This is a genomic window from Stenotrophomonas sp. P5_A9, assembly GCF_056400525.1.
Window position 1 is genome coordinate 1 of sequence record NZ_JBFULC010000006.1, and the last position, 57084, is coordinate 57084.

Sequence of the window (57084 nt, forward strand, 5' to 3'; positions counted from 1 at the left end):
CCACCCACGAYCACGCGACCMACCCACGACCACGCGACCAACCCACGACCACGCGACCCACCCACGATCACGCGACCCTCCCACGACCACGCGACCCACCCACGATCACGCGACCCTCCCACGACCACGCGACCAACCCACGACCACGCGACCCACCTGGTAGAGCCGGGCCATGCCCGGCTGGCCGCGCGCAGCGCGGCCCTTCCGAAGGCCAACCCACCTCCGCCACCGCGACGCTGCGTACCCGGCATGGAACAGTCCCCACCACACTCCCCCACAACCACCATGTTCCACACCAACCCCACCACGCCAACCCCCACCCCACAAACGCCCCACACGCCCGCACCGTCCCCCTTCAACACCCCACCCATCGCACAAACCCAGCCAAAACCCCGCGTGGAACCACGCCCCCACACCCCCAACCTGTCCCCCCACTGTCCCAAAGACAGCCCCATCCCCCTCCATACGCACCCGTAGCGAAGTAAGCAAACCCCTTGGTGCGCTACACTTTGCGGCTAGAAATCTAAAACAGTCGCGCGCGTGCGTGCGGTCATGGGAGCGCAAATGAACTGGTTGAACGAGGTGCTGAACAACGACCCGAATCCTGTGGAAACCCAGGAATGGATCGAGTCGCTGAAGGCCGTAATTGATGTCGAGGGCCCTGAGCGCGCGCATCAACTGTTGGAAGGCATGGTGGAGCTGACCCGTCGTTCGGGCGCGTACCTGCCGTTCTCTCCCACCACCGAGTACGTGAACACCATCGCGCCGACCCTGGAGGCCAAGAGCCCGGGCAACGCCGAACTGGAATGGCGCATTCGTTCCATCATCCGCTGGAACGCGATGGCCACCGTCGTGCGCGCCAACCGCAAGCCCGGCGACCTGGGCGGCCACATCGCCTCCTTCGCCTCCGGCGCCACGCTGTATGACGTGGGCTTCAACCACTTCTGGCGCGCCCCCAGCGACAACCATCCCGGCGACCTGCTCTTCATCCAGGGCCACAGCGCCCCGGGCATCTATGCGCGCTCCTTCTTGGAAGGCCGCATCGACGAGCAGCAGCTGGACAAGTTCCGCATGGAAGTCGACGGTGGCGGCCTGTCCAGCTACCCGCACCCGTGGCTGATGCCCGATTACTGGCAGACCCCCACCGTGTCCATGGGCCTGGGCCCGCTCGCCGCCATCTACCAGGCGCAGTTCCTGCGTTACCTGGAAAACCGTGGCCTGATCGAAAAGTCCGACCGCAAGGTGTGGTGCTTCATCGGCGACGGCGAGAGCGACGAGCCGGAAACCCTCGGCGCCATCGCCCTGGCCGGCCGTGAAGGACTGGACAACCTGATCTTCGTGGTCAACTGCAACCTGCAGCGCCTCGATGGCCCGGTGCGCGGCAACGGCAAGATCATCCAGGAACTGGAAGGCGTGTTCCGTGGCGGCGGCTGGAATGTCATCAAGCTGCTGTGGGGCGGTTACTGGGATGCCCTGCTGGCCAAGGACACCAACGGCGTCCTGCGCAAGCTGATGATGGAAACCGTCGACGGCGAGTACCAGAACTGCAAGGCCTTCGGCGGCGCGTACACGCGCGAGCATTTCTTCGGCAAGTACCCGGAAACCGCAGCCATGGTCGCCGGCCTGTCCGACGACGACATCTGGCGCCTCAACCGTGGTGGCCACGACCCGCACAAGGTGTATGCCGCCTACCACGAAGCCGTGAACACCAAGGGCATGCCCACTGTGATCCTGGCCAAGACGGTCAAGGGCTACGGCATGGGCAGCGCGGGCGAAGCACTGAACCCGACCCACCAGACCAAGAAGCTGGACGACGACGCCGTCCGCCACTTCCGCGACCGCTTCAACATCCCGGTGACCGACGCCCAGCTGGCCGACGGCCAGGTGCCGTTCTACCACCCGGGCCCGGATTCGCCGGAAGTGAAGTACCTGCAGGAACGCCGCGCCGCCCTGGGTGGTTACCTGCCGCAGCGCCGTCGCAAGGCCACCAAGAGCTTCAACGCACCCAAGCTGGAAAGCTACGAGCGCCTGCTCAAGAGCAGCGGCGAGCGCAGCTACTCCACCACCATGGCCTTCGTGCAGAGCCTCAACATCACCCTGCGCGACAAGGAACTGGGCCCGCACATCGTGCCGATCGTGGCCGACGAAGCCCGTACCTTCGGCATGGAAGGCCTGTTCCGCCAGATCGGCATCTACGCGCCCTTCGGCCAGAAGTACAAGCCGGTCGACGCCGACCAGCTCATGTTCTACCGCGAAGACCAGAGCGGCCAGGTGCTGCAGCAGGGCATCAGCGAGCCGGGCGCCATCGCCTCGTGGATGGCCGCCGGTACCAGCTACTCGGTCAGCAACGTGCCGATGCTGCCGTTCTACATCTACTACTCCATGTTCGGCTTCCAGCGCGTGGGCGATATCGCCTGGCAGGCAGCGGACATGCGTACCCGTGGCTTCCTGCTCGGCGGCACCGCCGGCCGCACCACGCTGAACGGTGAAGGCCTGCAGCACGAAGATGGCCACAGCCACCTGGCCGCCGGTGGCATTCCCAACGTGCGTAGCTATGACCCCACCTTCGGCTTCGAAGTGACGGTCATCCTGCAGCACGGCACCAAGGCCATGATGGAAGATCAGATTGATGAGTACTACTACATCACCCTGATGAACGAAAACTATACCCACCCGGAAATGCCGGAAGGTGCGGCCGAAGGCATCGTCAAGGGCATGTACCTGCTCACCGACGCCGGCAAGCCGAAGAAGAACGAGCTGCGCGTGCAGCTGCTGGGTTCGGGCACCATCCTGCGCGAAGCCATTGCCGCGGCCGAGCTGCTGGAGAAGGATTTCGGCGTCACCGCCGACATCTGGAGCTGCCCGAGCTTCAACGAACTGCGTCGCGATGGTTTCGATGCAGAGCGTTACAACCGCTTCCACCCGGAAGGCGAGCAGCGCAAGGCCTACGTGACCGAGCTGCTGGAAGGCCGCCAGGGCCCGGCGATTGCCGCCACCGACTATGTGCGTGCGTATGCGGACCAGATCCGTGCGTTCGTGCCGATGGGCTTCACCGTGCTGGGCACCGATGGCTTCGGCCGCTCGGATACGCGTGCGAACCTGCGTCGCTTCTTCGAGGTTGACCGGTACTACATCGCGCATGCCGCGATTGCGGCGCTGGCCAAGGAAGGGAAGATGACGGGTAAGGATGTGGCGCGGGCGATCAAGCAGTACAAGATTGATCCTGAGAAGGCTAATCCTGTCGGGGTTTGATGCTCTCCCGAGATTGAAGTAACTGAGGCGGCCTAACGGGCCGCCTCTTTTTTTTGTAGAATCCGGAAAGTGCTAAGTAATAAGAGCGGCCAATTGGAAAACTGGGGTCCACAGCGATTGAATAATTTTCCTCAACACGCGTAGCGCTATTAATCAGACCAAAATCCCAGCTCACGGGGGGCAGAATGAAGTACAGGGACAGTCAGTTGGACAAGGATCTTCGAGCTTGGTTTGGTAACGACATGTCCAAAGCGCTGCTGAGGTCAATCACTCTGCGACGCGGTTCTCTCAGAGGAATCAACTCTCTTGATATTAAGTTCGAGTACCCAATTGTCGCCTTCGCTGGCGTAAATGGTGCAGGAAAGTCAACCATTCTTGCTATGGCATGCTGCGCGTTTCATAACAAGCCAAAGGGGTTCAAGCTACCGCGGAGAAAAAACACCTACTACACATTTTCAGATTTTTTTATCCAACACTCAAAAGAGGTAGCGCCACAAGGAATCGAAATTGACTACAAAATTGCCTACAACAACTGGACCCCGGCGGAAGAGGTGCCCACTGGCATAGGCATAGCCACTCAGGCTCGTTGGAAGCAGAAGGGTGGAAAGTGGAACGACTACGCGGGTCGTGTCCCTAGAAATGTAGTGTTCTTGGGGATCGAAAGAATCGTCCCACATTCTGAGCGGAGCCAGTCCAAGTCCTATTCGCGCTCCTTCAAGGATGTTCCAACCAAAGGTTGGGAGGACGACGTAATGTCAGCCGTAGGAGCAATTCTGGGGAAAAAGTACGACGAGTTCCGATACACTGAGCATTCTAAGTACAGTCTTCCGCTAGTTCGATGCGGAGATGTGATCTACTCGGGCTTCAATATGGGTGCTGGCGAGAACGCGCTTTTCGAAATTTTCTCTAACATATACTCCGCAGGCGATGGCGCTTTGCTGGTGCTCGATGAGGTCGAGCTCGGACTTCATTCCAGAGCACAGCGGATGTTTATGAAGAAGCTGAAAGAGGTGTGCAAGAAGACCAACACGCAGATCATCTGTACCACTCATTCTCGTGAGATATTTGAGTCCCTTCCAGATGATGCAAGATTTTTTGTAGAGTCGGTCCAAGGGAAGACTCGAATTACAAGTGGTGTTTCGCCGGAGTTCGCTTTCTCGCGTATGGGGGCGGTACTGAAATATGAAGCGACCGTGCTTGTGGAGGACGATGTGGCGCGTGCCATTTTGCAGGAGTGTCTTGCGGCAGACGTGCGAACGCGTATTCAGATCAAAGTGGTCGGATCCGCCAGTGCACTTTCAAGGCAGCTTGCGGCAGCTTACGTCCGGAAAGAGGATCGCCCCACCATCTCGGTATTTGATGGTGATCAGAGAGTGCTCGAGAATCGGAATTTGAGTCATGCGAAAAAGATGGCCGAAACGGTCTCGGAAGAGTTCGGTGCGTGGTTTAGAGCCTCCGCACTTTATTTGCCGGGAGCTACGTGGCCGGAAGCCTGGTTGATCGAGCAGTGCAAGACACATCCTGGACAGACTGCGGCCGCGCTGGGGTTGGATGCTGATGATGTGTTCGATGTACTCGAATACTCGCTCCAAGCAGGCAAACATAACGAGTTCGCGGAGCTTTCGAAGCATGTCGGGCTGGACAAATCACTTTGCCTGCAGAAGGTCTGCGAGGTCGTCGTCGGCAACTTATCAGAGAACTTCGCTTCCCTTCGGGACGGCATTTCAGCGTTGCTCGAATAGTCACGCGTTCCTATTTGCACCTTTCGCGATACGCGAAAGCTCCATTTAAATACTGGTGTATCGAGTTCAAATCCAGGGCGTTATGCGTCAGTGCCGGCCTCTTGTCTTGGTTTCTGAGGTATATCATCAGAACAAGAAGCGAAGGGCTGATCGACGAACGGTTTTGGATGCATGGAGAGAAGGCAGTTCTGAGTTCGGCCGAGCAGGCGGGCCGGGTGCAGTTGTGGCGCTGGACCCACGAATGTCCACGCAGTTCGCAAGAATCCCACCCGAAGTGAAAGAGTCAAACGTAACTAGGGAGGTTTAGGTGAGCGAGGGCGCAATGGTAAAAGAGCCGCAATGGGATGCCGTGGCACCCCATTGGAATGAGGAGCTCCGCTTCACTGCGGATGACCTGCGCCAGCGAATCGAGCTCGTTTGGCGTGTCAGTCAACACTCTATACATTCCGCTGACAAGGACGCGACCGGTCGCCTGGACCTTCGACGCCAAGTCATTCGACGACTCAGTCGACTATGCAGAGCTAAGGCGCAACCCTCTTCGTCATCGAACATACTTTCCTTCTGGCGCGAAGATCCATCCGGAAAAGAATCAACCTGTGGTCGTCCCAGTGGCGGCAGGCCCCCTGGCGGAGCGGCTATTCAGAACAATGCGTGGCTATTGGTCGATGCCATACTCCAAGGGATATGGCAGAAGATTGCGATTTGTCGTCATGGACGCTCACCATGACGTGGTTATTGTGATAATCGGGTTGCATTCGCCAAGTGCAGACTTGGCATGCTGGGATGATTATTTGGGTGTGTCAAAGCCGCAGAAGCTGGCCAAGGACCGTGTGTAGTGAAACAATGATCGACAGAGCCGCTGGCCAAGTGTCTCTATTAGAGGCGCCGGTGGCTTGAAGGCGACCGGTGCGGCTTGCAAAAGAGTCAGTTGAGAAGCCGCTGAAGGCCGCCGCCCAGGGTTTGGACGAGGATTCGTCAGTTAGTTGGCGTTTTCGATCGCAGTATCACATCTTCGATTAGCCGAAGCACGACCGACATCCTCAGCGCAATAACGGACCCCCTCCCATCACCATGCTCAATTACCACGCCAACCACCTTCTGAGGCTGCAGTGGAGGAGAATCTTCACTGAGGCCAGCAAAGATCAATGGTCCTCCGCTAAGGCCAATGTGACCAATGGTGTTCTCTTCAGCACCGTCGCTCCCGATCGCCCTCGCATCGCGATTCATTGCTACGTGAGTGGCGGTTGACATTCCACGCTTCGCAAACTGCTCTATGGGAAGTATCTCCATATCGGTGTACTGCGCCCTCCGCGGGCTAAGCCTCTTCTCATTAGAACTCTTGGGGGATACTTTCTTGTTCTTGGACCTCGGGAATCCGATCATTGTCAGTGCGCGACCACGTGACGTCGTAGCAGTGTTCTGCTCGATCATGCTGCTTTCTACAACCGGGACCCTCGCTATTTCATCGTCGGTTAGCTGGTGCCACGCGAGATCGATCGGATCCTCGGCACGGCCAGCTACGTCTGGCGTGGAAACGTGCCATTCGCCCACAATGGACACGAAAGAATTGTCCGAAGTGGTTCCAAGTGCAAGCTGCCCAACAGATTGATGATCAATGACATGCGCCGCAGTGATCAGGAACTGTCTCTTGCAATGCTCAATGCCAAAGCAGGTTCCAATATGTACTGGGTCTCTGCCTGCATCGAATCGGTAGATTGGGAAGATCGCATGTGCGAAGTTATCGAGGGCATCCTGTTTAGCTCGGTCTACAAGCTCTTTAGCACTCATCTAGTATATCTCCATGGTGTATGGTCGTGACTCTGCCTCGCTATCCGGAATTTTTTGCTCCCGCAACAATTCGGCCGGAGAAACTTCTCTTACGAGTAGGTCTCGTGCGAGCGCCTGTGTGGGCGCCGGCGCCGGCGTCGCGAAGGTCCGAGGGGTTAAGGGTTTTTTGCTACCTAGCTTCAGGCGTCTCCTGCCCCTATAGCTATACGAAGCGCCTCCTCGAACTGAAGAATCGCAGCCTGAGCTTCAGCGCCTTGAGAACTCACGCCAGCCCGAATTTTTGCTGCTGCAGCCTTGACTACTGGGTCGTTTGATTCTTGGGCAACCTCCAGCGCTACCTCTCGGAGCACATCATCAACCAGCTGCCTTCCTTGCTTGGATAGACCAACAAAGTAGATGTATCTGTACTCAATGGTTCCAGTCAGACCGAGCTTGATGTGATCAGCTAGCGAATGAAAGCGCGGATGGAAGTAGTCCACGAACTCATCGTGTTCGGGATAGTCCAGTGCGCATGGCGGAATAGGCTGATAGCACCCATCTCCCTTGATGCGGTTGCATCGCTCGCACGCAACCGAGATGTTCCAGAAGTGAAAAGAGAAACGGCCGTACACTGATGCCGGAAGGACGTGCTCCAGCTGCCTAGCGTGGCCGCCACGTGGCATGGACTGGCCGCAATAACAGCAGTTGTCTCTCTGAAGTCCAGACAAGTGAGCTCTCAGCGCAGACATAATTGATATGCCTGTGATGTTCGCGTGGGTTCCCGTCCATGTGGTGCCTCGTAGATTCGACCATTCATTGGCGGCGCTATGGCGCGCCGCGGCGTCAAAGAATTTCTCGCGTTCGAGAATCTCCTGTACGTCAGTCCTGTTCCTTACGACATCGTGGCACACTGCTAAGTATGCCGCTTCCTCGTCGATCTTGACGCGGCTGCCAGGTAGTGTCCTCAACGTGCACCCTCCTCTTCGGTAGCATCGGGTACGGCGCTCGTCAGCTCCTGTAATGCTTGGCGAGCAGTCCGGATAACCATGAGACTTCGCTCAATTCCTGCCTCATCAAGCTGATCAGACGCCTCGCGAACCCGCCGGCGCATCTCACCAAGCTCGCTCAAAAGTGGACGCAGTTCCTCCTTATGCGGAGTCTGTCTATTCATGATCCCAATAGCGTCAGCAACGATCACAGCGCAGCGCTCATGGACCATACGGTTGTTGGCTGTATGAGTATGAAAGCCGTTGAAGAGGACGCTCTCGACGGACCTTCGATCGGAAGGTTTAATGGGAGTAAGGCGCTGCTTACTCGCGGAAAAGCAAAAGCTCTGACCGTCAGAGACGCTCGAGATCAGTAAGGGCGAATGTGTGGCGACTAGTATGCTGCATGAGAATGCGTGGCTGATCACGGAGAGTACTCTCGGTAGAACTCTCTGCCAGCCCACGTGGAGACTAATCTCGGGCTCGTCCACAAGGATCAAACATTGCTGATCTGCATGCGCTATGATCTTAACAACCAAGCTCACAATCTGCTGTTCGCCAGAACTGAGATCATGGAACGGTGTGATGACACCGTTTGACTCTGAACGCATGAGGGCAATCTGCATGCCTGCTACATTGATGTTCTCGGTTAGCTCCTGATTGAGAGAGGCATCACCTCCTACCTCGATCGTGCGCTCAAAGATCCGGTCTCTATGCGCGTTCATGCCACTCCCTGAAGACTTCAGCGGCATCAAGTAGCGGCGGGCATTGAAATCTATGAGGCCGAGCACGTCGTTGAAAACACCAAGGCGCGTAGGGCAACGATGAATCTGGATGAATTTACGACAGACGTCAGTCGCGAATCTCTTCAGGTTTGCCGTCTGCTCTGAGGTGCGTGCACCCTCATAGATGAAACTCTCAAATCMTGGGGAGAGGTCCTTCTTTAAGGGAAATCGGTCTGAAGTGCTGCAGGAAATGCCGATAGTCTTACGTTCGTGGCTGCTGGAAGTGTGTGCAATCTCCCTTAAGAGCAAGCTCTTTCCCTCTCCGTTGTTACCAATGAGGTAAATTGTGCGACCGCCAGTGACGGAGGGGTGCAGGAGATCTAACAGTGGAGTTCCGTCGATGCCTGAAAGTGAGGCATCTTCCGCGGCCCGAAGCACATACTGCTGCGCCAGAAGCACATTTCCCTTCGCCTCGATCTCCCTTTGAGAGACCACGCGGCAAAGGCCCTTGACGTTCCGATATCCGCCCGCGAACTCCCGATCAAATAGGTGTCGATAGTGTGCCGCGGAGTCCTCATGACTTGAAGTTGCCCATCGGGAGGATACGCTCTCACCTAGAAACAAGTTCACAATGCGACCGGCAAATTCAGCGAGCGATCCGTACTCTTGGCGACCTGACGGTACCTCCATAGCGCTGGCGTTTATCATCAGCACGCCTCTGCGGTCCATGGCTAGGTTTTCGCGGATAAGCCACGCGCTTTTGCCCACGCGATCTCCCGGGGCTCTAGGGAAGTCAATGACCGCGACAAGCCTTCCTTCTTCCAGCAAGTCTCTGCGGATACCCATAATTGCATGACGGTTGGTTGTACGCTCGGTCCCCGAGGCAACTACGAGCATATTTCGTGCACCAAAATCCCACTGGAGAGACCGAAGCATCTGCAGGGCGCTCGACGTGCCCTCAAATATGCTTCCCCTCAGAAGAGACGATAAGGGTCGACGGGCTGGTGGATCTACTCTGAAGAATGATGCACGACCGGATCTATCCCCGGGCCTCAGCATTCTGAGGCGTGTGGAATGCTTACCGTGAAGTGAGAGACGCATGCGCACCTCGAGATCGAACGAGCCGACTTGGAAGACGATGGCAGGCGCGATGCTTGAGAGCACCTTCCGCCAGCGTTCGTTGCCCCCAGTCGCGAATAGATCTCCTGACTCGCAGAAAACATCGACAAGAGTATCCTTAGATCGACTAGTGGAGTTTGCAAGGGATGCGGAAAAGTGGGACAGAAAGCGGTGCCTCCCGCTTTCGTTTTCAGCAAGTCTAAGGAAGCGATAATCAAAGAAGTAAGCGAGTGTGCGGCGAGAGAGAGCTCTCGCACCGGAAAGAAATCGCAGTGCGTGGATGATCAGATCCTTAGGTGCGCCCTCCCCATCGAATGGTAGAGCCTGGGCGAGATCGAGCTTCGCTCGAACGTGGTTCATCAGAGCTCCCCACCACGCTGTAGTGCTTCTTCCAGGAGGCAAGCGATCAGTCTCTTGCTCTGCGAGATCATCACGCTGGATTACCCATGCATAGAGTGCCAATAGCGTGAGTCGTTCGTACTGCTGTTCCGTGCCGTCGTGATATGAGCCGCGGCAGGCGCTATCAAAGTCTCTCCAGAAGCGGCTTGCGTCGAGTTCAAGTTCCTCCATGACTAGGAGCTCCTCTCATCATGTACATACAGTCGGTGGCTAGATGCTATGGGTGAGAAGCGAACAAATCCATCGCTCGGATCGCCTTTAGCTTGAATGTCGGAGGGCAATCGAGAGGGCTGTTGGCCATGCGGCTCTGTCTGCCCCTTGCCCTGCATCGACGCGCGGCGAGGCTCGCGAAGCGATCTCGCTACTACCGTTGATCAGGAATATCGAGAGCCCTCAGGGAACTCGCTCATGCGTCGCTGAGCGGACAATAAAAGAGGGAATGTCTACTAGTGTGATTGATCTACTGTGTGTCACGCTTGTTGTACAAATCTCTGATCTAGATGAGATAGCTCCGCGATCACATCTATCTCGGTGAWGCGTTCATAGAGACCCTCCAGATCTGAGCTTTTAACTCGAAACTGGCTCCTCTTCTTCGAGATTGCTCTTCCTTCAGAAGGCTGTTCAAGTTTGATGCCAGGGTCGTAGTAGACGCTGGCATTTGCCAACGAGGCGAGGAGGCGGCCAAACTCAGCCCCTGTTCCCAGGAGGACGCGACTTCCAAATCTGTACTTCGGGGCATCCCCGCGCATTATCTGTGCGGGAACAAACGCGGCCTTGGCGTGCTTTGACTTCCAGTGATCTAGCAATTTTGCGAATGACCATGACATCGCTACATCACCCGCGTGATCGATCATCACCACTGCGCCGTCCGGACGGTACTTCTGGCTTTGCCGATCATATCCGTGAAGGTCTATCCGGAGCTTCTTGTTCGATTTGATCTCGGCCCCGACTTTGTATACGCCGCCGAAGTTGGTTCGACCAGATATTGTCCGTGCGGCGTGACCATATGCAGTCAGGAATGCCTCAATTCCATCCGAAACGTACGTTCCTCCATCCGGTTCGGGTGTGAACAGCGTAACAACGCTACTTCCTGGCTTCTCAGAGTTCGTTACGCCTCGAGCCTTGATCTCCCAGCCGTGAAAGTCAGGTAATGCAAACCCATTTGAGCGGATCCCGAGCAGTGCCTCAAGCGTATTGCCGTTGCAGTTGGTTGCCCTGCAAGGGACGACAACGCCGCGTCTGTCCAAACGAATCGAGTCGTTCCACCCCGAGCGGTGAATCCTTGCAAGTGCCCCCAACAGAGCGAGGTAGTCGTCTGAATCCGAGTTGTGAGGCTCAATCGGCAGCTCGCGCAATGCCCCGTAAGCTTCGTGAGGTTGATCTGCATTGATCTGCCTTGCAGCCGGGCTCTCTGGCGGGACAGCGATAGCTACAATCGTGCGCCGGCTCGTCAGTCCGATCAAGAGGATCCGGTCGGGTACCGTTCCGAGCTTGTCCTTGTCGAAGAATGTTGAAGGCGCGTAGCGCGCGCCCTTCAGGAAACCCGACATTCGGACTTCGGGGTACTGCGGATAGAAGATCAGCTTGGCCTCTGGAGCCTTTGATGGTTGTCCTGTGCTGGTGATCCAGTACATCTCCAATGGGGCATGGAAGACCGGCTCGGTGTTGCCAGCCTTGATTGAATAAGAAGAGTGTGCAACGACAGCGCCAGAAGGAATCCGGCTCAAGTCCGATAGATCGGGTGCCAAGTACACCTGGTTCTTTGAGTTGGCGTTCTGTGGAAGTTGCTTGTAGAGGATCTCGGTAGCTCCGTTTGCCACAAGCATGCTCACAGCTGTGCTGAGCTCGAGGTTGTAGAGCCACTGGTCCCGGTCATCCACCTTGGAGTTCATGTCAAAGTCCTACTCGGCAGTAGAATGAAGTGCGTTTTGCTCTCATCTTCCGTCCATAATCACGAGTTGATGATGGATCGCGCCTTGTCCAGGCACTGTCGCATCAATGCATCGATCCTGACATCGGACATGACCTCAAAGGCCAGCCCCGCGCCATCGAGGTTCATCTGCTTCATGAACTCGCGGAAGAGCTTCTCGCCGTCGAGAAGGTCTTTCTCGTTCGAGAGTAGCCTTACTACACCACGCGAGAATGTCGGTCTGGAGGCCATCGCCGAACGCTCCAAGAAGCTGAGACGGATGTCGGCCCTGTGGAGTATTCGTCCAAGAACGGATCCGACGTTCGCTGCGTCGATGTGGCGCGCAATGTGGTAGTTCCACCAAAGGCGTGAAATTGCGTGGTCATCCCGGCAGGCTGTAAGCGTCGGAGCAAAGAAGTGCTTGATGATATCGGCTGTGGACTTCTCATCCGTCGAGCTGTCAGAGATCCATCTCGCGCGTGAGTAGGTCAAGCCTTCGACATGACTCATCCGGACCCACAGTCGGTTCTCACGCGCGACGCTTGGAGATAGATGGCCAAGTGCGTGACCAACGATCAGTGAGTTCTCGATCTCGCTGGCAGGGGAACCGTCGGTGCTTAGCGTGGACAACTCGGACAGATCCGCACTCACGGAGAGAGGAATCCGCCAGTTTCCCGCTGACTCCATGTCGAGAAAGTCACCGCTCCGGTAGCGGTCCAGGTTGTCAGCAACTGAGCCGCGAAGGTCGATGGCGACCTGCTCGCCGACGTATAGCAGCTTCTTCACGCGTTCACTCCTTCAAGGACCTTGCCTAGGGCTTGCAGAGGTCGATCCAGCAGGTGCTGGGCCGCCTGAGCAAGGTCGCAGGTCACGATGTCGATTCCATCAGCAGTGCAACGAGCGCTCATGACTGTATGCCATCGTCGCCCCTCGTGCTGACCAACTTCCCTCATCGCGTCAAGAACGTACATGAGGGTGGGCAGGTATAGCGCAGACAGCAGTACATCCCTTGCTCGGTTGTCACGAACGATGGACAACACGCCGTGGAGCTCGGAGCTCGCTAGAATATCGATGGACTCGCTGTCAAGGTTGATGCGGAACTCGMCTTCTGGAACGTCGGCCATGAGCTTGAGGTGGAAGATGGACTCCAGGGGAGCAAGCTTCTCCAAACCAACCTCATAAGGGAACTCCTCCGTGACGGCGATAACGTCGCCAGCATTGGCGCAGCGGGAGTCCACCGGGAACTCATCATTGATGGACGGTGACGTGAGCGCAAGTTTGTCTGCTACAGYGACGACGACGCCGCGGATGTTGGTTCGCCCACGCAGCTTCCCGTCGGAGAGATCAAGTCGGAACTGGTCCAGCCCCGTAATGTGGAGGTCATCGTAGTAGGTGTCACGACAGGTCAACATAATTCCTGCGCTGGCTTCGCCGCACTGTACCAGCTCAAGAACATTAGAGTCCTCGATACCAAGCTTGCCGGTAATGAAGAGGCTTCCCGTATCGGGATGCTCTTCGATTTCCAGCTCAGCTGTAAGCGAAAGGACTCCGTAGTCCAGCGTCTGATTGGAAAGCACGGGGTGGGGAAAACGTGCGCTGTCCTTAATGCGCATCTTGTTCTCCCTTGATGGGGCTGAGAACGACCGAGATCGGACCGAGATAGGGTCGCGAGAGCTTGATCTTGATGGACATCCGTGTACCTGCCACCGCACTGATCCTTGGTGAGTGGGAGGAGGGAGCGTCATCCAATCCGATGATCGTCAGCGCTTCATCTGAAACTACTCCAATTGCAGATAGCTCTAGAACTACTTCTGCCGAGGCCTCTGGCGTGAATGAGAGTAGCCGAGTGGTGCCTCCATCGGAAACTGAATTTCGAAGGTTGGTGTACGCAATACTGCGACCGCCGCGACCGCCAGTCGTGCCTCGACCAGGACCCTTCCGGTCACCGGTGGTGGCACCCGATCCCTTGGAGCCAGGCTTCTGGCCTCCAGAGGACCCGGATTCTCCACTGTCGCCCTGACCTATCGCCGGTGGCTGTCTCGTGAGTTTCTTCGTCACAGTGGGGCGTTCCGGGTTCTCGTCCATGGTATTGGGATCGGCAATCGGCCGCTCTCCACCCGTGCTGGCGAAGAACTGATTCATCTCGTCAAGAAGCACGTCTGACTCGGCAGCCGCTGTCGTCGAGTCCTTGATGAACTGGCGTATCCAGTTCCCGACCTTCTTGAACGCGGCCTTGAGCTTCTTGCGAAGCCTTTCGTCATCAATGCGGTCGGCGGAGATCTCGTCGTGGCGCGGATTCTCCATGTCGCGAACACGGGCGCTCGTATCGCGATCGTCCGGCTGAAGGACCGCGACAAAGTCTCTCGACAGCGAGAAACGACGAAGTGGGTGCCCAAAGTGACTGAGGTTGTCAGCAATGTACATCCCGTTTCGTAGAATTCCGACCCGCCGTGGAAGCCCTTCGTGCTGAAGCAGAGTCAGCGTGAAATTCCCGGAATCGGGGGCTTCGTACTTGTCTACCGAAGAAGCATCCGAGCAGAGTGCGTCGAGCATCGCTGCACTGAATGCCAGGTCGTCCGAAGTTCCTGTGCTCTCCGCTGCGGCGTGGATGAGAGGATTCTTGAAGAGATCGAAAACCGTTGTAGCGTCGATCTCGATGTTCTGCTCGAGTGGTGAGATGACGCTGAAGCGGATAGCGCCGTCCCGGATTGCGGAGAAAAAGTTCCTGATCAGCGACTCCGCGATCAGCCATTGCCAACCATCTGTCTGTGCAAACCCGATGCTCGCGACAGTGGTTCCTGTTTCGGTTCGGCGGAGCCATTGGGGAAGCTTTGCAACCTCATCGACCGGCTGATACGGGGGGGGGGCCCAATAACCGGTTGCTCTCAGCGGCTGACCATCTTCGTGGGAGATCAGAATGCTCTTGCCCTGCGCAAGGTGACATTCGTTGCCTTCAGAATCCGTGTAACGCGTGGAGTAGAACACGGTTCTGAGATTGGAGATCGCAAAGGCCGCGTTCTTGCCGATGCCAAAGGATCCGCCTGCATCCGCGACGTTCTTCTGACTGACACCAGAGGATTTGACGAGGGCGTGGAATGGGCTGCCCTCAATCGCGGGTCCAAGCAGCCCGGTTGTTCCGTAGTCTTCAACCAGAAGAACTGGCATTGTCTGCTGGTCAGTGAGAGCAGCTGCCCGCGTGAAGAACTCAATCTCTTTCTTACGCCTCTTGCTCTTTGCCTGAGAGAGGCAGGCTCGGACGGAGGATGCGAGATCCTTCAATCCCGGAATGTCGCCCGTGGGGACATCCAACAGTCGAAACACCAGGTGAACCGTATTGGAGTCTTGGTCCTGTGCTTTAGCCGCGGCATCCAGACTGTTCTGGGAGCATTCCCGCGCTACGCCCGGGAATGGAGACCCTTTAAATGTCTCAATGCCTGCGTGACCCAGCCCTTCTTCCTCGAGTCCCGGGTTTGGTAGAAACTTCCARCCTGTCATTCCATTGCCCCTGTGAAGATCACGTGCAGATGCAATTAAAGCAGCCGCGCTTGAGCTGGGCAATGTATCCGTTCGTCGCAGGGGCAACGCTGCCGAGTCGCATTCGACTGCCGTCAGGTAGGGTGACGGATTATTGACGCTTGAGTAATTGAGTGGGCGAGTTGATCCAGTGCGTGGTCAACCGCGGTTTGCTCCTGACCACGGACTGCGCWTTCCCAGAACTCGATGACGTTCCATCCCTTGGCATGAAGCTCGAGCTGAACCCGGATGTCCCGGGACTTGTTTGAGTCAATTTTTGCCTGCCAGAACTCTGGCCGGGTCTTGGGCAGCCTGTATAGCGGGCAATCATGCCCATGCCAGAAACAACCATGGACAAACAAGACTGTTCGATACTTGGGTAGAACAATATCCGGCCGCCCGGGCAGCCCAGCCCCACCCAAGCGGTAGCGCAGGCCTCTCGCATGAAGGCCCTTGCGAACAAGGACCTCCAGCTTGGTGTTCGCGCCTCGGATCCGCGACATCTGCGCGGATCGCTGCTCGGGAGTGAGGCTGTCAACCAATGTCAGGCCTTCGCCTTCTTTCTGACGGTTTTGGCCGGCTTCTGCTTCGCGTCCTCCACAAGGTAGGGCACCATGATCCGCGCAACTTCGCTGATGACGGGAACGACCACGGAGTTGCCAAACTGCTTGTAGGCGCGGGTGTCCGAAACCGGAATACGGAAGTTTTCGTCGAACCCCATCAGGCGCGCGCACTCGCGCGGGGTGAGTCGGCGGGGATTCTTCTTCAAGCCTTGGGAGATCAGGATCTCCGAGCCATCCTTGTAGTAACGGGCCGAAAGCGTACGGCAGGTGCTCTCGCTGTTAACCAGCCCGAAGCCGAAGCCATTACCCTTGTCGCGGTGCTTCGCGGCGTAGTTCTGCAGGTAYTCCCAAAGCTTGTCCGACAGCGTGTACTTGTCCAGCACCTTGCCCTTGGTACCCTCGATGTACGGGGAGTCAGCAGTCTCGGTGCCATCCTGGCTGTGCAGCACCGCGCCCATCTTCGGAGCCTCGTCGAAGCTGGGCAGCTCGACCTTATGGATGTCGAAATCATTGGGCTCGCGGAAGCCCACAATGATGATGCGCTCCCGGTGCTGCGGGCCGAAGTGCTTGCCGTTGATGACCTTGTGCTTGACTTGGTAGCCCAGCTCGTTCTGCAGCACATCAATGATGGTGGAGAACGTGCGGCCCTTGTCGTGGCTCATCAGGTTCTTCACGTTCTCAAGCAGGAACGCACGCGGCTTCTTCTCGGCGATGATGCGGGCCACGTCAAAGAACAGGGTTCCCTGAGTCTTGTCGGAGAAGCCGTGCGGGCGGCCAAGCGCGTTCTTCTTGGAAACGCCTGCAATGGAGAAGGGCTGGCAAGGGAAGCCCGCCAACAGCACATCATGGTCCGGCACATCGGCTTCATGGACCTTGGTGATGTCCTCGGCAAAGATATGCCCGGGGCCATCATGGAAGTTGGCCTTGTAAGTCTTTACCGCATAGGGGTCCCATTCGCTGGTGAACACGCAGCGGCCACCCTGCTTCTCAAAGGCCGTGCGGATGCCACCGATCCCCGCGAATAGGTCGATGAAACGGAACTTTCCTTCGCCGGTCGGCGGCTCGCCGAAGGGCAGCAGGCGCTGGCGGATCGCGTCTGCAATGTAGGGCTTGGGCTCGGTCTCGCGAACTTGCCAGCGTTTGACGGTCTTCGGATCAACTCCAAGGGCTTGGGCGACCTCCTTCGTTGAAAAGCGCTGGAGGGAAAGGTCGATCAGCTCGTACGTATTCATGGATGCTCCGGGAATTCAGCGGACAGTATGTCCAATTTCGTCCCGTGGGTGAAGAGGGGGTATCGCTGGAGGCAGCGCTGAGGGGTCAGGGAAGCCCGTGTGGGACGTTGACACTGGGCCGTCTCAAAGACTGCGACCGCAACTGGTGCAGTCGATGGAGCTTTGCCGTTCAAGAGGAACAAACGATTTCCAAAGCTCTTCACCATCCCGAATGATGTTCACCGAGCGTAGAAACTCCTCTGGCACCCACCTTCCTTGCCATCCCGGCAAGGGCAAGCCCTGCAGGAGGTCCAACATGTTGACGCCGTGGGAAGACGAACCCGTTGACGCGCGCCCCAAGCGCAAACCCTACGCCCGCCCCGCACGCAGCTACCGCGTAGGCGCGCTGACGTACCCGGACCGCGAAGAGCGCGGTCCCACCGAGATTGTCCCCTACCTCAAGCTGCGCGGCCGCTGGCTGGACAAGCTCGGCTTCGACGTAGGCGCCCGCCTGAAGGTTGAGGCCACGCACGGCAGCATCACCCTTACGGTGGTGGAGCGGCCGGTGGTGGTGCCCCCAAAGATCCCCAGGAAGTTGCAGCGGCAAGCCCGCTGAGCGGCAGCGCCCAGTCGTGCGGTGGGCCGCTGCACGGCCATGGCCCGCCAGCCCGTGCAGGGCCCATGGCCAGATGACGCCGGTGCGTGCCGGGGCTCGGCAGCACCGCACGATGACAGGCAAACGCCAGCACATCGCTGCACGTCCGGTGCGGTGTGGCTGTGCATTCGGTTTCACTACCCAGCAGTGGGAGCAACTCATGAGCAAGAGTGTCTTCATGCAGCTACAGATGGAAGCCGGCTTGCGCGCCAGCTTCCAGGAAGCGGCCGAGCGCCAACACCGACCCGCCGCACAGGTGCTGCGGCAGTTGATGCGGGCGTACGTGGTCACGCAGTGCGATGCAGAGGCGGTCGCTGTGGGCCGAAGGCTTGAAGCGGTGAGGCGCGCAGCGGCGTCGGTGGCGCTGGATGCGCCGGCGGTGGGCGAGGGGCCGTTGGAGGAGGCGCCGGGGTTTTCGAGCATTGATCGGGATCTGGAGGAAATGGCACGGCGGCAGCAGGGGTGGGGGTGCTGTCCGTTTGGTGTGGCGTGAGGTACGCAGGTCGCGCTGGCGTGGCTGGATGCTGGTGATGGTAATTGCGGGGCGGCCCACCAGACAGGCGGGCCGCCCTGCGGTGGGCTGGGTAGAGCTATACCTGCCGACCTACTGTGCGAAGTGAGTACCCCTGTCCGATCCGCACACCCTCGGGATGCACACGTCCATAGACGTGTTCACAAAGCGCGAGGCGTGCACAATACAAGCCACAGAAATCGCGGTGTTCTCCCTGAATGCGTTGGCGTAGTGGGTGACGGATGCGTACGAGCAACGCCCATTGTCCACGCCAACTGTCGCCCTCCGTTCTCCCCCCACCGAGCTCTCTACTCTTATCTGGCCATTAGATGTAAAGGTGGCGCCGACAGGGACACGGCCGTTTGGAGCAATCGCGGTCGCCCAGTCAGCTGCCTTCGGTTGACTTTGACCCTCATCCAAAGCATCCGCATCCGAGCTGCTGCAGGCCCAGCCCGCAGCAGAACCGACAACGATGCCCTCGCCAGGGGATGGCGACATGCCCATCGCGTCGCAGAACGCCTGGTGGTACAGCTTGGTGGCCTCGGTCTGCTCATCGTAACGATAGACGTGACGTCCAAAGCCATCTGACTTCAGCAGCTGATCCACCTCCACCATTCCGCCGTTGAAGTCGGTCCATTCGGTTCTTCTGATGATGTGCCCAATTCCATCCGACTCCGCCACAACCTGGTCAACGCTGAGTGGCCGTTCTTCCGCGCATAGCTGGGCGGACGCCAGGATCCCGATGACTACTGCTATTGACTTCATTCTCACTTAGAACCTCCTGCCCACGAAATGTGGAGGGCAAAGGGTCATCCTTGGCTACGGTCAAGTCAGTGATCAAGGTCGTGTGCTGGAGCTTTGCAGGTTTTTCCTACCATGATCTGTGCAGTTCAACATCCTTGGGCGGTCAGGTGTAATGCGAAAGCGGCCCTCGTGTTCGTTGTGGCGGATATCCAGTTGATTGCGCTTGACGAAGTGCTCACGCCCGAAGACGGCGTGACCAAGCTCGCGCAGCTCGCCATGGTGAGGGACGAGTGCGTGGATGAGTAGAGCTGCATCTCCCCGCCGAGCGGTCGCATTCTGCCGCGCACGTAAGCTATGCGCACTCCAATGCGTAAACCCAAATGGTGAAGAATGAAATAGCGTCCGGCTGGGGCGCAGCCACCTGCGATCCATGTGGGGAAGCAGAGTGCGACGCGTACGTCACCAGATATCACAATATGAGCTTGATCCTGCAGCGCGCTTAGCCGCAGTGTCTCACTTTGGAAGAGAGCTTATGACCACGGACCATGCACCGAGAAAGCGCTCGCATCTCGAACAAAGTGAGAACTTCCATGTATCGCTCTCTCGAGCGCTCCCCCACACGCTGTCGGACGGGCGGGACGGCGTGGTACCAGTACGTCTTCCTCCGCGACGGTGAGCGCATTGGAGCCATGGGATTCTTTGGGCCTCAGGAGTTCTTCGCTGGATATCCTCACTCAAGCTGGATATACACCTTTGATCTGACCTTTGGTCACGTCGTGGATGACATGCTGCGCTTCAAGCGCACGCTCGGTAGCTCGGATGACGACTTCCAATTCATCCGCAGCCTTGCGGCGGCTTTGGTGCCGGCCGCCATCACTTGGCAATCCCTCATCAGCGAGAGTGAGCTGGCGCTTCGCAGATACATCAGAAGCTGGTGTGCTACATCGTCCCCGGGGTAATCTTCACTGAGCCTCATAGCGGCTCTGGATGGAACAGGATCGACGCATGGAAATCTCAAACAAGAATGCACCCAAGCGCGGCGAGTTTTTTCTTCTGATGCCGGACACAGCCCGTGGTGGACGAGGGCACGGCGTCGAGATCGAAAATGAGGAAGCTCTGCTGACACCTCCCAGGCTGATCATTCGGCCGCGTGGGGGGGGCTTCCCAGTGCTCAAAGAGAAGCCTGTTCTGCTCCACGATCCTGGAGCGGGTGATCCGCCCGAAGACCTGGAGGGAGGGTTGAGCGGGTACTGGCTCGTGTCCGAGCGCCTCAAAGATGTCTTTTCCAAGGTCGATCCCGCTGGATTCGATTTCGTGGAATGCGACTATCGACAAGCCGACGGATCCGAGGGCCCGCGCTACTACCTGTGTGAGGTAACACGTGAGCTGGACGCGCTTGACGAAGAGAGCTCCAGGCTGACCATCGATGTCAGCGACGACTTTGTTGGCGGAAAGTTCTATGACCTCAGTGGCGGCACAAGTCTGTCGTTTCGCAAAGACGTTGTTGGCCAAGCGCATATTTTCCGAACCCCGTACTCTGGCGGTTTGACCTTCTGTGATCGAATTCTCCGGGACGCTGTCTGGGCTGCAGGCATTGGCGGGCAGAGGGAATCGCGAGGCCTGTGGTTTACGGACGCCGCCGACATCTGAACCGGCAATGTGACATCAAGGAAGAGGTGGCGAAATGCCTCGCAATGGACCGATTTTTCAAGACCATCACGTCATTGAGCAGCAGACGTTTCGAAACAGTCAGCTCCTAAAGGTCCTCGAGAGGGCTAACCTGGTTGAAAAGGATGCCTTCGAGAACCGGATCAGTATGCCTGCGGATCCGCGGCTCGCCCACGCGCTGGGAGTTTCTCCCCACAGCGGTGGGCCAATCAGGGAGTATCAAAAGGGCATCGGTTTTCAACTTGAGAAGCTGGCGCAAACCGTCGATGGCCAAGCTGCGCTCGAGAACGACGTAGAAGCGATGCAGCGAATCGCGGGCCGGGTGAATGGCCTGCGCGACACGATGACCATCGGATTGGTCAACGGTGACCTTTACACCAATGCCCCACTTGGCATGACTGCGGAGGACATCCGGCCTCGGACGCAGATGTTCCTCCATGGTATCGATAATTACGGTCGCGCGAACGCCCATCAGCTCGCCACACTCAATGGGCTTTCATCCGTTGATCGTGGGTACCTTTCGGTTACCCAATCCGAGGCAAGAATCCTCACTGTGCTTGAGTTTTCTCAGCAATCGACTAACAGGTTGACGAAAGGTGGTGACTTGGATCTGCAGCGGCACCAGTTGGCGCAGGCAATAGCCAATGCTCATCAGGATGGGCGAATAGCTTTGTCCGAGAAGGGTATACAAAAAGTTGAAGCCACTCTGGGCCAGGCTGCAGCCAGTTCACTCCGCGTGCCTCGTGGACAGCAAGGCTTTGCGTCGATCGGCTTATTGCTTGGCGATACCCCGACCAGCACGCTCGTACGCACTGGCGGGCTGCTGACCACAGGCGCTGACGCCATCCTGACCGCCCGCCGCTCCGCCGAGCTGCTTGAACAAGGCAATGCCACCGCAGCACAGTCTGAGGTCAACCACGCCCTCGCCCGAAATGTTGGCGGTTGGGCCGGTGGCACTTCCATGGCCATGGCATTGGGGGGAAGCGGCTACGTACCGGCCGCTGTAGTCGCGGCGGATGCATTGTTCCTGGCCAAGGCATTCGAAAAAGGGGCCGACCTACTGGACAACCGTGCCATTTACCATCAGACCGCCTCTGGTGTGTCGTGGGCGTTCGATGGAGCCCAATGGTATCGGGAGGCAGACTTCGAGCGAGTAAGCGCCGGATCGAGCGACCCGATCGAGGGGCGTGTTGCGGCCAGTTACGAAAAGTCCCAGCAGCTGGGGGCGATGGCGACCGCGAAGGCGGTTGAACTCGCGCTTGGCAAAGCACCGCCGCCCCAGGATCCATTCAAGATTCCAGCCCAGGCAAGCGAGCAGCGCGGCTTGGACAATCAGGACTGGTACCGCAATCCCGATACCTCGGCATGGGAGCGACAGGTCAAAACCGGCTTGTCCGGCGCAAATGATCGGGCAAGCTACGAAACCCAGACTGCGACGCCGGAGCGCGCCCAGCAACTCAATCAAGAGGCATTGGACCGTATCGAGGGCAATATTGCTACGGGGCCGGAGGCGATCGCAGCGCAGTATCTGGAAGCGTATGCTGCGCAACGCGCGCAAGACTACGGGGTGAGCGTGCCGGAGGCAGTCGAGTCGGCGCGCGCCAAATCCGGCGCCGTGCTCGGTTCGGATAGTGAGCGTTATCTGCGCAGTGCGGTGGGTCAGTGGGTGAGCGGGAGCCGGATGGCCGAAGGTAACCTGGCGCTGGAACTTGAGCTGACCAACCAGATGCGCCAGCCGTCGCTGGAGCGCTTCCAGCAGGAGCTGGCAGACATCCAGGCTTTGCCGGCGCCGTCGGTGGAGCAGACCGGGAAGAACGAACTGCTGCACCGCTATCAAAGCGCTGGCGTGGACCTGAACGTAAATCCTGAAACCCAGCAAGCCATCGCGCTGGCTGTGCAGCGCACGCTGGATGCCAATGGCGTCACCGGCCAGACGATGCAGCAACTTCAACGCAATGAGACGGGCCAGTATGGCTACGACAGCCCCATCAATTACTATCAGACCGGGCCCGATGGCGTGGCGCATCTGGTGGCCGTTACCGACGTTGCTGAGCTGCGACGGGCGTGGACGGAGGTCCGGGCACAGCAACAGGAAGACGCGCCGATCCCTGACTCCCCAGAGCTACGCATCACCGCACTATCGGCCCAGGAACGCGATGCCCACGAACAGGCGCTGCGCGAGGCGAACCGTGAGGGACTCTCCATCGGCGAGGCGCAGCAGGTCGCTGCCGCTGCTGCGCTGGGCGTAGCTGATCAGCGCATTGAAGAGGCGTTGGCGCCGGAGGTGCAGCAGCGGGAGTCGGGACCTGTAGAGGCCACCGTTGCTCCGGCAATGGCCGCCGCCTCGATACCGCCCATCAGTGCACCGCTCCCCACGGAGGCTGATCGTGCGCAGTCTTCTGAGATGGATCGCCACGACGAAGCACGCCGCACCGAGGCGGAGCGGGCGCAGGCGTCGAGAGAAACCGAGGAAGCCGATCGGCGCCACGCCGTCGACACGGCAGACGAGGTGGTCAGACAAGTGCCGCAGGCGCAGACCAATCATCCGGAGACAGCTGAAGCGCCGCCCATGTCTCCTGCTGGCTCCAGTGCTCCCGACGCAATGAACCTCCAGCCCGCCCATGTGGAGCCAGGCGCTGCGGTGCCAGCTGCGCACGAGCCGCAGCGCGGATCTGAGCCGGAGGCGGTCACCATTGCCAACACCCATCAGCTCCCACCTCAGATCACTGAGCCGCAGCCCATCGCTGACCAGCTTGCGAGTGACTGGCAGCCGGCAAACGAGGATTCCCGCGAGCAGATGCAGTCGCTCGCAGAAGAAGCGATCCCACCACACCACTTCACCCAGCCATCGACTGACGCCGAGCTGGAGCAGACCGCACAGCCGCCTGTATACAATCGCGAAGAGACCTACGCCCAAGACGCCCTGCTGCGGCAGGCAGAGCAGGCAGAGCAGTCGATCTCCAGCGAAGCAGAGCGCGAGGAACTTGCAGATATTCCCCCGGCCGAGCCACTCGACGTTGCGCGCCTACCTGAGCAACAGCACGCCGCGCCAGCGAAGCTGTCACCCGCGCACCCGGACCACCCGGACAACCGACTCTACGAGCAGATCCGCGAGGGAGTAGCCGAGTTGGACGCCCAGCATGGCCGCACACCCGATGCGATGAGCGAGCGCCTGACCGGCAGCCTGCTCGTACTGGCGAAGGACAACGGGCTGGACCGCGTCGACCACGTGGTGTTGAGCCAAGCGACGGCCGATGCCCGGTCCGGGCAGAACGTGTTCGTCGTCCAGGGCGAGATGGGCGATCCCGCGCAGTTGCGTGCAGGGATGTCGACCCAGCAGGCCGTGTCGACGCCGTGGGACGATTCCATGCAGCAATTCGATGCGGTGGCAGAGGAACGCCAAGCGCGTGCGCAACAGCAGGCGCTGCAGCAGCAGGACGAAGACCAACGCGTGCAGCACGAAATGCAGCTGACGGCTGCAAGCATGGGTGGCTAGGTGCGGCCACTACAGCGTTCATGGGTGTGCGAGACCCATGGCGTGCTCGTTAGCGCGTGTGTGAGCGAACTCGCTCGGACCCAGGTTGCGCTCCAGGCGCTGATTGCGTCACCTCACCGGGAGGTTCATTTCACACCAACCGGGATGCAGCGATCATGGCGGGCGGGGCAGGGAGGCAACCCGCCTCGTAAAACCGCAGGGTCGTTCACGCAAGAACTGTGGAATGGCCGCACGCCGGAGTAGCCTGATAGCTGTTGTCTTTGGCAACTGGCCCTGTGAAAGATAAGTTCCACTTCACTCGGCCTGCCTACTCGATTCATGGTGGAGGTGGAGCTTCGAAACTCCACGACATATGACGAGAACGACGTGCAATACGTCGGGAGGGCGGCTAATAAAACACCCCCGGAAGGGGGGAATAAGCCCGCCGATCATATGCGGTTTCGAACCTCCCGACACCCTTTCGCCCCCGCGGGCGAAAGCACCTCCCGTCAGGAGTGGCCAACATGCACGAACCTCTGAATCCGGCTACCCCAACAGTCGGTATGGCCGTAGCGCAGTCCTCCGTCCCGCTGCATGCGCGGTGCACGCCATGACCATGGAGAACGCCCACTTCACCCTCGCCGAGATCTTCGACGCCTTCCACCGCTCCTCCGAGCTGTGTCGCCCCATCTGGCGCGCCTCCTTTGAAATCTGCTGCATGGCGCTGGGCCTGAACCCCGCGCGGGAATGGGAGCGCCAGGTCCGGCGAGCGCGTCAAGGAGACAGCGAGGTGCATTGAGTCCTTCGGCCCAGCCTTCGAGGCAGAACGCAGACTTGCTGCCCCTTCACCCGCCTATGCGATCATCCCCGCCAAGGACCGCCATTCGACAATCGAACGGCGCGGGGCAAGGGTCGGTTTCAGACAGGGCTGAGTGAGCATGGAGCACAACGAACACTACACGGTGACCATTTACCTGGCCGCGCCGGGCACACCGCTCGAGGGCGGCGGCACCGCGCTCATGGGGCACATGTACCTGCAGACCGCGCACGGCGCGCAGCGGGACAGCTACGGCTTCGGCCCGGCCCCGGATGCGGCCTCGGGCGTGGTGTCCTACACCGATGCGGATACCTACAAGGATCCCTACTACGCCCGCACCCTGGAGATCACCCGGGAACAGTTCGACAGGATCCGCGCGTTCGGCGCGCATCCGGCCGCGCACGGTTTCAACATCAACGGGCCGGTGTTCACCAGCAGCTGCGTGGATTTTGCTTGGGCCGCACTCGGCCACGCCGGCATCCACCGGCAGACCGGTGCCGATACCGACCACGACAGCGAGTTCGCGGTGCTGTTCAACCAGCCGGAAGTGCAGTGCATTGCAGCACCGGTCCCGGGCAGCGCACTGAACACCGAGCACCACAACCCGCTGCCCGAGCGCGATGTGTGGCAGCGTCGCCTGGCCGAAATGGAACGGCAGAAGGCCGCGCGCCGTCCTGCGCCACCGCCGGCGACACCGGCCGATCCCGCCCACCCGGACCACCGCCTGCTGACCCAGCTCAACAGCAAGGTGGCCGAGCTGGACGCCGCCAACGGCCGTACCTTCGACGCCACCAGTGAGCGCATCAGCGCCAGCCTGCTGGCCCTGGCCAAGCAGAACAACCTCTCCCGCGTGGACCACGTGCTGCTGAGCAGGCGCACCGAGGACAACGCAGCGGCCGAGAACATCTTCATCGTGCAGGGCGACCGTGATGACCCCGCGCACCTGCGGGCGAGCATGCCGACCGAGGTAGCGGCCAAGACGGCAGTGGATGAGTCGTTGAAACGGGCGAAGTGACATAACGGCGCGCGCTGCAGTTGCCGCCATGACGCGGCCCTGCCGGACGTGACGTCTTCAGCCTGCTACCATGCCCGAGCCATAGCCAGCCTGCCCTGCACGAACCGCTGCACGGGCCGGCCGTTGTACAACGGCCCCGCGAGCCAGGACACCCCCCGTGCCCATCCAAGGAAGCTCGCATGCACCCTCGTTCCGTTTTCCGTTCGGCCGCCCTGGCCCTCGCCGTCAGCCTGACCCTCGGCGCGCCGTCCGCGTTCGCCGCTGACACCGCCGCGCCCACCTCGGCCGCTACTGCCGCCGCCGTCCAGCGCAAGCCGATCGCCCAGGGCCTGTACGAGCTGGCCTTCAGCCCGAAACAGAACGCCGTGTTCGTCGCCTCCTCGGGCGGCTTCGGCGATGCCGCCGGCCCGGCGCAGGTGCTGCGCCTGAACCCGGAAACCCTCGCCGTTGAAGCCCGCATTCCGCTGGAGCGCAAGGGCTTTGGCGTGGTGCTCGATGACGCCGGCGACCGCCTGTATGTCGGCAACACCGTGGACACCTCGGTCACCGTGGTCGACACCGCCGCGAACAAGGCCATTGGCACCGTGCAGCTGATGGAGAAGGTGGTGGGCAAGGATGGCAAGGCCTCCTATACCCACGACCTGCGTGAGCTGGTGGTCGATGCGCCCAACCACCGCCTGTACGTCACCGGTCACTCCGGCGACGGCAGCGTGCTGTTCGTGGTCGACACGCAGACGCTGAAGGTGATCAACACCATCCCCGGCCTGGGCAACGCCAAGGCGCCGGGCCTGGCGCTCGATGCCAAGGGCAAGCGCGTGTACACCTCCAACCTGCTGGCCGAAGTGGTCACTGTCGGCACCGACAGCGGCAAGGTGGAGCAGCGCTTCAAGGTAGGCGCCGAGCAGCCGATGAACATCGCGCTCGACCCGGCCGGCAAGCGCCTGTTCGTCACCGACCAGGGCTCGGAGATGATCCGCAAGTACCAGGCCAGCAGCTCCGGCTTCACCTCGTCGCACCCGGGCCAGCGCGTGCTGGTGATCGACCGCGGCACCGGCAAGGAACTGGCCAGCATCGCCACCGACGCCGGTCCGCTGGGCATCCTGCTGGATGCACCGCGCAAGCGCCTGTACGTGACCAACCGCGACGGCGGCACCGTCACCGCCTACAACAGCGATACGTACAAGCCGGTGGCGACCTACGCCGTGCCGACCCACCCGAACAGCCTGGCGTTGGATGCCAAGAACAACGTGCTGTACGTATCGGTGAAGAATGGCGAGAAGGACGCCAAGGGGAGTGAGGAGTCTGTGGCGCGGATTGCGCTGTAACTGCATGCGGTGACGCACATCCGGCCCTTTGCGGAGGGTCGGATGTGTCGCCCGCCAATGACATAATCGATCCCGCACCAGGCACGGTCGCCTGCTTCGATAGCGAGATCAGGGATGTCCAACGCTTCATTCCCCCAGCCCCTACCGGCTGACCTGCGTACCCGGCTGGAGGACGATCTGCGTTTCCAGCGCGATGCCGGTACCGCGCTGCTGCGCTTCGCCATCGGCGTGGCGCTGGTCATCACCGCATTCGCAGCCTGGTTGGGTATGCATACCAGCGGCACAGCACCGACGCTGATTCCCACGTTCGTGGCCGCCGCCATCGGGGTGATCGCGATCATCATCGCCGTCGTCCATCGGCGTCTGCGCATGGCATCGCTGCGTGACGTGCTGGCATCGGGCCAGGTCATCGTGGTGGAGGGACGCCTGGATGCGGCGCAGATCCTGCCCGCCTCTGGCGGTCAAGGCCGTGCCTATCTGGTCGATGGCCGATCCTGTTCTGTGGTGGAGGAGTCGCCGGGCAGCGAAGAGTTGCTGGGTTTTGTCGCTCACCAGATCGTCGGCCCCGTCGCTGGCACGCCCATTCGCCTGGTCTTCAACGCGGTCCGCCCTGGACACCTGCTGCAGGTGGAATATCCGACCCTGCACGCGCAGGCCGTCGAGGCCGCACCCATGGTCTCGCGTGACTGGAAGCGCGTGATGGCACGCCCGCGCGCGCTGTTGCAGGCCGCCGCATGGTGGGGCGGTGCGATGGTGCTCGCCTTGGTCGTGCTGGCTTTCCTGCCGGGCGTCAGCCGTGGTTTCAGCGCCTGGCTGGGCATCGGCCTGGTGGTGATGATGCTCTGGGTGCTGCTGCTGTGTCTGCCCGCGCTGCGGATGTGGGGACAGCGCAAGCTGGTGATGCGTGAGACGGTGGCCGGGCCGGTCCAGGAGGTAATGCAGGCGCGCACCCGGCGTGGCCGGCAGGGCGTGGAGAGCGCGCAGTTCGTGCGCGTGGGCGGTCGCTGGTACCGGCAGTCCACTCCGGTTTCGCAGCCGGAGGTCGTGCCGCCATCGCTCGGTAATGAACTGGCCTTCACCTACGCGACGCTGGGTTCCCGGCGAGTTGCGCTGCAGGCTTCAGTGTCGTCGCACTGATCGGAAGTCACTCGAGGCGAGGGCTGGGGCGAACGCGGTGAGGCGCGCTGGCGCGGCTCGTCAGGCTGGCACGGTGGATGCGCAGCAGCTTGCCACTCTGCCTGCCAGGCAGCCAGCACATCGCCCGCGCTGCCCTGCAGCTCGCAGCGCCTCCCTCAACGCGGCCCGCGATGCCGGATGCACGCCCACCCCATGCAACAGCAACGTACGCGCAAGTCCGCCGCAGGCGATGCGGGGAATCGCCAGTACGACAGGAGCGTTGGCGCGAGGGTACAGCGGGCGAAGGTCCATCCGAGCCGGCTCATTATGGCGTTGGTGCGGATTGCACTATGGGTAATGTCCGTCTCACAGACTGAGACCGTGCAGGCAATGTATGGGTCTGGTGAAGCGCTCAGACCTGTGCAGGCGATGTCATCGCCGCCGCCGCATTTTTCACAGGATAGGCCATCGCACTTGCCTAGGATCGGTCACTCCTTTCCCATCGCTCGAAGGATTCCCCATGGCTGCTTCCCACGTCCGTCTGCACGTTGAAGATACCGGCGGTACCGGCCGTCCGGTGGTGCTCATCCACGGCTGGCCGTTGTCGGCCGAGTCCTGGAAGGCGCAGATCCCGGTGCTGAAGGATGCCGGTTACCGCGTGGTGGCCTACGACCGTCGCGGCTTTGGGCGCTCGGACAAGCCGGCCGACGGCTACGAGTACGACACGCTGGCCGATGACCTGGCTGGGGTGCTCAACGACCTGGATCTGAAGGACGCCACCCTGGTCGGGTTCTCGATGGGCGGCGGCGAAGTGGCCCGTTACATCGCCCGCCATGGCGAGCAGCGGCTGCGCAGTGTGGTCTTCGCCTCGGCGGTGCCGCCGTACATGCTGCAGACCCCGGACAACCCCGAAGGCCCGCTCACCCAGGCCAAGGCCGATGAGATGCGCCAGGGCCTGGAGCGCGACCGCGACAGCTTCTTCGATGGCTTCACCAAGGACTTTTTCAGCGCCAAGGGCGTGCTGAAGGTCAGCGAGAAGCAGCGGCAGGAGGCTATCGACCTGTGCAAGCAGTCGGACCAGACCGCCGCGCTGGGCTGCATGAAGGCCTTCGGTACCACCGATTTCCGCGACGAGCTCAAGAAGGTAACGGTGCCCACGCTGGTGCTGCACGGTGACAGCGACGGCACGGTGCCGTATGAAGGGTCCGGCAAGCGCACCCACGCGGCCATTGCCGGTAGCGAGGCGGTGGTGCTCAAGGATGCGCCGCATGGCTGCAATGCCAGCCACCCGGAGCAGTTCAATGCGGCGCTGGTCGCCTTCCTGGCGAAGTGAAGCTGCGTTAGCATCCGGCCATGCGCCAGACCCGAACCCCACCGTGGAAGAAGCCCAACCCCAACGGCGGGAAATCCTCGCCGTTGTCGCCGGCGCAGAAAGACGCCGCGCGGCAACGCGCCGAGGAAAATGGCCGGGCCTATCCGAACCTGGTCGACAACATGTGGGCGAAGAAGCTGCCGCGCGGTGATTGAGGTCGGGTGGCCAACGCCCTTACCGCTTGACCGCCAGCACCCCATCCAGCGCCAGCTCCGCCTTGAAACCCGCTTTCTCCAACCGCTTGGCCACTTCCCGCGGCACATCGCGGCCGCTGGTGAGCTTGTTGGGTGCGCCGGTGTAATGGAACATGCGCCCGCCGTCGCGGATCACCCGCGCCAACTGGTCATAGAACACCTGCGAGTACAGTTCACCGGCGATGCCGAAACGCGGCGGATCGTGCAGGATGGCATCCACCGAGCGGGTCTCCAGCGCCTCGATCGCAAGCGAGACATCGCCCTGGGTCAGTGACAGCCGGCCCCCACTGCTGGCGGCGTCCGGGTCTGGCGACCACGGGTTGAGCGTGCGCAGCCACAGCACGTCCGGATTTTTTTCGAACGACTGGATGCGCGCTACGCCGCCTTCCAGGCAGCAGGCGGCGAAGTAGCCGAGCCCGCCGCAGGTATCGAGCACGGTCTTGCCCGATGGCGCGATCAACGCCACCTTGCGCCGCGCATCCTCGAACGGCGACACCTGCGCGCTTGGCAGCATCTTGATGCCATCGATCTCGAAGGTGGGGGCGTCCCAGTCGGTGGGCACCAGCTTGATCAGCGCCGAACCGAACCGGGACACCGCCAGGAATTCCTCCCCATCCCAGTAGTACAGGGTGCGGTCGCGGGTCTTGCCCGGGTAGTCGTAGCGCGCGCCCTTCCACAACCAGTGGTCCGCAGCCAGGGTGGCGGGACCGGTAGAGCGGCCAAGATCAAGCGAGCCGGTCCACTCGCCGGCGCCGGCATCACGGGCGCGGGTGAGGGCTTGGGCGAGCGGAAGGGTCAGCAGGGGACCGGTGTAATGGGGCACGGGAGTCGGGAACACCCCGCCGTGAGGCGGCCGGGTGACAGGGTAGTCAGGGGTGGGCATCGTACCTGACCACGCGGCAATGCCGCCTGACGGCGGTCGGCTGTCATCGGGCACCGCTATAGTGCGTTCTGGCGCCTTGCCGGTTCCTGGCCGTTTCCGCGGTCGGGGCAGGGCAGGCGGTTACATCGTTTTCCAGGAATGTGAGATGCACCGGACCATGGGAACTATCCGCCGCTGCGTCGGCGCGCTGCGCCGCCACCGGTCTGCAAGGATCGCGCTGCCCAGACTTGGCAGCCACCGGCGCAGCCTGCTGGTGATGGCGACCCTGCTGGCGCTGACCGCCTGCAACGGCTCGCATCCGCCGCCGCAGGGGACCGCGCTGCAGGATGTGCGTGGGATCGAGATCCGTTACACCTACTCCGGATGGGAGCGCGCCGAAGAAGTCCATCGGCTTCGCCCGGGCGAGGGCCGCCGTACCTTCGTGCGGCGCTCGCAGCTGGACATGGACGGCAACGGTCCGGTGACCACCGACAGCATCCCGGCCCAGCGCGTGGGGGAGCTGCTGTGGGCACTGTCGGCGCCTGCGTGGACGCGCGAGCGCGCCGTGGAGGAGGTGGCGCGCCGGGTGCGGCCGCGGGAAGTGTTGAGGTATGCAGCGACGTCGGCCTCGACCCGGGTGCCGGCCTGCACGACCAGTCAGATTCAAGACCAGATGCACCGCCTGCTGGGGGGCGCCCGGCTGCGCGAGGTACTGGAGGACTACTACACCGGTGGCATCTGGACCGACGATTCTCCGGTGATGCACGTGGTCATCGAGTATGGGAATGCACCGACACGGGTACTCAGTTCGCGCTCGCAGAAGCTGATGATGTTGCCGTGGACCGAGGGGGAACCGTCGGCCGATTCGGACGTCGCGCCACAGAACTGGTCGGTGCCGGTAAGCCAGGCGCTTCGACGGTTGCTGCCGGAGGCGTCGAAGGCTGCCGCGCGGTTGGATGCACGCGAGGATTTCGGCTTGAAGGGATACATTTCGTCCCAAGCCATGACGACCTGCGAGGCGCAGCACCGCTGAGCGGTGTGGTGGCACCCTGCGCGCGCTGTTCCGCTCTCCCGACGCGGTGGTGAGCCAACGCCGATGCAGCGGCGCGTAGCAGTCCGATACGCGCTTCAGGCGCGGACCGATCGTGGTCAGAGGCTGGCAATCGCAGACTGCGCCCATGCCCTACGATCACCGCCCCTGGCAGCCCGGCAACGCGTACTTTTTCAGTGCGCACCTGCGTGATCGGCAGAGCCGCCTGCTGATCGAGCAGGCCCAGGGTCTGCGCCTCGCGTTCCGGGTGGCGCAGCTGGCCCGTCCGTTCCGGATCAACGCGATCGTGGTGCTGCCCGACCACCTGCACGGGGTGTGGACGCTGCCGGAGGGTGACGACGACGGTCATCGGCGCTGGACCCAGATCCAGGCGATCTTCGATCGGCAGCTCCCGGGCATGCCCCCGCGCGCGGTGCTGCGCCGCGACCGCACGGCACGTCCGCTATGGCACAGCGGTTTCCGCGAGCACCGCATTCTGGATACGGAGGACTTCGACCGGCACGTGGCCTACGTGCACCAGAATCCGGTCAGGCACGGCCATGTGCGCGAGGCGACCGAGTGGCCGTACAGCTCCATCCATCGCATCGCCCGTGGGGACGGGCCGTGTTGAAGTACGGCCCCGCGCTGCCCGTCTGCGCGCGTCTGCGGGTGGGGTACTGCAGAGGATGGGTACTGGCGTTGCCGCGCGCGTGCGTCGCACGGCCGGCAGTGCGGGAGAAGGGCGATGGCGGCAGGCACGGGGAGTTGCCCGCCGGCGTTACTGCGTCACTTTCCGGTGGGTCATGGGCACCGGAAGGAACGCACAGCGTCCTCCCGCACTGCCGGAGTAGAGGCTAGTGCGACGTCGTCAATTGCACATCCGCGGCTCGCCGGCTGGACTCAGCCGCAGCGCACTTTGAACACTGGCCCGGCGCCGATCAGCACCAGTGCCATGTAGTCGCTGTCCTTGTCCTTGCCCTTGAGCGTGGCACCGGGATTGAAGTGGAAGATGCCGAACCCGCCGTTCGGGCGTACCAGCGCCTTGTCGATCTGATCGGCGTCATCCTTGAAGAAGCGGGCGATGTCCGCTCGCGAGGACACCTGCAGGACGGTATCGTCGCGTTGCCACTGTTCGTCGCGGTTGAACGACACGTAGTACTGGCCCTGCTGCTGCTCGATGCGGAACTCCGCCGGCTTGCGTGGGTGGGTGGCATAGCACCCCAGCATGGGATCGGAGGAGAACGTGCCGGCGCCGGAGTCGGCGTTGCGGCAGGCGCTGAGCAACAGGGGTGACAGCAGTAGCAGGCGGGTGACGACGTGCATGGCGGGTCCTCCTGGTAGCGGGTATTGCCGCATTGTGGCGTAGCGAGCGGGAGGGACCGTGCACGGCGGGCGATGGTGTACGGTTGGGTGAACCGGGGAGGCTGACATGCAGGACAACACACCATTGGATACCGCGCCGCCGCACGTTGTGTCGTCGCCACGGGCAACGATGGTGCAACGCTGGCCTTGGCTGGGCGTATGCAGCTTCCTTGGGCTCCCGTTGGGTGGCCTGGCCGGCTATCTCGTGCGGCTGGCGAGCGATAGCCCCACGGTCGGCGTGGGCACGAGCGGGGCGACGGCGATCGGCGTGCTGGGTGCTGCCGCCATCGGCCTGATCGCTACCGTCGGCTCGCGGGTTCGGCAGGAACGCTGGCCTTGGCTGGGTGTCGTCGGCGCCGTGCTCAGTGCCGCGCCGCTGGCGTTGTTCATCGTGGCGATGATGTTTCATCGGTGAGAGGGTAAGCGGTAGGTAAAGGATCACCCATTACCGTTTCCACCCGATGTACCTCCACCGTGATGTGCACCAGCTCCTCGTGGATGGACAAGGCTTCACGAAGCGTATCGGCCGTCACCTCGGTGTCGCTCACCACGCTGGCCACGACCGCGTACTTGCCGCGACCAACCTGCCACACGTGCAGGTCCGCAAGGCGTGCTGCCCACGGGCCTTGCTCGATCACCTCACGCACGTCGGCCACGACCGGGGCGTCCATCTGCGCATCCAGCAGCACCCGGCCGGTGTCGCGCAGCAGGCCCGCCGCCCACACGGTGACCAGTACCGCACCGACCAGGCCCATCACCGGGTCCAGCCACGCCGCGCCCCAGAACTTGCCACCCACCAGCGCAGCGATGGCGAGCACCGAGGTGGCTGCGTCCGCGATCACGTGCAGGTAAGCCGAGCGCAGGTTGAGGTCCTGCGCGGCGTGGGGGTGGCCGTGGGCTTCGTGAACATGATGCTGCTGGCCATGCTGATCAGCGTGGTCTGAGTCGTGATCCCGCGCACTGCCGTGACCGTGCGCATGTCCGTGACCGTGAGGGTGCCCATGATGATGATGCCCGTGATCGTGCCCGTGGCTGTCATGCAACCACCACGCGCACAGCAGGTTGACGCCCAATCCCACCACGGCGATGGCGATGGCCTGGTCGTAGTGGATGGCACTGGGCGAGAACAGCCGCTGCGCCGATTGCACCGCCATCAGCAACGCGACGCCCAGCAGCGCGACCGCGCTGGTGTAGCCACCGAGGATTTCGATCTTCCACGTGCCGAACGCAAAGCGGCCGTCATGCGCGTAGCGCCGGGCACAGGCATAGGCGAACACGGCCATTCCCAAGGCGAGCGCGTGCGAGCTCATGTGCCAGCCGTCGGCCAGCACCGCCATGGAGTTGAACCACCAGCCGCCGAGGATCTCCACCACCATCATCGCTGCGGTCAGCCACAGGGCGCGCCGGGTGTTGCGCTCGGCCAGCGGGTTGCCGTCGTCGAAACGGTGGCTGTGGCGGCGGGCGTCGGCGGCGGCGAGGAGGGACATGGGGCGGGCCCGATGGGAATATACCCCCATAGGGTATATTCTCCTGTCCCATGTCGCACGTCCAACACCAACGAAACGCGCTGCTGGCCCGGGTCCGGCGCATGGCCGGCCAGGTGGCCGCACTGGAAACCTCCCTGCAATCGACCGAGGCCGACTGCACCGATGTGCTGATGCAGGCTGCGGCGGTGCGGGGTGCCGCGCACGGCCTGCTGATGGCGCTGCTGGACGAGCATCTGCAGGCGCACGTGGTCAGCCCCAGCGATCCGGCCGAGCGCGCGGCCGAGGCGCAGGTGCTGGTGAAGCTATTGCGCGCCTACGGGAAGTAGGCGCAACGGTCGCCTGCGTGGCTACGGCAGGGTCTGTGGCCTGAGCCCCTCAGTGCCGGTGCCGACGCCAGGCATTCCACACGTGGGTGGCGGCAAGCAGCAGGCTGCCGGCGACGGTCATTGGCGTTTCGGTGTCGTGGCTGGGCCACTCGGCGGCGCCGGCCAGCAACAGCAGCAACCCCAACGCAGCGCTGGCCAGCGCCGCAGCAGGCAGGCGCTGCTGGCGGTGGGCGCGCCACAGGGCGAAGCCGGTCAGCGGCGCGGCGATGGCCACGAACAGCACGTGGACCCATTCGGCCTGGGCCCAGACGCCAAACAGCGGCAGGGCAGCGGCCAGCACCGGCAGGGCCAGGCAATGCAGCAGGCACAAGCTGGACAAGGCGATGGCACCGGCATCGAGCAGGGTGGAAGAACGTTTCATGTGGGTGGGGGACCAGATCTGCGAATGTTATATAGTAACATTTTAATCCCCGCCCGAACCTGTCCCGCCATGACCGCCATTGCTGCTCCTCTCGACACCCGCCTGCCGGTGACCGTGTTGTCCGGCTTCCTTGGCGCCGGCAAGACCACCCTGCTCAACCAACTGCTGCGCAACCGCGAGGGGCGCCGGGTGGCGGTGATCGTCAATGACATGAGCGAGATCAACATCGACGCACAGCTGGTGCGCGATGGCGGCGCCACGCTGAGCCGCACCGAGGAGACGCTGGTGGAGTTCAGCAATGGCTGCATCTGCTGCACGCTGCGCGACGATCTTCTGCAGGAGGTGAAGCGGCTGGCCGCCGAGGGGCGCTATGACTACCTGCTGATCGAGTCCACCGGGATCGCCGAGCCGATGCCGGTGGCGGCGACGTTCTCGGTACGCGACGCGGACGGGTTCTGCCTCAATGACATCGCACGCCTGGACACGATGGTGACGGTGGTGGACGGGGTGAATTTCCTGGATGACTTCAGTTCGACCGATCGGCTGGTCGATCGCGGGCAGCAGGCCGGACAAGACGATGCGCGTGGGGTGGTGAACCTGCTCGCCGAACAGATCGAGTTCGCCGATGTGATCGTGGTCAGCAAGTGCGATGTGGTCGACGATGACGCGCTGCAGTCGACGCTGGCGGTGCTGCGCGCGATGAATCGCGAGGCGCGGCTGGTACTTTCCGAGCAGGGCAACGTGCCGCTGCATGAGGTGCTGGACACGCGCCGCTTCGATTTCGTCAAGGCACAACTGGCCCCGGGCTGGATGCAGGCGCTGCGTGGCGTGCACACGCCGGAGACCGAGGAATACGGCATCAGCAGCTTCGTCTATCGGGCCCGGAGGCCGCTCCACCCGCAGCGGTTCGCGCGGTTGTTGGAACAGGGGCTGGGTGGGGTGATCCGCAGCAAGGGGTTCTTCTGGCTGGCCAACCGCATGGACCGGGTGGGCGAGCTGTCCAGCGTGGGCGCGGCCACGCGGACCGAGGCGGCCGGCTTCTGGTATGCCGCGCGCGAGCGGGTGGCGGCCGGGATGGAAGACAGCACACCGTTGCTGCCGCCGCCGCAGGTGCCATACACCGATGTCGGTTGGGTGCGTCAGCAGGCGTCCTGCTGGACCGCACCGATGCCGGGCATGGACGAAGTAGGTGATGCGGGTGAGTACCAGGCGATGCGGCGGATGTGGCACCCCTGGTGGGGCGATCGCCGCCAGGAGCTGGCGGTGATCGGGGTGGAAATGGATGAGCGCGCGCTGCGTGCGCAATTCGATGCCTGCCTGCTGACCGACGCGGAGATGCACGCCGGCCCGATGCTGTGGCAGCTGCTGCCCGATGCCTTCCCGGCGTGGTCGCGGGGATGAGGCGATGCAGCCATGCGTCGCCTAACACGCCGTGATCTCCCAACCTCCGTCGGCTGCGTCCAGGTGATGGGTCACGCCGACGGCCTGCAGGAGCGCCGCGTCGTGGGACACGATCATCAGCGTGCCCTTGTACTGGTTGAGCATCTGCTCCAATGCGGCCAGCGAGGGCAGATCGAGGTGGTTGCCCGGCTCATCCAGCAGCAGCAACTGCGGCGGCGTGCGCGCATACAGTACGGCGGCGAGTGCGGCTTTCAGGCGCTCGCCACCGCTGAGTGTGCACAGCGGGCGCAAGCTGCGCGTGGCATCCAGGCCCAGCAGGGCCAGCTGGGTGCGCAGGGTCGCTTCGCTGGCGTCGGGATGCGCGTCCTGCAGCAATGACAGGGCCGTGGCCTGCATTGGCAACCCGGAAAGCGACTGGTCGAGCAGCGCTACGCGGGCAGCCACCCTGCACTCGCCCGCCAGCGCCTCGATCTGCCCGGCAAGCAGCCGCAGCAGCGTCGACTTGCCGCTCCCGTTAGGCCCACGCACGCCGATGCGCTGGCCGCGCTGCACGCACGCGGTAATGCGTTGCCATGGGGACGCCGCCCACGGCAACTGCACATCGATCAGTTCGGCGACACGCTGCGGACCGGGCTCGGGAAGCGTGGGTGCCAGCAACGCGATCTCCACCACGTCCTCCACCTGTGCGGCAGCCTCGCGCACGCGGGCGTCCATGTCGGCGCCGCGCTCCAACTGCCGGGCCTGCCAGCGCCCGGCGCTGTTCTCGCTGCGGCTCTTCATCCCGCCGAGCAGGATCGGCGCCTGGTTGGCGCTGCGTGCCTCGCGTTGCGCGCGCGACTGGCGATGCTCCTGGCGCTCGCGCTGTTGGCGAAGCTCGCCCTGCTGCTGGCGGCGTTCGCGCTTGCGCAGGGCGAGCAGGTCGTCGGCGGCGGTGCGTGCGTGTTGCTTCTGTTCGGCATACAGAGCGTAGTTGCCGCCGTAGCTGTGCAGCCCGCCTGGAGTGAGTTCGACGATGCGCTGCATGGCCTGCAGCACGGTGCGGTCGTGGCTGATCACGATCAGGCCACCGCGCCAGCCGGCGAGGGCATCGAGCAGGCGCGTGCGGTGGGCGCTGTCGAGGTGGTTGCTGGGCTCGTCCAGGATCAGGCCGTCCGCGTCGGACAGCAGCGCACCGGCCAGCGCCACCTGCATGGCCTGGCCGCCGCTGAGCGTGGCCGCCGGCCGATCCGGATCCAGTGCAGGCAGCCCGAGTTGCCGCCACTGCGCCTGCAGTTGCTCGCGGATGTTCCAGCGTTCGCCGACGCTGGCGAAGTCGGCCGGCGCGATGCTGCCCGCTTCGATCCGGGTCAGCGCCGCAAGCAACGGCGCGACGCCGGCCAGCTCGGCGATGCTGCCGGCAGGCGCGCCGCTGTGCTGGGTCAGCAGATGGACCTTGCCGGTGCGCTGGATCTGCCCGCTGGTGGGCGCGCGCTGCCCGGCCAACAGATTGGCGAGCACGCTTTTGCCGACACCGTTGCGCCCGACCAGGCCGGTCGGGGTGGTGTCGAGGTGCGTGCTGATATCGGAAAACAGGACCCGGCCGTCGGGCAGGGTATACGTCACGCGGTCGAGCGTGAGAGCGAATGCGGTCATGCGACCTCCATGGATGCCGTTGAATCCCTCACGCGCGCGGCGGGAAGGTCAGTGGCCGTCAGCAGACGGCGGGGCATCAATGGCGCATGCGGGCATACCTCATTACACAGGCGACTGGCTGTCGCGCGGCCAGTATAGAGTTGCGCGCCGCGCAGGCGATGAATATCCGCTGTTCAGCAGCTCACGCCGGTGAGCCGGGCACTGACGAAATCGATGAACACCCGTAGCTTCGGCAGCACGTGGCGGCCCGATGGCCACAGCAGGTGGAAGGTGCCGCAGGCGTGGATCTGGTCGGGCAACACACGCCGCAGTCGCCCGTCGGCCAGCGCGTCGCGCACCGAATGCTCGGGGATGTAGCCGATGCCGCGTCCGGCCAGGGCAAAGGCCAGCCTGGCCTCGATGGTGTTGGAGACCATCGCTACCGGCAGCTCCAGCGCGGGCGCACCGGGTTCACGCGGCAGCGGCCACGGTTCCAGTTTGCCGCTGGTGGGAAAGCGGTAGTGCAGGCAGTCGTGCTGCAGCAGGTCTGACGGCGTCTGCGGGACGCCGCGACGCGCCAGGTAATCCGGCGAGGCGACCAGGTAACGCGGGAAAACGCCGAGCCGCCGCGCGCTGAGCCGCGAGTCGGAGGGCTCGCCGACCCGCAGCACGGCGTCGAACCCCTCTTCGATCACATCGACCATGCGGTCGTCGAAATCCAGCTCCAGGCGGATGCCCGGGTAGGCGGCCATGAAATCGGACAGGATCGGCAGCGACAGGTCGCCGACCAGCGGCAGGCTCAATCGCAGCGTGCCGCAGGGAGCGGCCGCCTGCTGGGCCAGTTCGGTCCGGCCGGCGTCGAGTTCGTCGAGGATGCGCCGGCAGCGCAGCAGGAAGCGCTCGCCTTCGGCGGTGAGGGTCACGCTGCGCGTGCTGCGGTGGAACAGGCGCACGCCCAGCGCCTGCTCCAGGCGGGTGACGGTCTTGCCCGTGGCCGAGGCGGATACGCCGAGCAGGCGCCCGGTCTCGACGAAGCTGCGGGTGTCGGCCACGTGCACGAAGGTCTGCAGGTTGCCCAGGTTTTCCAGCGCGGACATGGCCGTACCAAGGGGGGGGGGGAAGACGCCACTCTAGCGGCACCGGGGGGCTCGGCGGCCCTGCCGGTGGGACGCAGTGGTGCATCGGGGCGCGCTGCGGCCGGATCCCTTGGTGGTACGGGGATTTCCATGATTGCGGAATGCTGCGTCCGGAATGTATGGAGCGCCGCCTGGGTGTTTGCCTGGGCAGTGAAGGCCGACGATGGCGCTCCCCTCCTGCTGGACCGTCCCCCATGTCCTCCGTCCTGGACCTCCCTGCCGTTGCCGTTGCCGATCCGCGCCTGGCGCCGGTCGATGCCGTGCTGTCTGCCGCCCACGCCCACCAACGGATCGTGGGCGCGGTGGTGCTGGTGCGCCAGCACGGCCAGCTCGTCCACGCCAGCGCCAGCGGTTGGGCCGATCGCGAGCAGCAACGGCCGATGTCGCGCGATGCGCTGTTCCGGTTGGCCTCGGTCAGCAAGCCGATGGTGACCGCTGCGGCGATGCGGCTGGTGGCGCAGGGCCTGCTGTCGCTGGACGCACCGATCACCGAGTGGCTGCCCGACTTCCGCCCGGCGCTGGCCGACGGCCGCCGCCCGGACATCACCCTGCGCCACCTGCTCAGCCACAGCGCCGGGTTGGGTTATCGCTTCCTGGATGCCGACGCCGACGGCCCGCATGCACGGGCGGGCGTCAGCGACGGCATGGATGACAGCCCGATCAGCCTGCGCGAAAACCTGCGGCGGATCGCACAGGTTCCGCTGCTGTTCGCGCCGGGTACGGCGTGGCGTTACTCGTTGGGCGTGGACGTGGCTGGCGCGCTGCTGGAGGCGGCCACCGGCGTGCCGCTGGCGCAGGTGGTGCGCGAGCAGGTGAGCCTGCCGTTGGGGATGCAGGACACCGGCTTCCATGCCGACAGCCCGGCGCGGTTGGCCACGCCTTATGTCACCGACACGCCGCAGCCGCACCGGCTGGCCGAAGGCGAGGTGGTGGCGCCGTTCGAGGGCACCGCCGGCATCTGTTACAGCCTGGCCCGTGCAAGCGATCCGGCGGCGTTCGCCTCGGCGGGCGGCGGCATGGTCGGGACGGCCGACGACGTCATGCGCCTGCTCGAAGCGCTGCGTGGGGAATCGCGCCGCGACTGGTTGCCGGCCACGGCCGTGGCGGCGATGGCGCGCGCGCAGGTGGGCGAACAGGGCCCGCCGGATGCGCCGGGCTGGGGCTTTGGACTCGGCTTTGCGGTGCTGGACGATGCCGGCTCGACGGCCACGCCGCAGGCACCCGGCAGCTGGCGCTGGGGTGGCGCATACGGACACAGCTGGTTCGTGGATCCGGCGCGCGGGCTGAGCGTGGTCGCCCTGACCAATACCCTGTACGAAGGCATGCACGGCGCGTTTGTCGATCACCTGCGCGATGCGGTGTACGCCGCGGTGGAGGCGTCGGCATGAGCGGCGCGGGCATGAGCGGGGACGCCGGCGCCGCGGCGCTGGCTGTGGAGCCGGCCGCGTCGGAGCGCCTGCCGCTGGCAGGATTGCTGGCCTTGGCCTGCGCGGGCTTTGTGACCATCCTGACCGAGGCATTGCCGGCCGGTCTGTTGTCGCCGATGAGCACCGACCTGGGCGTGAGCCGCGCGCTGGTCGGGCAGTTGGTGACCATCTATGCGATCGGCTCGCTGGTGGCGGCCTTGCCGATGACCGCGCTGACCCAGCGCCTGCCACGGCGGCCGTTGTTGCTGGCGGCGATCGGCGGCTTCGTGGTGGTCAACACGATCACCGCTTTCACCCAGCACTACGCGGTGATGCTGGTGGCGCGCTTCATCGCCGGGATCAGCGCGGGCCTGCTGTGGTCGCTGGTGGCCGGCTATGCCAGCCGCATGGTGGTGCCGCGCCTGCAGGGCCGCGCCATCGCGGTGGCGATGGTGGGCACGCCGTTGGCGCTGTCGCTGGGCATTCCCGCCGGTACGCTGCTCGGGCAGACCATTGGCTGGCGCTGGGCGTTCGGGTTGATGTCGCTGCTCAGCGTGGGCCTGCTGCTGTGGGCACGGCTGGCGTTGCCGGCGTTGTCGGCACCGGGCGCGGGCGCACGGCAGCGCCTGGGCGAGGTGTGGCGGCTGCCGGGAATGCGCGCGGCGCTGCTGACGATGTTCCTGTACATCCTGGCGCACAACGTGCTGTACACCTACATCGAGCCGTTCGCTGCGCTGGCCGGTGCGGCGCCGTGGCTGGACCGCCTGCTGCTGGTGTTCGGCGTAGCCGCGCTGCTGGGCATCTGGATCACCGGGATATGGGTGGACCGCTGGCTGCGCGTGCTGGTGATCGCCAGTACGGTGGCCTTCGTGCTGGCCGCAACGGCGTTCGCGCTGTGGCCGACCTCGTCGTCGGTGCTGGTGCTGGGCACGGTGGTGTGGGGCGTCGCCTTCGGTGGCGTGGCGACCCAGTTCCAGACCGCCGTGGCGCGGCGTGCCGGGGTTGCCGGTGATATCGCGCAGTCGTTCGTGGTGACCGGTTGGAACCTGGCCATCGCCATCGGGGGCGTGGTGGGCGGGGTGATGCTGGAAACCCTGGGCGAACGCTGGCTGCCGGCCGTGCTGTTGACGTTGCTGGCGATGACCCTGGCGGTGGTGCTGCGGCGACCGCGTGCGTGGGCCGCCGCCGAGCACTGAGGTGGACGCGCAGCCGGGCAAGGCCCGGCTCTACCGGCCTCGCGTTGAACAGTGGGGCGGGGATGGGGGCGTTATGCTGGTGTCGGGATCATAGGCTGGAGCATGGCGTGCGCCGTACCGTGTTGCGATGGATGGGAATGGGCGTGCTGGCCGTGGCCGGCGCGGTGCAGGCATCGCCGGCGCAACGCATCGCGCTGACCATCGACGACCTGCCCTGGCAGCGGCTGGATGAGCGTAACGACCCGGAACTGGCGCAGCGGTATGCGCAGCTGCTGGCCGCGCTGAGCGCAGCACGGGTGCCGGTGGTGGGCTTCGTCAACGAGATCAAGCTGGAGCAGGACGGAACGGTGCAGCCGACGCGCGTGCAGATGCTGCGCGACTGGCGCGATGCCGGGTTCGAGCTGGGCAACCACACCCGTGGCCATGTCGATCTGCATGCGATCGGGCTCGATGCCTACGAGCAGGACATCCTCGACGGCGAAAAGACCCTGCGCCCGTTGCTGGCAGAGCGCGGCCAGGCGCCACGGTGGTTCCGTCATCCGTACCTGCGCGCGGGCCAGACCCCGCAGCAGCGGGCGGCGCTGGCTGCGTTCCTGGACCAGCATGGCTATCGCATCGCGCCGGTCACGGTCGACAACAGCGAGTGGATCTGGGCGTTCGCCTACGACCACGTACGCGATACCGAAACCGATCCGGTGCTGCGCGACACGCGCCTGCGCCAGCTGCGGCGTGGCTATGTGCCCTACATGCTCAACAAGCTGGCCTATTACGAGGATCAGTCGCAGCGGTTGCTGGGTCGCCTGCCGGCACAGGTGTGGTTGATGCACGCCAATGCGTTGAATGCGGACAGCATCGGCGAGTTGATCGCAGCGACCAAGCGGCGTGGCTACACCTTCATCTCGCTGCAACAGGCGTTGGACGACCCGGCCTATGCGCACGCCGATGGCTACAACGGCGCCGGGGGGATCAGCTGGATCCACCGCTGGGCGATGGCCGACGGCAAGCCGCGCGGTTTTTATGCCGGCGAACCGAAGGTGCCGCGTTGGGTGCTGGAACTGGCAGGCATTGCCGACGAATGAGCCCGATGCACCGGACAGGGCTCAGTCCTCCACCACCGCGTTGGGGTTCTGCATGTCTTCGCGGGCCTTGCCGTACTGCTGCAGGCGCTGGTGATGGAAGGCGACGAACGCCTCCGGGGGCAACGGCCGTGAGAACAGCCAGCCCTGTCCGAACTCCACCTGGCGCGCCTGCAGGTAGGCCAGCTGCGCGGGGGTTTCGATGCCCTCGGCCACGGTGAACAGGCCCAGCGTCTTGGCCATGTCGATGATGTGCGAGGTGACCGGGCTGGTAGCGCTGTCGGTACCGATGGCGTCGATGAACGACTTGTCGATCTTCAGCGCATCCAGCGGCAATTGCTGCAGGTACTGCAGGCTGGAATAGCCCACCCCGAAATCATCGATGGCCACGCAATGCCCGGCGCGGCGGGCCAGCGCCAGGGTATTGCGCGCGCGCTGCACGTCGATGAAGCCACGCTCGGTGGCTTCCAGCCAGATCTGTTGCGGGTGGATGCCGGTGCCGGCCAGACGGGCCGACAGTACCTTGAGCGCCCGCCCGCTGCTGACATCGCCGGCGGACAGGTTGATGGCGATGTGCACGCTGCGGTCCTGGACCAGCAGCGCGCGCATGTCGGCGATCACCAGTTCGATGACCTGGTCGGTCAGCGCCTCGATCAGGCCGTGCTCTTCGGCCAGCGGGATGAACAGGTCCGGGCGCACCTGGCTGCCGTCCGGGCGCGACCAGCGCACCAACGCCTCGGCACCGACGCAGATGCCCGTGTCGAGTTCGATGATCGGCTGGTAGTGCATGAAAAACTCGCGCTTGCGCACGGCCGTGGCCAGCTCGGCCTTCATCGACAGCCGCCGCCGCGACAGCCAGACCACCAGCGCCACCGCCGCCAGCGCGCCCAGCACGCCCAGTGGAATGAATTGCCGGAACTGCCTGCGGAAGCTGGCCATCAGGTCGGTGCGCGGCGCGGTGGCGACGGCCAGCCATTCCTGGTCCTGCGCGGTGGCGTACAGGGTGTGGCTGTCCATCCCGCTGTGCGGGTCGCGCAGCAGGCGCTGCAGCAGTTGCTGGTCGAGGATGTCCTGCTGCGCCATCAGGCGCCCGTCCGGACTGGCCACGGCCAGGCGCACGTTGGGATCGGTGATGACATCCACGAAACGCGCCGGGTCCACCAGGAGGTCGTACCGGCCCAGATACACCGAAAGCAGGGCGGTGCCATCGCCGGCCACCGGACGCACCCCCAGGGTGATGCCGGCGCCATCGGCCGTGGTGTGGTCCGGGGTGGGCGTGGGCACCTGTTTGTCCATCATGCCCCACGAGGTACAGCGCAGCCGACCGTCCTCGAAGTAGCCGACCTGCTCGGCCGAGTGGGTGCTCAGCACCAGGCTGCGCATCAACTGCAGGTGGTCGGCCGAGCACGGCTCCAACGCGCTCTGGTTGAGGCGACGCAGGGCAACCAGCCCGGCTTCATAGGCGCGGTGCGCGCGCAGCAGCGTGCGTTCGGCGGTGAGCTGGAGGCGGTCCTGCTCGGCCTCGGTGGCCCGGGCCCAGGTGAAGTACGCCACGGTGGCGATCGGCACGAACGCGCCCAGCAGGGCGAACAACACAGTGGCGGCGATGATCCTGGCGCGGTTCAAGCAGACCTCGATGCCCGGTGGGGGATGGTGAACGGCGTCCGTGGCCGCAGCCCCGATGCGCGCTATATCACCACCTGCGAGCGGGGATTGGAACAGGGTTTGCCCGTGACGCCTGCCGGGACACTGCCAGTGTCGGGGTCAGGGGGTGCGTTGCAGGGTGAAGACGACAACCGATGGCGAGGCCGGACTGACGCGGCAGTAGCGCAACCGCCCGCGCTCTTCTATGTTCATGGCCTTCGCCCCGCCTGGCCTGAGCCCATGTCCGATCCTGCCGCCCCGCCCGAGCACCTCCGGCGCAGTCTGTCCAACCGCCACCTGCAGCTCATCGCCATCGGCGGGGCCATCGGTACCGGCCTGTTCATGGGCTCGGGCAAGACCATCAGCCTGGCCGGTCCGTCGATCATCCTGGTCTACCTGATCATCGGCGCGATGCTGTTCTTCGTGATGCGCGCGATGGGCGAACTGCTGCTGTCCAACCTGGAGTACAAGTCCTTCATCGACTTCTCCACCGACCTGCTGGGGCCGTGGGCCGGGTTCTTCTGCGGGTGGACCTACTGGTTCTGCTGGATCATCACCGCGATCGCCGATGTGATCGCAATCGCCGCCTACGCGCAGTTCTGGTTCCCCGACCTGGCGCCGTGGATACCGGCGCTGATGTGCGTGATCCTGCTGCTCAGCCTGAACCTGGTGACGGTCAAGCTGTTTGGCGAAATGGAATTCTGGTTCGCGCTGATCAAGATCATCGCGATCTGCGCGCTGATCATCACCGGCTTCGGGCTGGTGGCATGGGGCTTCACCGCGCCGTCGGGCCATCAGGCCACCTTCGCCAATCTGTGGAATGACGGCGGGATGTTCCCGATGGGCCTGGCCGGGTTCTTCGCCGGCTTCCAGATCGCGGTGTTCGCCTTCGTCGGTATCGAGCTGGTGGGGACGACCGCGGCCGAGACGGCCGATCCGGAGCGCAACCTGCCCAAGGCGATCAACTCGATCCCGATCCGCATCATCGTGTTCTATGTGCTGGCGCTGATCGCGATCATGGCCGTCACCCCCTGGCGCGAAGTGGTGCCGGGCAAGAGCCCGTTCGTGGAGCTGTTCGTGCTGGCCGGCATTCCCGCCGCCGCCAGCCTGATCAACTTCGTGGTGCTCACTTCGGCCACGTCCTCGGCCAACAGCGGCATCTTCTCCACCAGCCGGATGATGTACGGGCTGGCCGAGGAGCGTCACGCGCCGAGCTTCTTTGCGCGGTTGTCGAAGGCGGCGGTGCCGGCGCGCGGGTTGCTGTTTTCCTGCATCTGCCTGCTGCTGGGCGCGATGTTGATCTACCTGATCCCCAACCTGGTCACCGCGTTCACCCTGGTCACCACGCTGGCGGCGGTGTTGTTCATGTTCGTGTGGTCGCTGATCCTGTGTTCCTACATCGTCTACCGCCGCCGTCGCCCGCAGCTGCACGCGGCGTCGACCTTCAAGATGCCCGGCGGCGTGGCCATGTGCGTGGCGTGCCTGGTGTTCTTCGTGTTCGTGCTGGTGCTGTTGACCCTGCAGCCGGACACCCTCTACGCGCTGGCGATCAGCCCGTTGTGGTTCCTGCTGCTGGGCCTGGGCTACGCCGGCAAGCGGCTGATCGGCGGCCCGCGCTGAGCGTCGGCCGGGTCCGCCCTCCTGGCGGGCCCGGTATTCACCTTCGGTTCGCAGCCTGGGCCGGATGATCGCGCCGCACGACTGGCGTGCCCCGAACCGAGCCCATGAACCCGACCCTGCCTGCCGCGTTGGCCCTGTTGTCGTTGCTGCTGCCGTGGGAGGCGTCGGCGCGCACGGTGTACCGCTGTGTGCAGAACAACACGGTCAGCCTGGCCACCGCGCCCGAGCCCGGCTCCCAATGCACCGCGCAGCAGGTGGATGACAACGCGGTGCAGACGCCCAACCTGTGGGGCAACATGGGGGTCTTCAGCGGCACCCTGTACGAGCGCGAGCAGGACGGCGGGATGGTCTATTCCACGCGCAACCTGCCAGGTTCGCGGGTGTTCCTGAAATTCACCGTAGCCACGCCGCCGGGTGAGCCGGCGCATGAAGGGCTGGGCAAGGTCGGTACGCCGCAGCTCAACCGCCATGCCAAGCAGTTCAAGGCCGCGGCAAAGGCCACCGGCGTGGAAGACGCCTGGCTGCGGGCGATCGCCCATGCCGAGAGCGGCTTCGATGCGGGCGCGATATCGCCCAAGGGCGCGCAGGGGGTGATGCAGTTGATGCCCGATACGGCCACCGAGTTCGGCGTGGCCGATCCGCTCTCGGCCGAGCAGTCGATCAATGGCGGCGCGCGGTACATGAAGGCGCTGCTCAAGCGCTACAAGGGCGACCGTACGCTGGCGGCGGCCGCCTACAACGCCGGCATCGGCGCGGTGACCCGCTACAAGGGCGTGCCGCCGTATGCCGAGACCCTGGACTACGTGGACAAGGTGAGCACGCTGTACGTGCGCTACCGCGAGGCGATGGGGTTCAAGGTGGAGACGCCGGCAAAGTAGCGCCGGTCGCCGGCCCGATGCACGGGCCGGCGGCGGGGATCACCGCCAGACGCTGCGGCCGTAGATGGGCTGGGTCTCGATGCGGCCCACCGCGTCGACGGCGGCGCGCACGTCGCGGCGCTTGAACAACTGCGCCCAGCGTTTCTCGTTTTCCATATCGGCGGGCATCGGCGGCAGCATGCGGAAGTCCTGCAGCAGCTGCAGCAGGTCCTGGCGCTGCGCCTTGTCCTGCAGCGCGGCGACCAGCCACGCCGCCGCGTCATCCAGCCGGTTTTCGCCGATCAGTACCTCCAGGTACACGCTGCGGCCTTCGCCTTTGTTGGACTGCAGCCACTGCCGCGCCTGCGCCGAGCGCTCGCCGTCGCCGAGTGTGCGATAGGCATTGAAGCGTATCCACTGGCGCACATATTCGCCGTAGATCTCGCCTTCTTCCAGGCCGTCCAGGGTCTGCAGGGCACGCTCGGGCTGCTGCTTGCCCAGGTACCAGCTGGCCAGGTACAGCCGCATCAGCGGATTGAACGCCGGCGCCTGCTCATGCAGCGTGCTGGCGAGGACCAGTGTGGCCTCGGCCTGTGCATCGCGGCCGAGGCGATGCTCGGCGGTGGCGCGGTGCATCAGCATCCAGGCCGCGTAATCGGCGCCGCGGAAGGACGGGGACGCACCGGCGGCGGCCAACCGCGTGTACAGCGCCTCGGTGGTGCTCAGCACCTGTTCGTGCTCGCCCATCAGCAGCAGGGTATCGGTGAGCTCGGTGATGCGATCGCCGCGCTCGGGACGCAGCAGGCCTTCCACACGCAACGCATCGACGTGGCGGCGTGCGGACTGCAGCGGATCGAAGCGCGGATCGCGGCGGTTGATCACGGCGTCAAAGCGCTTGTCGCTGCGCAACGTCACCACGTCCATCGGCGTATCGATGCGCGCCACGGTGGCGGCAAGCGCCGCGTGCTCCCCGGCATCGGCCTGCAGGGTGGCGAGCGTCAGCCACAGCCCGCCGGGCTCCATGCCGTCGTCCTGCCATTGCCGGTCGAACAGCACCTGCAGCAGTGCACGGCGGACCTCGGGCTGGTCGTGCAGCTGTTCGTCCAGCGCGTAGGCCATCGCCGCATCGAAGTCGCCGAGGAACTGGTCCGAGGCGCGCAGCGAGCGGGTGATCAGGCTGGCGCCCTGGACCGGCTGCTGCTGCCAGAGCAGCAGGCGACCGAGCACATACAGGGCGCGCGGGTCGTCCGGTGCCTGCTTCAGCGCGGCATCCAGGTAGCGGCGTGCATCGCGCGCCTGGCGTGCGTTGAACGCAACACGTCCGGCGGTGATCCAGCCGTCCAGGCGCAGCGACTCGGGCAGCTGCGTGAAGCCGGGATCGGCAAACACGCGCTCAAAGCCCAGCAGCGCGCCGACGCTGTCGCCGTTCTCGGCCAGCGTGATGGTATCGGCCAACGTCTGTGCCAACGGCTGCGCCGTCTGATTCGCAGGCGTGGCAGCATCGATGGAGGCAGCCAGCGCCGGCGTGGCGAACAGGGCCAGCAGCAGGGGAACGGCGAGACGGTGTCGCAGGCCGGGCATGGGGCGTCCTTCCATGGAATGAGCATCGATTGAACCCGGAACCCGGCAAACGCACAAGCGCACGGGCTTTGCAGCAGCGCGGCCAACGTTTATGGTCGTGCCCTCGAACGGACAGGGAACGCAATGAAACGTTGGCACTGGATGATGGCGGCGGTGGCGGTGATCACCGCGGCAGGGCTGGCGTGGACGTTCCTCAAGGGACCGCTGCCGGCGGTGATCGCGCCCGGTCCGGTGCCGACGGTGCTCGGCTGGCAGGCGCGGATCGAAACACTGGCCGGCGATGGCGTGGACGGTTCGCGCGAGGGGGCCGGTGCGCAGGCACGGTTCTCCGATCCCTACGCGGTGGCACTGGACGCCAACGGGGTGGCCTACATCGCCGACGCCGGCGACAACAACCGCATCCGTCGTCTCTATCCGGATGGGCGCGTGGATACGCTGGCCGGCAACGGTGAGGGGTGGCGCGACGGTCCGGCGCTGCAGGCCCAGTTCAATACGCCGTCGGGCATCGCGCTGGACGCCGCTGGCAATGTCTATGTGGCCGACACCGGCAACAACCGCATCCGCCGGATCGGCATCGATGGCGCGGTGAGCACGGTGGCCGGCGACGGCCAGGCCGGCTTCGCCGATGGTGCCGCCGCGCAGGCGCGCTTCGACGGGCCGATGGGCGTGGCGGTGGGTATTGATGGCCGGGTGTTCGTGGCCGATACCTACAACGATCGCATCCGCGTGATAGAGACCGATGGCACGCTGGCCGGTGGCGAGCGCCCGGGCACCGTGGATGGCATCGGCGGCGACGCCGGGCTGGATACCCCGGTGGCGCTGGCACTGGATGCGCATGGCAATCTGCTGATCGCCGATCTGTACAACAATGCGATCCGTCGCCTGTCGCCGGATGGCACGCTGCGCACGCAGGTGGCCGACGGCGGCCTGGTGAACGGGCCGCTGTCGGTGGTGGTCACCCACGACGACGTGCTGTACGTGGGCGACACCGGCGGGCGGCTGGTGCAGGTGACGCCGCAGGGGCACCAGATCGCGTTGCTCGGTGCCGAAACGCAGCCGCGCCTCGCCCGTCCGGCCGGCATCGCGCTCGACGCCGATGGCCGCCTGCTGGTTGCCGACGCGGCCGCGTATCGGGTGCATCGGATCGGCGCGCTTGCCGCCGGTGCGGTCGCACCCCCGGCCTTGACCGGGCCGGCGGCGGATGCGCCCCTGCCGGCGACCGCCGGGCGCTGGCCGCTTGCCCCGCAGCAAAGCTGGCATGAAGTCGTCGGCACGCTGGGCGAAGTGCGTGGCGATTTCCACGGTGAAAGCCGGCACCACCTGCATGGCGGCTTCGATATCCGCGGCGATGTCGGCCAGACCGTGCTGGCCATCGCCGATGGCAAGGTCAGCAGCCCGACCCCGACCTGGTCGGTGGGCGGGCAGGCCGAAGGGTTGGTGCTGGACCGGCTCAAGTACATCCACATGAAGGTCGGGCGCGACCCGGCCGATCGTCCGTTCGACCCGCGTTGGCAGCCGCTGTTCAACGACGAAGGCAAGCTGCAGCGCATTCGCGTGCGTCGTGGCACGCGCTTCCAGGTGGGCGACCGCCTGGGCAGCATCAACCGGATGGCGCACGTGCACCTCAGCGTGGGCGCCAGCGGTTTCGAGCGCAACGCGGTCGCGTTGGGGTTCACCGGCTATGTCGATACGGTCGCCCCGCGCATCACCGATGTGGCGCTGCTGGACGATCTGGACCAGCCGCTCACCGCTGGCGCGAATGGGCGCGTGGCGCTGCCGCGCAGCGGCCCGGGCGTGCAGATCGTGGTGGAGGCCTGGGACCAGGTGGACGGCAACCAGTCGCGACGTCGACTCGGGTCCTACCAGGTCGGCTACCAGATCCTCGATGCCCGGGGCCAGCCGCTCCCCGGTTATGAGCAGCCGCGCTTCAACATCGTGTTCAATTCAATGCCCCCGCGCGACAGTGCCACCAAGGTGGCCTATGCACCGGACAGCGGCATCACCGTGCATGGCAGCGCGGTCACCCGCTTCCGCTACCTGGTGACCAACACCGTGCGCGATGGTCGGGTGGAAACCGGTCGTTGGCAGCCGGACGCGTTGCCGGCCGGCGACTACGTGATCCGCGCCAGCGCGCGTGATTACAGCGGCAATGAAGGCATCGGTGCGCGCGACCTGAAGATCACCCTGCTGTAGCAGCAACGGCTACGCGCTGGGGCGGCGGCCTCAGGCACCGACGCGCGCGCGTTCGGCGTCCATGTCGGCCAATGGCCGCACTTCGATGCTGCCGAACCGTGACCACGGAAACTGCCGGGCGATGGCCAACGCTTCGTCGTGGTCGCGCGCGTTGATGAGGTTGAAGCCAGCCAGCAGTTCGTGGGTTTCGGCGAAGGGGCCGTCGGTGATCCGCGCCTGGCCCTGGCGGGTGCGCAGGGTGCGCGCACTGTCCACCGGCTGCAGTTGCTGGGCCAGCACCAGGGTGCCCTTGGCCTGCAGGGCATCGGCATGCTGCAGGCAATCATGCATGAGGCGATCGTATTCCTCGCCGGGCAGGGCCTGCAGCAGGCCTTCGTCGATATAGATCAGCAGCAGGAATTGCATGGCTGGACCGCTCCTGGGCAGGGGCGGCCATGATGCCGCAGCCGGCGCGACGGATGTGTTGCAGCGCGGCACGACGGAGCCGGAAATTTATTCTGCAGGCGTGTCGATTTCCGCCCCGCTGGGTCGTCGTAACCAGTGAAGGGCCCGCCAACCGGCGCGCCCACCCGGAGCAGACCGATGAAAGTAATGGTATTCGTCAAAGCCACCCCGGCCACCGAGGCCGGGCAGATGCCCACCGAAGCAGAAATCCGCGCCATGGGCGCCTTCAACGAGGCGCTGGTGCAGGCCGGGATCATGCTGGCCGGCGAGGGCCTGCACCCGACCTCGCGTGCGCGCCGGGTGGCCTTCGGGGAGGCGGCCCCGCGGGTGATCGACGGCCCCTTCGCCGAAACCGGCGAGCTGGTCTGCGGCTACTGGCTGTGGCAGGTGCGCTCGCTGGACGAAGCCACCGAATGGCTCACCCGCGCGCCGTTCGGTCCGGGCGCCGTCGTGGAGCTGCGCCCGGTCTTCGGCCCGGAGGATTTCGGCGCGGCCTTCACCCCCGAATTACAGGCGCAGGAACAGCGTCTGCGCGACCGTCTCGACAGCGGCCATTGAGAGGAGAATCCCGATGAAACTGATCCCGTTCCTGAGCTTCAACGGCACTACCCACGAGGCAATGGCGTTCTACGCCCAGGTCCTCGGCGGCAAGGTCGTCTCGGAAATGAAGTACCGCGACATGCCGCCGATGGAAAGCGCCGAGGGCTGTGGCGAGATGCCGCCGGAAACCCTGGACCACGTCGCCCACAGTCAGCTGGAGGTGGACGGCGCAATCCTGATGGCCGCCGACGGTCCGTCCCCGGCGGGTGAGAACAGCACCACGATCAACGTCGATGTCGATTCCATCGACGAAGCCGAGCGCGTGTTCAAGGCGCTGGCCGAGGGTGGCCAGGTAAAGATGCCGATCGGCGAGACCTTCTGGGCGCATCGCTGGGGCTTTCTGATCGACCGCTACGGCAAGCCGTGGATGGTCAACTGCATGAAGCAGCCCTGATCCCTCTTTCCTTTCAAGGATGTTGTGCCATGACCGATTCGCCACAGATGATCTTCGTCAACCTGCCCGTGCGCGACCTGGAGGCCTCCAAGGCCTTCTTCGCCGCTCTGGGCTACAGCTTCAATCCCACCTTCACCAATGCCGATGCCGCCTGCATGATCATCAGCGACAGCATCTTCGTGATGCTGCTGGTGGAGCGCTTCTTCAGCCAGTTCACCGCCAAGCCGATCAGTGATGCGCGCCTGCAGACCGAGGTGATCACCTGCCTGTCGGCGTCCAGCCGCGCGGACGTGGACGCATGGGTGGACAAGGCGCTGCAGGCCGGCGCCAGCGAGCCACAGCCGGCGCGCGATTATGGCTTCATGTACCAGCGCGGTTTCCAGGACCTGGATGGGCACCTCTGGGAAATCGCGCATATGGACGGTGCGCCGGGCTGATGCGGCGCCGTGCTTGTGCGGGGTCGACACTGATGCTGTGATCGCGTCCATGGACACCGCACTCTCGCACCGTTTGGACACCCTCTGGCGCATGGAGGCGCCGGTCCTGATCGCGCGCCTGGCCCGGATGCTGGGAGGCGATGTCGGGCGTGCCGAAGAACTGGCCCAGGACACCTGGCTGGCCGCGCTGGAGCGCTGGCCGGCGCAGGGGGTTCCGGACAACCCGGGAGCCTGGCTGATGACCACGGCGCGCAATCGTGCCATCGACGTGCTGCGGCAGCACCAGCGCGTGGCCGGCCAGCATGCCCGGTACGCCAGCGAACTGGAGCCGCAGCCGCTGCCATCCCCCGATGACAGCGATGCGCTGCAGGACGACATCGGCGATGACCTGCTGCGTTTGATGTTCGTGGCCTGCCACCCGGTGCTGTCGCCCGATGCGCGGGTGGCGCTGACCTTGCGCCTGCTGGGCGGGCTGACCACCGAGGAGATTGCGCGCGCGTTCCTGCAACCCGAACCCACCCTTGCCCAGCGCATCGTGCGTGCCAAGCGCACCCTTGCCGCCCGTGAGGTGCCGTTCGAAGTGCCGCGCCAGGCCGCATTGCCCGAGCGGCTGGCCTCGGTGCTGGAGGTGGTGTACCTGATCTTCAACGAAGGCTATGCCGCCAGTGCCGGCGATGACTGGATGCGTCCGGCGCTGTGCGAGGAGGCGTTGCGGTTGGGTCGGGTGCTGCTGCACCGGCTGCCGGCCTGGCCGCAGATCCACGGACTGGTGGCGTTGATGGAACTGCAGGCCTCGCGCGCGGCCGCGCGCGTGGATGCACACGGCGCGCCGATCCTGCTGCCTGAGCAGGACCGGACGCGCTGGGACTGGCTGCAGATCGCGCGTGGCCAGGCGGCACTGCAGCAGGCGATCGCACTCGGCGGCGGCGAGGATCCCTACGTACTGCAGGCGTTGATCGCCGACTGCCACGCCCGCGCGCGCCGCGTGCAGGACACCGACTGGGCTGGCATGGCCACGCTCTACCAACGGCTGGCGCGCCAGCAACCTTCGCCGGTGATCGAGTTGAACCGGGCCGTGGCGGTCTCGCGTGCCGAGGGCGCTGCCGCCGCCTGGCCGCTGGTGGAACGCCTGGCGCAGGACGGCCGGCTGCAGGACTACGCGCCGCTGGCGGCGGTGCAGGGCGACCTGCTGGCGCAGTTGGGGCGGGGCGAGGAGGCGCGCGCGGCGTTCCTGCGCGCGGCCGGCTTGACCGCCAACGCGCGCGAAAAGGCCCTGCTTGAGGCCCGGGCCGCTGCCGTCCCCATGGGCTGACGATATCGCAGCTTGCTCGCAGATAGGCGAGGGGCTATCGTTGCGCCCATTCATGAAACCGGTGCCGTCTTCGGACCCGGTCACACAAGGGACGCAGGCAGATGTTTTCAGGGAAGAAGCGGGCGCGCGCGCCACGCGCGTGGCTGTTGTTGTGCGTCATCGCCTTCTCCGGCATGGCCCACGCTGCCGACAAGTCGCAGCAGGTTTACTGGGCCGGGTTCGCCTTCACCGGCCAGGCCAATGCGCGCACTGACGTCGCCCCGCACAGCACCGCGGTGATCGAACGGCGCGGTGCCGAAGCGCTCAACCAGCAGCTCGGCGGCGCCCTGCGCCGACAGCCGCCGGCCCACCTGCAGCTGATCAGCGACCAGCTGGCCAAGCTCGATGGCACCACCAGCGCCACGGTGCTGGCCGCCGCGCTGGATCGCGAACTGGTCTCGGTCGAACCGATCGGCGACCAGTACAAGGTGCTGGTGGAAGTGGCGCTGCAGGCGCTGTTCTTCGACTTCCGCGAGCGCCAGGTGATCGCCTCCTATCCGCTCACCCTGCAGCGCATCGACCTGCGCGAGGACCGTCCGGACGAGGACGAGATCAACGCGATCGTGGCCGACCTGCTGTACGGCAGCGCCGCCAGCAGCCTGCCCGCGGTGCTGGCCCAGACCCTGTCCGGCGCACAGCTGCCCAACGCGTCGGTGCGTCGCCTGCAGGTGGGTGCGGTGACGCTGTCCGACGCGGCCCGCGCCAAGCTGCCCAACCCGTCGCTGGAAGCCCCGTTGCGCGCCACGCTGGCCCATGAGCTGTCCAAGACGCTCTCGTCCAACACCGGCATCGGCCTGCTGCCGCCGGCCACTGGCGAGGCGATCGGCGGTGCGATGGCCGCGCGCTTTGCCGACGGCAAGGTGTACCAGCTGAAAATCCCCGAGCCGGACTACGTCATCAAGCTGCAGCTGGATGCGATGAAGAGTGGCGTGATCAGCGAAACCGCGGCGATGAAGACGATGCTGTTTGGCGCGTTCTTCCAGGTCTCGGTGGTCGAACCGTTCTCCGGCAAGGTCTTCTTCGACCAGCCGCTGCGCAAGGGCGCCACCAAGGTGGTGCCGGTGACCCAGTGGCAGGTCGACCAGTGGTCGGCCAGCTATGAAACCGTGCTGGCCGGGCTCGATGCCTTCGCCGGCGCTGCGGCCAAACGCGCCGATTCGCGCGCCTGGCTGGACGAACAGAAGCCGGGCGGACGCCCGCTGCAGCAACAGACCCAGGCCCTCCAGGAGTTGATCAAATCATGTCGTTGATTCGTGCCGTTCTGCTGATTCTCATTGCGCTGATGGTGGCCGCGCCGGTCGCTGCGCAGACCGCCAGTTCGCGTGGCACCGGCTCGGCCAGTTACGGCCTTCGGCTGAGCGCCGATACCCGTGCCCAGGCCCTGAACAAGGCCAAGGTCAATGCACTGGAGGCCTACATCGCCGAATCCGGTGCGGCCAAGCTGCGCCTGTTCGAAGCGCGTCGCCCGGAGTTCATCGGCGAGATCGACCGCTACGTGCTGTCGACCGTGCCGTTGTCCGAAGACGAAGACAAGAAGGCCAAGACCTACTCGGTCACCGTGCGCGCCGAGATCAACACCACCCTGCTGCAGACCAAGCTGGATGCCGGCTCGGCCGTGGCCGGTGCGCGCAGCAGCGAGCGCTCGCTGCTGACCTTCCTGTTCATGGCGCGCTCGCAGGACACCGTGCAGTCCTTCCAGGACAAGGAATACCGTCGCGTCGACGCCAGCCGCAGCTATGACGAGAAGACCCGCGAAGGCGACAGCTTCCGTGGCAACTCGGTCAGCACCAATGGCAGCATCAACCAGAACGCGTCGGTGTCGGTCACCAGCGGCGGCAGCACCACCGCGCGCAGCGACAACATCAGCTGGAAGGTGGCCAACGCCGCCGAGGTCAACACCGCCATGACCGGTGCCTTCAGCAGCGCCGGCTACGAAGTGGTCGAAGCGGAGTACGTCGAAGGCGAAAGCCGCGGCCTGCTCAGCATCGAGCGCATCCGCAAGGACTTCAGCACCGGCAACGACCTGTCCGCCGCCACCCTGCGCGACACCGCCAACGGCATCCGCGCGGCCAACATCCCGTACATCGCGGTGGGCACGCTGGACATCGGCATGCGCGACCGCGACCCGGCCTCGGGCAACACCCGCGTGTACGTCACCGTGACCGGCAAGGTACTGGACGTGACCGGTCGCTTCCCGCGCACCGTGTCTTCGGTCGGTCCGGTGCAGTACGCCGGCCTGGGCCCGAATGAAACCGTCGCCCGCACCAATGCACTGCGCGAAGCCGCCGAACAGGCTGCCCAGCAGATGATCAACGAACTCAACGTCAAGGCCGTGCGCTGATCCAGCGCGGGTTGTCTCTTCTGCCGGCCAGCGGCCGGCAGCTACCGTCGTCAAACAAGGACTACACCATGATCCGCAAGACCCTTATCGCACTGGCCATCGCCACCACCTTCGCCGCACCGGCACACGCCCAGCTCGGCAAGCTCAAGGGCCTGGTCGGCGGCGGCGACAGCGCCGCGTCCAGCAGCGCCGGTGCCCCGGACGAAGCCGCGCAGGAAGCGCTGGTGCGT

The 57084-nt window shown here is 64.1% G+C and carries 51 protein-coding genes (1 of these 51 only partly in view); 32 read left to right on the top strand and 19 right to left on the bottom strand.

The annotated features are described in order from the left end of the window. The first annotated feature begins 564 nt into the window (after window positions 1-564). The 3 genes from aceE to AC1DR7_RS03130 all read left to right on the top strand — a co-directional run bounded on the left by aceE (window position 565) and on the right by AC1DR7_RS03130 (window position 5830). Window positions 565-3252: a pyruvate dehydrogenase (acetyl-transferring), homodimeric type gene (aceE, locus tag AC1DR7_RS03120; protein ID WP_256775082.1), complete on the top strand. Its 2688-nt coding sequence runs from the start codon at window positions 565-567 to the stop codon at window positions 3250-3252. A gap of 242 nt (window positions 3253-3494) precedes the next feature. Further along, window positions 3495-4994: an ATP-dependent nuclease gene (locus AC1DR7_RS03125; RefSeq protein ID WP_478052918.1), complete on the top strand. Its 1500-nt coding sequence runs from the start codon at window positions 3495-3497 to the stop codon at window positions 4992-4994. Window positions 4995-5383: 389 nt separating this feature from the next. Beyond that, the gene (locus AC1DR7_RS03130) at window positions 5384-5830 is read left to right on the top strand and encodes a Druantia anti-phage system protein DruA (protein WP_478076394.1); all 447 of its coding nucleotides are present in this window, start codon (window positions 5384-5386) and stop codon (window positions 5828-5830) included. A 139-nt stretch (window positions 5831-5969) separates the two neighbouring features. Here the strand turns inward: AC1DR7_RS03130 and AC1DR7_RS03135 are convergent, their stop codons facing one another. From AC1DR7_RS03135 to dcm, 9 genes are all read right to left on the bottom strand, one after another. Then, window positions 5970-6782, bottom strand: a complete 813-nt coding sequence (locus tag AC1DR7_RS03135) for a hypothetical protein (protein WP_478052310.1) — start codon at window positions 6780-6782, stop codon at window positions 5970-5972. Between the two features lie 179 nt (window positions 6783-6961). Further along, entirely contained in the window at window positions 6962-7729 is a 768-nt protein-coding gene (locus tag AC1DR7_RS03140; protein WP_478052311.1) for an HNH endonuclease, read from the bottom strand. After that, window positions 7726-10161, bottom strand: coding sequence for an AAA family ATPase (locus AC1DR7_RS03145; RefSeq protein ID WP_478076395.1), 2436 nt, complete (start codon window positions 10159-10161; stop codon window positions 7726-7728). The genes AC1DR7_RS03140 and AC1DR7_RS03145 overlap by 4 nt, the downstream gene beginning before the upstream one ends. A 299-nt stretch (window positions 10162-10460) precedes the next feature. Further along, window positions 10461-11882, bottom strand: a complete 1422-nt coding sequence (locus AC1DR7_RS03150) for an MvaI/BcnI family restriction endonuclease (RefSeq protein WP_478076396.1) — start codon at window positions 11880-11882, stop codon at window positions 10461-10463. A gap of 59 nt (window positions 11883-11941) precedes the next feature. Then, window positions 11942-12685 carry a DUF6339 family protein gene (locus AC1DR7_RS03155; protein ID WP_457320974.1) on the bottom strand — a complete coding sequence of 248 codons (744 nt, stop codon included), beginning with the start codon at window positions 12683-12685 and terminating at the stop codon, window positions 11942-11944. Continuing rightward, window positions 12682-13512 (bottom strand): hypothetical protein, encoded by an 831-nt coding sequence (locus tag AC1DR7_RS03160; protein ID WP_478076397.1) that lies wholly within the window; start codon window positions 13510-13512, stop codon window positions 12682-12684. Before AC1DR7_RS03160 ends, AC1DR7_RS03155 begins: the two co-directional genes overlap by 4 nt. Next, entirely contained in the window at window positions 13502-15220 is a 1719-nt protein-coding gene (locus tag AC1DR7_RS03165) for a hypothetical protein (protein ID WP_478076398.1), read from the bottom strand. The genes AC1DR7_RS03160 and AC1DR7_RS03165 overlap by 11 nt, the downstream gene beginning before the upstream one ends. Window positions 15221-15507: 287 nt before the next feature. Further along, window positions 15508-15954: a very short patch repair endonuclease gene (locus AC1DR7_RS03170; RefSeq protein ID WP_478076399.1), complete on the bottom strand. Its 447-nt coding sequence runs from the start codon at window positions 15952-15954 to the stop codon at window positions 15508-15510. Between the two features lie 2 nt (window positions 15955-15956). Beyond that, window positions 15957-17207 carry a DNA (cytosine-5-)-methyltransferase gene (dcm, locus tag AC1DR7_RS03175; protein WP_478053019.1) on the bottom strand — a complete coding sequence of 417 codons (1251 nt, stop codon included), beginning with the start codon at window positions 17205-17207 and terminating at the stop codon, window positions 15957-15959. 295 nt (window positions 17208-17502) lie between these two features. Between dcm and AC1DR7_RS03180 the strand changes: the two genes are divergently transcribed. Then, window positions 17503-17802, top strand: a complete 300-nt coding sequence (locus AC1DR7_RS03180) for a SymE family type I addiction module toxin (RefSeq protein WP_457321650.1) — start codon at window positions 17503-17505, stop codon at window positions 17800-17802. A gap of 199 nt (window positions 17803-18001) precedes the next feature. Continuing rightward, on the top strand, window positions 18002-18334 hold the full coding sequence (locus tag AC1DR7_RS03185) for a hypothetical protein (protein ID WP_478051592.1): 333 nt from the start codon (window positions 18002-18004) through the stop codon (window positions 18332-18334). A 111-nt stretch (window positions 18335-18445) separates the two neighbouring features. Here the strand turns inward: AC1DR7_RS03185 and AC1DR7_RS03190 are convergent, their stop codons facing one another. Beyond that, a complete protein-coding gene (locus AC1DR7_RS03190; protein ID WP_457321654.1) occupies window positions 18446-19117 on the bottom strand; it encodes a hypothetical protein in 672 nt (223 codons plus the stop codon). Window positions 19118-19228: 111 nt separating this feature from the next. Here AC1DR7_RS03190 and AC1DR7_RS03195 point away from each other — a divergent pair, with 111 nt between their 5' ends. The 9 genes from AC1DR7_RS03195 (at window position 19229) to AC1DR7_RS03235 (ending at window position 30039) form a co-directional block, all read left to right on the top strand. Next, window positions 19229-19402, top strand: a complete 174-nt coding sequence (locus AC1DR7_RS03195; protein ID WP_478053020.1) for a hypothetical protein — start codon at window positions 19229-19231, stop codon at window positions 19400-19402. Window positions 19403-20101: 699 nt separating this feature from the next. After that, a complete protein-coding gene (locus AC1DR7_RS03200; protein WP_457321899.1) occupies window positions 20102-20746 on the top strand; it encodes a DUF1629 domain-containing protein in 645 nt (214 codons plus the stop codon). Window positions 20747-20780: 34 nt separating this feature from the next. Then, the gene (locus AC1DR7_RS03205) at window positions 20781-24260 is read left to right on the top strand and encodes an XVIPCD domain-containing protein (RefSeq protein ID WP_478076400.1); all 3480 of its coding nucleotides are present in this window, start codon (window positions 20781-20783) and stop codon (window positions 24258-24260) included. A gap of 589 nt (window positions 24261-24849) precedes the next feature. Next, window positions 24850-25038 (top strand): hypothetical protein, encoded by a 189-nt coding sequence (locus AC1DR7_RS03210; protein ID WP_256775096.1) that lies wholly within the window; start codon window positions 24850-24852, stop codon window positions 25036-25038. A 139-nt stretch (window positions 25039-25177) separates the two neighbouring features. After that, window positions 25178-26071: an XVIPCD domain-containing protein gene (locus AC1DR7_RS03215; protein WP_256775097.1), complete on the top strand. Its 894-nt coding sequence runs from the start codon at window positions 25178-25180 to the stop codon at window positions 26069-26071. 179 nt (window positions 26072-26250) lie between these two features. Beyond that, a complete protein-coding gene (locus AC1DR7_RS03220; RefSeq protein ID WP_457318282.1) occupies window positions 26251-27396 on the top strand; it encodes a YncE family protein in 1146 nt (381 codons plus the stop codon). Between the two features lie 114 nt (window positions 27397-27510). Continuing rightward, complete coding sequence (locus AC1DR7_RS03225) at window positions 27511-28533, top strand: hypothetical protein (RefSeq protein WP_478051081.1); 1023 nt, start codon at window positions 27511-27513, stop codon at window positions 28531-28533. 499 nt (window positions 28534-29032) lie between these two features. Then, window positions 29033-29845: an alpha/beta fold hydrolase gene (locus AC1DR7_RS03230; RefSeq protein WP_457318284.1), complete on the top strand. Its 813-nt coding sequence runs from the start codon at window positions 29033-29035 to the stop codon at window positions 29843-29845. 20 nt (window positions 29846-29865) lie between these two features. Then, window positions 29866-30039: a hypothetical protein gene (locus AC1DR7_RS03235; protein ID WP_312239092.1), complete on the top strand. Its 174-nt coding sequence runs from the start codon at window positions 29866-29868 to the stop codon at window positions 30037-30039. A 19-nt stretch (window positions 30040-30058) separates the two neighbouring features. Here the strand turns inward: AC1DR7_RS03235 and AC1DR7_RS03240 are convergent, their stop codons facing one another. Then, complete coding sequence (locus AC1DR7_RS03240) at window positions 30059-30961, bottom strand: class I SAM-dependent methyltransferase (RefSeq protein ID WP_457318285.1); 903 nt, start codon at window positions 30959-30961, stop codon at window positions 30059-30061. 145 nt (window positions 30962-31106) lie between these two features. Between AC1DR7_RS03240 and AC1DR7_RS03245 the strand changes: the two genes are divergently transcribed. After that, a complete protein-coding gene (locus tag AC1DR7_RS03245; RefSeq protein ID WP_478052601.1) occupies window positions 31107-31973 on the top strand; it encodes a hypothetical protein in 867 nt (288 codons plus the stop codon). Window positions 31974-32118: 145 nt separating this feature from the next. Continuing rightward, window positions 32119-32601 (top strand): REP-associated tyrosine transposase, encoded by a 483-nt coding sequence (locus AC1DR7_RS03250; RefSeq protein ID WP_457318287.1) that lies wholly within the window; start codon window positions 32119-32121, stop codon window positions 32599-32601. A 269-nt stretch (window positions 32602-32870) separates the two neighbouring features. Here the strand turns inward: AC1DR7_RS03250 and AC1DR7_RS03255 are convergent, their stop codons facing one another. After that, window positions 32871-33293 (bottom strand): hypothetical protein, encoded by a 423-nt coding sequence (locus tag AC1DR7_RS03255; protein ID WP_457318288.1) that lies wholly within the window; start codon window positions 33291-33293, stop codon window positions 32871-32873. A 106-nt stretch (window positions 33294-33399) separates the two neighbouring features. Here AC1DR7_RS03255 and AC1DR7_RS03260 point away from each other — a divergent pair, with 106 nt between their 5' ends. Beyond that, complete coding sequence (locus AC1DR7_RS03260) at window positions 33400-33747, top strand: hypothetical protein (RefSeq protein ID WP_457318289.1); 348 nt, start codon at window positions 33400-33402, stop codon at window positions 33745-33747. Here the strand turns inward: AC1DR7_RS03260 and dmeF are convergent. Continuing rightward, the gene (gene dmeF / locus AC1DR7_RS03265; RefSeq protein ID WP_478051083.1) at window positions 33719-34819 is read right to left on the bottom strand and encodes a CDF family Co(II)/Ni(II) efflux transporter DmeF; all 1101 of its coding nucleotides are present in this window, start codon (window positions 34817-34819) and stop codon (window positions 33719-33721) included. The genes AC1DR7_RS03260 and dmeF overlap by 29 nt on opposite strands. Window positions 34820-34869: 50 nt before the next feature. On the opposite strand from dmeF, the gene AC1DR7_RS03270 reads away from it, so the two are divergent. Then, window positions 34870-35145 (top strand): metal/formaldehyde-sensitive transcriptional repressor, encoded by a 276-nt coding sequence (locus tag AC1DR7_RS03270; RefSeq protein WP_457318291.1) that lies wholly within the window; start codon window positions 34870-34872, stop codon window positions 35143-35145. 49 nt (window positions 35146-35194) lie between these two features. On the opposite strand, the gene AC1DR7_RS03275 is transcribed toward AC1DR7_RS03270, so the two are convergent. Next, the gene (locus tag AC1DR7_RS03275; protein ID WP_457318292.1) at window positions 35195-35566 is read right to left on the bottom strand and encodes a MerC domain-containing protein; all 372 of its coding nucleotides are present in this window, start codon (window positions 35564-35566) and stop codon (window positions 35195-35197) included. A 69-nt stretch (window positions 35567-35635) separates the two neighbouring features. Here AC1DR7_RS03275 and AC1DR7_RS03280 point away from each other — a divergent pair, with 69 nt between their 5' ends. After that, window positions 35636-36967, top strand: coding sequence for a GTP-binding protein (locus AC1DR7_RS03280; protein WP_457318293.1), 1332 nt, complete (start codon window positions 35636-35638; stop codon window positions 36965-36967). A 21-nt stretch (window positions 36968-36988) separates the two neighbouring features. Here AC1DR7_RS03280 and AC1DR7_RS03285 read toward each other — a convergent pair whose 3' ends face one another. Both AC1DR7_RS03285 and AC1DR7_RS03290 read right to left on the bottom strand, forming a co-directional pair. After that, window positions 36989-38599 (bottom strand): ABC-F family ATP-binding cassette domain-containing protein, encoded by a 1611-nt coding sequence (locus AC1DR7_RS03285; RefSeq protein WP_457318294.1) that lies wholly within the window; start codon window positions 38597-38599, stop codon window positions 36989-36991. Window positions 38600-38772: 173 nt separating this feature from the next. Next, on the bottom strand, window positions 38773-39675 hold the full coding sequence (locus AC1DR7_RS03290; protein WP_457318295.1) for a LysR family transcriptional regulator: 903 nt from the start codon (window positions 39673-39675) through the stop codon (window positions 38773-38775). 233 nt (window positions 39676-39908) lie between these two features. On the opposite strand from AC1DR7_RS03290, the gene AC1DR7_RS03295 reads away from it, so the two are divergent. From AC1DR7_RS03295 to AC1DR7_RS03305, 3 genes are all read left to right on the top strand, one after another. Then, the gene (locus AC1DR7_RS03295) at window positions 39909-41102 is read left to right on the top strand and encodes a serine hydrolase domain-containing protein (RefSeq protein WP_478052600.1); all 1194 of its coding nucleotides are present in this window, start codon (window positions 39909-39911) and stop codon (window positions 41100-41102) included. Next, the gene (locus AC1DR7_RS03300; RefSeq protein WP_457319201.1) at window positions 41099-42316 is read left to right on the top strand and encodes an MFS transporter; all 1218 of its coding nucleotides are present in this window, start codon (window positions 41099-41101) and stop codon (window positions 42314-42316) included. The genes AC1DR7_RS03295 and AC1DR7_RS03300 overlap by 4 nt, the downstream gene beginning before the upstream one ends. Before the next feature lie 107 nt (window positions 42317-42423). After that, the gene (locus AC1DR7_RS03305; RefSeq protein WP_457319202.1) at window positions 42424-43395 is read left to right on the top strand and encodes a polysaccharide deacetylase family protein; all 972 of its coding nucleotides are present in this window, start codon (window positions 42424-42426) and stop codon (window positions 43393-43395) included. Window positions 43396-43416: 21 nt separating this feature from the next. On the opposite strand, the gene AC1DR7_RS03310 is transcribed toward AC1DR7_RS03305, so the two are convergent. Next, window positions 43417-45018 (bottom strand): EAL domain-containing protein, encoded by a 1602-nt coding sequence (locus tag AC1DR7_RS03310; protein ID WP_457319203.1) that lies wholly within the window; start codon window positions 45016-45018, stop codon window positions 43417-43419. A gap of 258 nt (window positions 45019-45276) precedes the next feature. On the opposite strand from AC1DR7_RS03310, the gene cycA reads away from it, so the two are divergent. Continuing rightward, window positions 45277-46656: a D-serine/D-alanine/glycine transporter gene (gene cycA, locus AC1DR7_RS03315; protein WP_256775116.1), complete on the top strand. Its 1380-nt coding sequence runs from the start codon at window positions 45277-45279 to the stop codon at window positions 46654-46656. Between the two features lie 104 nt (window positions 46657-46760). Further along, window positions 46761-47534 (top strand): lytic transglycosylase domain-containing protein, encoded by a 774-nt coding sequence (locus AC1DR7_RS03320; RefSeq protein ID WP_457319204.1) that lies wholly within the window; start codon window positions 46761-46763, stop codon window positions 47532-47534. Window positions 47535-47573: 39 nt separating this feature from the next. Here the strand turns inward: AC1DR7_RS03320 and AC1DR7_RS03325 are convergent, their stop codons facing one another. Beyond that, window positions 47574-49109, bottom strand: coding sequence for a tetratricopeptide repeat protein (locus AC1DR7_RS03325; protein ID WP_457319205.1), 1536 nt, complete (start codon window positions 49107-49109; stop codon window positions 47574-47576). Window positions 49110-49217: 108 nt separating this feature from the next. Between AC1DR7_RS03325 and AC1DR7_RS03330 the strand changes: the two genes are divergently transcribed. Then, window positions 49218-51287 (top strand): gluconolaconase, encoded by a 2070-nt coding sequence (locus AC1DR7_RS03330; protein WP_478052599.1) that lies wholly within the window; start codon window positions 49218-49220, stop codon window positions 51285-51287. A 30-nt stretch (window positions 51288-51317) separates the two neighbouring features. Here AC1DR7_RS03330 and AC1DR7_RS03335 read toward each other — a convergent pair whose 3' ends face one another. Then, window positions 51318-51692, bottom strand: coding sequence for a YciI family protein (locus tag AC1DR7_RS03335; protein ID WP_256775120.1), 375 nt, complete (start codon window positions 51690-51692; stop codon window positions 51318-51320). A 177-nt stretch (window positions 51693-51869) separates the two neighbouring features. Between AC1DR7_RS03335 and AC1DR7_RS03340 the strand changes: the two genes are divergently transcribed. From AC1DR7_RS03340 to AC1DR7_RS03370, 7 genes are all read left to right on the top strand, one after another. After that, complete coding sequence (locus AC1DR7_RS03340) at window positions 51870-52289, top strand: YciI family protein (RefSeq protein WP_478051360.1); 420 nt, start codon at window positions 51870-51872, stop codon at window positions 52287-52289. Window positions 52290-52302: 13 nt separating this feature from the next. After that, window positions 52303-52725 carry a VOC family protein gene (locus AC1DR7_RS03345; protein WP_457318449.1) on the top strand — a complete coding sequence of 141 codons (423 nt, stop codon included), beginning with the start codon at window positions 52303-52305 and terminating at the stop codon, window positions 52723-52725. A 29-nt stretch (window positions 52726-52754) separates the two neighbouring features. Continuing rightward, window positions 52755-53162: a VOC family protein gene (locus AC1DR7_RS03350; RefSeq protein WP_457318450.1), complete on the top strand. Its 408-nt coding sequence runs from the start codon at window positions 52755-52757 to the stop codon at window positions 53160-53162. Window positions 53163-53211: 49 nt separating this feature from the next. After that, a complete protein-coding gene (locus AC1DR7_RS03355; protein WP_457318451.1) occupies window positions 53212-54474 on the top strand; it encodes an RNA polymerase sigma factor in 1263 nt (420 codons plus the stop codon). Window positions 54475-54575: 101 nt separating this feature from the next. Next, window positions 54576-55763, top strand: a complete 1188-nt coding sequence (locus AC1DR7_RS03360; RefSeq protein WP_256775124.1) for a hypothetical protein — start codon at window positions 54576-54578, stop codon at window positions 55761-55763. Then, complete coding sequence (locus AC1DR7_RS03365; RefSeq protein WP_256775125.1) at window positions 55754-56854, top strand: hypothetical protein; 1101 nt, start codon at window positions 55754-55756, stop codon at window positions 56852-56854. The genes AC1DR7_RS03360 and AC1DR7_RS03365 overlap by 10 nt, the downstream gene beginning before the upstream one ends. 68 nt (window positions 56855-56922) lie before the next feature. Beyond that, window positions 56923-57084 carry the 5' end (the start) of a hypothetical protein gene (locus AC1DR7_RS03370; RefSeq protein ID WP_256775126.1) on the top strand. Its footprint extends 507 nt past the window's final position, so the window shows 162 of its 669 coding nt (coding positions 1-162); it begins with the start codon at window positions 56923-56925; its stop codon lies beyond the right edge, outside the window.

Bases quoted from the DNA above. Each gene is read 5' to 3' on its own strand.
- aceE (WP_256775082.1), top strand. From the start codon at position 565: ATGAACTGGTTGAACGAGGTGCTGAACAACGACCCGAATCCTGTGGAA.
- AC1DR7_RS03125 (WP_478052918.1), top strand. From the start codon at position 3,495: ATGTCCAAAGCGCTGCTGAGGTCAATCACTCTGCGACGCGGTTCTCTC.
- AC1DR7_RS03130 (WP_478076394.1), top strand. From the start codon at position 5,384: ATGACCTGCGCCAGCGAATCGAGCTCGTTTGGCGTGTCAGTCAACACT.
- AC1DR7_RS03135 (WP_478052310.1), bottom strand. From the start codon at position 6,782: ATGAGTGCTAAAGAGCTTGTAGACCGAGCTAAACAGGATGCCCTCGAT.
- AC1DR7_RS03180 (WP_457321650.1), top strand. From the start codon at position 17,503: ATGTTGACGCCGTGGGAAGACGAACCCGTTGACGCGCGCCCCAAGCGC.
- AC1DR7_RS03185 (WP_478051592.1), top strand. From the start codon at position 18,002: ATGAGCAAGAGTGTCTTCATGCAGCTACAGATGGAAGCCGGCTTGCGC.
- AC1DR7_RS03190 (WP_457321654.1), bottom strand. From the start codon at position 19,117: ATGAAGTCAATAGCAGTAGTCATCGGGATCCTGGCGTCCGCCCAGCTA.
- AC1DR7_RS03195 (WP_478053020.1), top strand. From the start codon at position 19,229: ATGATCTGTGCAGTTCAACATCCTTGGGCGGTCAGGTGTAATGCGAAA.
- AC1DR7_RS03200 (WP_457321899.1), top strand. From the start codon at position 20,102: ATGGAAATCTCAAACAAGAATGCACCCAAGCGCGGCGAGTTTTTTCTT.
- AC1DR7_RS03205 (WP_478076400.1), top strand. From the start codon at position 20,781: ATGCCTCGCAATGGACCGATTTTTCAAGACCATCACGTCATTGAGCAG.
- AC1DR7_RS03210 (WP_256775096.1), top strand. From the start codon at position 24,850: ATGACCATGGAGAACGCCCACTTCACCCTCGCCGAGATCTTCGACGCC.
- AC1DR7_RS03215 (WP_256775097.1), top strand. From the start codon at position 25,178: ATGGAGCACAACGAACACTACACGGTGACCATTTACCTGGCCGCGCCG.
- AC1DR7_RS03220 (WP_457318282.1), top strand. From the start codon at position 26,251: ATGCACCCTCGTTCCGTTTTCCGTTCGGCCGCCCTGGCCCTCGCCGTC.
- AC1DR7_RS03225 (WP_478051081.1), top strand. From the start codon at position 27,511: ATGTCCAACGCTTCATTCCCCCAGCCCCTACCGGCTGACCTGCGTACC.
- AC1DR7_RS03230 (WP_457318284.1), top strand. From the start codon at position 29,033: ATGGCTGCTTCCCACGTCCGTCTGCACGTTGAAGATACCGGCGGTACC.
- AC1DR7_RS03235 (WP_312239092.1), top strand. From the start codon at position 29,866: ATGCGCCAGACCCGAACCCCACCGTGGAAGAAGCCCAACCCCAACGGC.
- AC1DR7_RS03240 (WP_457318285.1), bottom strand. From the start codon at position 30,961: ATGCCCACCCCTGACTACCCTGTCACCCGGCCGCCTCACGGCGGGGTG.
- AC1DR7_RS03245 (WP_478052601.1), top strand. From the start codon at position 31,107: ATGCACCGGACCATGGGAACTATCCGCCGCTGCGTCGGCGCGCTGCGC.
- AC1DR7_RS03250 (WP_457318287.1), top strand. From the start codon at position 32,119: ATGCCCTACGATCACCGCCCCTGGCAGCCCGGCAACGCGTACTTTTTC.
- AC1DR7_RS03255 (WP_457318288.1), bottom strand. From the start codon at position 33,293: ATGCACGTCGTCACCCGCCTGCTACTGCTGTCACCCCTGTTGCTCAGC.
- AC1DR7_RS03260 (WP_457318289.1), top strand. From the start codon at position 33,400: ATGCAGGACAACACACCATTGGATACCGCGCCGCCGCACGTTGTGTCG.
- dmeF (WP_478051083.1), bottom strand. From the start codon at position 34,819: ATGTCCCTCCTCGCCGCCGCCGACGCCCGCCGCCACAGCCACCGTTTC.
- AC1DR7_RS03270 (WP_457318291.1), top strand. From the start codon at position 34,870: ATGTCGCACGTCCAACACCAACGAAACGCGCTGCTGGCCCGGGTCCGG.
- AC1DR7_RS03275 (WP_457318292.1), bottom strand. From the start codon at position 35,566: ATGAAACGTTCTTCCACCCTGCTCGATGCCGGTGCCATCGCCTTGTCC.
- AC1DR7_RS03280 (WP_457318293.1), top strand. From the start codon at position 35,636: ATGACCGCCATTGCTGCTCCTCTCGACACCCGCCTGCCGGTGACCGTG.
- AC1DR7_RS03285 (WP_457318294.1), bottom strand. From the start codon at position 38,599: ATGACCGCATTCGCTCTCACGCTCGACCGCGTGACGTATACCCTGCCC.
- AC1DR7_RS03290 (WP_457318295.1), bottom strand. From the start codon at position 39,675: ATGTCCGCGCTGGAAAACCTGGGCAACCTGCAGACCTTCGTGCACGTG.
- AC1DR7_RS03295 (WP_478052600.1), top strand. From the start codon at position 39,909: ATGTCCTCCGTCCTGGACCTCCCTGCCGTTGCCGTTGCCGATCCGCGC.
- AC1DR7_RS03300 (WP_457319201.1), top strand. From the start codon at position 41,099: ATGAGCGGCGCGGGCATGAGCGGGGACGCCGGCGCCGCGGCGCTGGCT.
- cycA (WP_256775116.1), top strand. From the start codon at position 45,277: ATGTCCGATCCTGCCGCCCCGCCCGAGCACCTCCGGCGCAGTCTGTCC.
- AC1DR7_RS03320 (WP_457319204.1), top strand. From the start codon at position 46,761: ATGAACCCGACCCTGCCTGCCGCGTTGGCCCTGTTGTCGTTGCTGCTG.
- AC1DR7_RS03325 (WP_457319205.1), bottom strand. From the start codon at position 49,109: ATGGAAGGACGCCCCATGCCCGGCCTGCGACACCGTCTCGCCGTTCCC.
- AC1DR7_RS03330 (WP_478052599.1), top strand. From the start codon at position 49,218: ATGAAACGTTGGCACTGGATGATGGCGGCGGTGGCGGTGATCACCGCG.
- AC1DR7_RS03335 (WP_256775120.1), bottom strand. From the start codon at position 51,692: ATGCAATTCCTGCTGCTGATCTATATCGACGAAGGCCTGCTGCAGGCC.
- AC1DR7_RS03340 (WP_478051360.1), top strand. From the start codon at position 51,870: ATGAAAGTAATGGTATTCGTCAAAGCCACCCCGGCCACCGAGGCCGGG.
- AC1DR7_RS03345 (WP_457318449.1), top strand. From the start codon at position 52,303: ATGAAACTGATCCCGTTCCTGAGCTTCAACGGCACTACCCACGAGGCA.
- AC1DR7_RS03350 (WP_457318450.1), top strand. From the start codon at position 52,755: ATGACCGATTCGCCACAGATGATCTTCGTCAACCTGCCCGTGCGCGAC.
- AC1DR7_RS03355 (WP_457318451.1), top strand. From the start codon at position 53,212: ATGGACACCGCACTCTCGCACCGTTTGGACACCCTCTGGCGCATGGAG.
- AC1DR7_RS03360 (WP_256775124.1), top strand. From the start codon at position 54,576: ATGTTTTCAGGGAAGAAGCGGGCGCGCGCGCCACGCGCGTGGCTGTTG.
- AC1DR7_RS03365 (WP_256775125.1), top strand. From the start codon at position 55,754: ATGTCGTTGATTCGTGCCGTTCTGCTGATTCTCATTGCGCTGATGGTG.